The organism is Pseudoxanthomonas sp. SGNA-20 (assembly GCF_003931635.1).
Taxonomy (GTDB): Bacteria; Pseudomonadota; Gammaproteobacteria; order Xanthomonadales; family Xanthomonadaceae; genus Pseudoxanthomonas.
On sequence record NZ_RRYK01000001.1, the window covers coordinates 565,128 to 620,902 of the forward strand.

At 72.3% G+C, this 55,775-nt stretch carries 47 protein-coding genes, 1 tRNA gene and 1 riboswitch (2 of these 49 cut by a window edge); of the genes, 20 read left to right on the forward strand and 28 right to left on the reverse strand.

Features of this window, described 5'->3' with window-relative positions; translation table 11 throughout:
- On the forward strand, positions 1-1,282 hold the 3' portion of the coding sequence (locus EIM48_RS02485) for a serine hydrolase domain-containing protein (protein WP_125111010.1). 23 nt of this gene lie to the left of the window's left edge; the window shows 1,282 of its 1,305 coding nt (coding positions 24-1,305); its start codon lies off the left edge, out of view; it ends in the stop codon at positions 1,280-1,282.
- A 455-nt stretch (positions 1,283-1,737) separates the two neighbouring features.
- On the opposite strand, the gene EIM48_RS02490 is transcribed toward EIM48_RS02485, so the two are convergent.
- The 6 genes from EIM48_RS02490 to EIM48_RS02515 form a co-directional block, all read right to left on the reverse strand.
- Positions 1,738-2,166 (reverse strand): histidine biosynthesis protein HisIE, encoded by a 429-nt coding sequence (locus EIM48_RS02490; protein ID WP_125111011.1) that lies wholly within the window; start codon positions 2,164-2,166, stop codon positions 1,738-1,740.
- 288 nt (positions 2,167-2,454) lie between these two features.
- Positions 2,455-2,874 (reverse strand): hypothetical protein, encoded by a 420-nt coding sequence (locus tag EIM48_RS02495; protein WP_125111012.1) that lies wholly within the window; start codon positions 2,872-2,874, stop codon positions 2,455-2,457.
- Positions 2,875-2,938: 64 nt separating this feature from the next.
- On the reverse strand, positions 2,939-3,334 hold the full coding sequence (gene gcvH / locus EIM48_RS02500; RefSeq protein ID WP_019397515.1) for a glycine cleavage system protein GcvH: 396 nt from the start codon (positions 3,332-3,334) through the stop codon (positions 2,939-2,941).
- Positions 3,335-3,425: 91 nt separating this feature from the next.
- Entirely contained in the window at positions 3,426-4,532 is a 1,107-nt protein-coding gene (gene gcvT, locus EIM48_RS02505; protein ID WP_019397516.1) for a glycine cleavage system aminomethyltransferase GcvT, read from the reverse strand.
- 96 nt (positions 4,533-4,628) lie between these two features.
- Positions 4,629-5,060 carry an NfeD family protein gene (locus EIM48_RS02510; protein WP_019397517.1) on the reverse strand — a complete coding sequence of 144 codons (432 nt, stop codon included), beginning with the start codon at positions 5,058-5,060 and terminating at the stop codon, positions 4,629-4,631.
- A gap of 3 nt (positions 5,061-5,063) precedes the next feature.
- Positions 5,064-6,029 carry an SPFH domain-containing protein gene (locus EIM48_RS02515; protein WP_028914601.1) on the reverse strand — a complete coding sequence of 322 codons (966 nt, stop codon included), beginning with the start codon at positions 6,027-6,029 and terminating at the stop codon, positions 5,064-5,066.
- Between the two features lie 135 nt (positions 6,030-6,164).
- On the opposite strand from EIM48_RS02515, the gene EIM48_RS02520 reads away from it, so the two are divergent.
- From EIM48_RS02520 to EIM48_RS02530, 3 genes are read left to right on the forward strand one after another with little or no spacing between them, the layout of a single operon-like run.
- Positions 6,165-6,827 carry a sigma-70 family RNA polymerase sigma factor gene (locus EIM48_RS02520; protein WP_125111013.1) on the forward strand — a complete coding sequence of 221 codons (663 nt, stop codon included), beginning with the start codon at positions 6,165-6,167 and terminating at the stop codon, positions 6,825-6,827.
- On the forward strand, positions 6,824-7,483 hold the full coding sequence (locus EIM48_RS02525) for a hypothetical protein (RefSeq protein WP_125111014.1): 660 nt from the start codon (positions 6,824-6,826) through the stop codon (positions 7,481-7,483). Before EIM48_RS02520 ends, EIM48_RS02525 begins: the two co-directional genes overlap by 4 nt.
- A 33-nt stretch (positions 7,484-7,516) precedes the next feature.
- The gene (locus EIM48_RS02530; RefSeq protein ID WP_028914599.1) at positions 7,517-8,623 is read left to right on the forward strand and encodes a PDZ domain-containing protein; all 1,107 of its coding nucleotides are present in this window, start codon (positions 7,517-7,519) and stop codon (positions 8,621-8,623) included.
- A gap of 68 nt (positions 8,624-8,691) precedes the next feature.
- On the opposite strand, the gene EIM48_RS02535 is transcribed toward EIM48_RS02530, so the two are convergent.
- Together EIM48_RS02535 and EIM48_RS02540 are read right to left on the reverse strand one after the other, a co-directional pair.
- The gene (locus tag EIM48_RS02535) at positions 8,692-8,886 is read right to left on the reverse strand and encodes a hemin uptake protein HemP (RefSeq protein WP_028914598.1); all 195 of its coding nucleotides are present in this window, start codon (positions 8,884-8,886) and stop codon (positions 8,692-8,694) included.
- Between the two features lie 74 nt (positions 8,887-8,960).
- On the reverse strand, positions 8,961-9,935 hold the full coding sequence (locus EIM48_RS02540; RefSeq protein WP_125075891.1) for an aldo/keto reductase: 975 nt from the start codon (positions 9,933-9,935) through the stop codon (positions 8,961-8,963).
- Positions 9,936-10,127: 192 nt separating this feature from the next.
- Between EIM48_RS02540 and EIM48_RS02545 the strand changes: the two genes are divergently transcribed.
- The 3 genes from EIM48_RS02545 to dusB all read left to right on the forward strand — a co-directional run bounded on the left by EIM48_RS02545 (position 10,128) and on the right by dusB (position 13,476).
- Positions 10,128-11,426, forward strand: coding sequence for a nucleoside transporter C-terminal domain-containing protein (locus tag EIM48_RS02545; RefSeq protein ID WP_019397443.1), 1,299 nt, complete (start codon positions 10,128-10,130; stop codon positions 11,424-11,426).
- Between the two features lie 75 nt (positions 11,427-11,501).
- Positions 11,502-12,467 carry a ribokinase gene (locus EIM48_RS02550; RefSeq protein ID WP_125111015.1) on the forward strand — a complete coding sequence of 322 codons (966 nt, stop codon included), beginning with the start codon at positions 11,502-11,504 and terminating at the stop codon, positions 12,465-12,467.
- A 10-nt stretch (positions 12,468-12,477) separates the two neighbouring features.
- Positions 12,478-13,476 (forward strand): tRNA dihydrouridine synthase DusB, encoded by a 999-nt coding sequence (dusB, locus tag EIM48_RS02555; RefSeq protein WP_125111016.1) that lies wholly within the window; start codon positions 12,478-12,480, stop codon positions 13,474-13,476.
- Between the two features lie 142 nt (positions 13,477-13,618).
- Here the strand turns inward: dusB and EIM48_RS02560 are convergent, their stop codons facing one another.
- Positions 13,619-14,632: a metal-dependent hydrolase gene (locus EIM48_RS02560; protein ID WP_028914594.1), complete on the reverse strand. Its 1,014-nt coding sequence runs from the start codon at positions 14,630-14,632 to the stop codon at positions 13,619-13,621.
- Between the two features lie 153 nt (positions 14,633-14,785).
- Between EIM48_RS02560 and metK the strand changes: the two genes are divergently transcribed.
- The gene (metK, locus tag EIM48_RS02565; protein ID WP_019397447.1) at positions 14,786-16,003 is read left to right on the forward strand and encodes a methionine adenosyltransferase; all 1,218 of its coding nucleotides are present in this window, start codon (positions 14,786-14,788) and stop codon (positions 16,001-16,003) included.
- Positions 16,004-16,078: 75 nt separating this feature from the next.
- On the opposite strand, the gene EIM48_RS02570 is transcribed toward metK, so the two are convergent.
- The 3 genes from EIM48_RS02570 to ppc form a co-directional block, all read right to left on the reverse strand.
- Positions 16,079-18,199, reverse strand: coding sequence for an amylo-alpha-1,6-glucosidase (locus EIM48_RS02570; RefSeq protein WP_232210965.1), 2,121 nt, complete (start codon positions 18,197-18,199; stop codon positions 16,079-16,081).
- A gap of 9 nt (positions 18,200-18,208) precedes the next feature.
- Positions 18,209-19,300, reverse strand: a complete 1,092-nt coding sequence (locus EIM48_RS02575) for a glycosyltransferase family 4 protein (RefSeq protein ID WP_125111017.1) — start codon at positions 19,298-19,300, stop codon at positions 18,209-18,211.
- Between the two features lie 329 nt (positions 19,301-19,629).
- Positions 19,630-22,344, reverse strand: coding sequence for a phosphoenolpyruvate carboxylase (gene ppc / locus EIM48_RS02580; RefSeq protein ID WP_125111018.1), 2,715 nt, complete (start codon positions 22,342-22,344; stop codon positions 19,630-19,632).
- A gap of 245 nt (positions 22,345-22,589) precedes the next feature.
- Positions 22,590-22,705, forward strand: a riboswitch (S-adenosyl-L-homocysteine riboswitch).
- 31 nt (positions 22,706-22,736) lie between these two features.
- Between ppc and ahcY the strand changes: the two genes are divergently transcribed.
- Positions 22,737-24,182: an adenosylhomocysteinase gene (ahcY, locus tag EIM48_RS02585; RefSeq protein ID WP_125075886.1), complete on the forward strand. Its 1,446-nt coding sequence runs from the start codon at positions 22,737-22,739 to the stop codon at positions 24,180-24,182.
- A 64-nt stretch (positions 24,183-24,246) separates the two neighbouring features.
- On the opposite strand, the gene EIM48_RS02590 is transcribed toward ahcY, so the two are convergent.
- Positions 24,247-24,939: a hypothetical protein gene (locus EIM48_RS02590; protein WP_125111019.1), complete on the reverse strand. Its 693-nt coding sequence runs from the start codon at positions 24,937-24,939 to the stop codon at positions 24,247-24,249.
- A 139-nt stretch (positions 24,940-25,078) separates the two neighbouring features.
- A complete protein-coding gene (locus tag EIM48_RS02595) occupies positions 25,079-25,636 on the reverse strand; it encodes a DUF3228 family protein (RefSeq protein WP_028914590.1) in 558 nt (185 codons plus the stop codon).
- Between the two features lie 197 nt (positions 25,637-25,833).
- Between EIM48_RS02595 and metF the strand changes: the two genes are divergently transcribed.
- The gene (metF, locus tag EIM48_RS02600; protein ID WP_125075885.1) at positions 25,834-26,658 is read left to right on the forward strand and encodes a methylenetetrahydrofolate reductase [NAD(P)H]; all 825 of its coding nucleotides are present in this window, start codon (positions 25,834-25,836) and stop codon (positions 26,656-26,658) included.
- Between the two features lie 48 nt (positions 26,659-26,706).
- On the forward strand, positions 26,707-27,492 hold the full coding sequence (locus EIM48_RS02605; protein ID WP_125111020.1) for a hypothetical protein: 786 nt from the start codon (positions 26,707-26,709) through the stop codon (positions 27,490-27,492).
- On the opposite strand, the gene EIM48_RS02610 is transcribed toward EIM48_RS02605, so the two are convergent.
- The 5 genes from EIM48_RS02610 to EIM48_RS02630 form a co-directional block, all read right to left on the reverse strand.
- Positions 27,489-28,898: a HAMP domain-containing sensor histidine kinase gene (locus EIM48_RS02610; RefSeq protein ID WP_051403623.1), complete on the reverse strand. Its 1,410-nt coding sequence runs from the start codon at positions 28,896-28,898 to the stop codon at positions 27,489-27,491. The two genes, EIM48_RS02605 and EIM48_RS02610, sit on opposite strands and share 4 nt — an antisense overlap.
- Positions 28,855-29,538: a response regulator transcription factor gene (locus EIM48_RS02615; RefSeq protein WP_019398513.1), complete on the reverse strand. Its 684-nt coding sequence runs from the start codon at positions 29,536-29,538 to the stop codon at positions 28,855-28,857. Before EIM48_RS02615 ends, EIM48_RS02610 begins: the two co-directional genes overlap by 44 nt.
- Before the next feature lie 551 nt (positions 29,539-30,089).
- Positions 30,090-30,977 (reverse strand): 30S ribosomal protein S6--L-glutamate ligase, encoded by an 888-nt coding sequence (gene rimK, locus EIM48_RS02620; RefSeq protein ID WP_019398514.1) that lies wholly within the window; start codon positions 30,975-30,977, stop codon positions 30,090-30,092.
- A 74-nt stretch (positions 30,978-31,051) separates the two neighbouring features.
- Positions 31,052-31,125 (reverse strand) — tRNA-Gly (locus EIM48_RS02625).
- A 64-nt stretch (positions 31,126-31,189) separates the two neighbouring features.
- A complete protein-coding gene (locus tag EIM48_RS02630) occupies positions 31,190-32,986 on the reverse strand; it encodes an autotransporter domain-containing esterase (RefSeq protein ID WP_019398515.1) in 1,797 nt (598 codons plus the stop codon).
- Between the two features lie 140 nt (positions 32,987-33,126).
- Here EIM48_RS02630 and thiS point away from each other — a divergent pair, with 140 nt between their 5' ends.
- The 4 genes from thiS (at position 33,127) to EIM48_RS02650 (ending at position 36,884) form a co-directional block, all read left to right on the forward strand.
- Positions 33,127-33,327 (forward strand): sulfur carrier protein ThiS, encoded by a 201-nt coding sequence (gene thiS, locus EIM48_RS02635; protein WP_019398516.1) that lies wholly within the window; start codon positions 33,127-33,129, stop codon positions 33,325-33,327.
- A 54-nt stretch (positions 33,328-33,381) separates the two neighbouring features.
- Complete coding sequence (locus tag EIM48_RS02640) at positions 33,382-34,176, forward strand: thiazole synthase (RefSeq protein ID WP_019398517.1); 795 nt, start codon at positions 33,382-33,384, stop codon at positions 34,174-34,176.
- A 2-nt stretch (positions 34,177-34,178) separates the two neighbouring features.
- A complete protein-coding gene (trmB, locus tag EIM48_RS02645) occupies positions 34,179-34,943 on the forward strand; it encodes a tRNA (guanosine(46)-N7)-methyltransferase TrmB (RefSeq protein ID WP_019398518.1) in 765 nt (254 codons plus the stop codon).
- An 87-nt stretch (positions 34,944-35,030) separates the two neighbouring features.
- The gene (locus EIM48_RS02650) at positions 35,031-36,884 is read left to right on the forward strand and encodes an SLC13 family permease (protein ID WP_125108497.1); all 1,854 of its coding nucleotides are present in this window, start codon (positions 35,031-35,033) and stop codon (positions 36,882-36,884) included.
- 6 nt (positions 36,885-36,890) lie between these two features.
- On the opposite strand, the gene EIM48_RS02655 is transcribed toward EIM48_RS02650, so the two are convergent.
- Positions 36,891-37,232, reverse strand: coding sequence for a Rieske (2Fe-2S) protein (locus tag EIM48_RS02655; RefSeq protein WP_125108498.1), 342 nt, complete (start codon positions 37,230-37,232; stop codon positions 36,891-36,893).
- Positions 37,233-37,294: 62 nt separating this feature from the next.
- On the opposite strand from EIM48_RS02655, the gene EIM48_RS02660 reads away from it, so the two are divergent.
- The 5 genes from EIM48_RS02660 to EIM48_RS02680 all read left to right on the forward strand — a co-directional run bounded on the left by EIM48_RS02660 (position 37,295) and on the right by EIM48_RS02680 (position 42,495).
- On the forward strand, positions 37,295-37,570 hold the full coding sequence (locus EIM48_RS02660) for a hypothetical protein (RefSeq protein WP_019398521.1): 276 nt from the start codon (positions 37,295-37,297) through the stop codon (positions 37,568-37,570).
- A gap of 54 nt (positions 37,571-37,624) precedes the next feature.
- Positions 37,625-38,341: a fumarylacetoacetate hydrolase family protein gene (locus EIM48_RS02665; protein WP_125111021.1), complete on the forward strand. Its 717-nt coding sequence runs from the start codon at positions 37,625-37,627 to the stop codon at positions 38,339-38,341.
- Between the two features lie 75 nt (positions 38,342-38,416).
- Positions 38,417-38,842, forward strand: a complete 426-nt coding sequence (gene mscL / locus EIM48_RS02670; RefSeq protein WP_028914584.1) for a large-conductance mechanosensitive channel protein MscL — start codon at positions 38,417-38,419, stop codon at positions 38,840-38,842.
- Positions 38,843-38,933: 91 nt separating this feature from the next.
- Entirely contained in the window at positions 38,934-40,334 is a 1,401-nt protein-coding gene (locus EIM48_RS02675) for a M28 family peptidase (protein WP_125111022.1), read from the forward strand.
- Between the two features lie 160 nt (positions 40,335-40,494).
- Positions 40,495-42,495: a glycoside hydrolase family 97 protein gene (locus EIM48_RS02680; RefSeq protein WP_125111023.1), complete on the forward strand. Its 2,001-nt coding sequence runs from the start codon at positions 40,495-40,497 to the stop codon at positions 42,493-42,495.
- 22 nt (positions 42,496-42,517) lie between these two features.
- Here EIM48_RS02680 and EIM48_RS02685 read toward each other — a convergent pair whose 3' ends face one another.
- From EIM48_RS02685 to cysN, 8 genes are all read right to left on the reverse strand, one after another.
- Positions 42,518-43,300 (reverse strand): TrmH family RNA methyltransferase, encoded by a 783-nt coding sequence (locus EIM48_RS02685; RefSeq protein WP_125111024.1) that lies wholly within the window; start codon positions 43,298-43,300, stop codon positions 42,518-42,520.
- Positions 43,300-44,805, reverse strand: coding sequence for an alanine/glycine:cation symporter family protein (locus EIM48_RS02690; RefSeq protein WP_125111025.1), 1,506 nt, complete (start codon positions 44,803-44,805; stop codon positions 43,300-43,302). The genes EIM48_RS02685 and EIM48_RS02690 overlap by 1 nt, the downstream gene beginning before the upstream one ends.
- 117 nt (positions 44,806-44,922) lie before the next feature.
- Positions 44,923-46,119, reverse strand: a complete 1,197-nt coding sequence (locus EIM48_RS02695; RefSeq protein WP_039730881.1) for a DUF418 domain-containing protein — start codon at positions 46,117-46,119, stop codon at positions 44,923-44,925.
- A gap of 66 nt (positions 46,120-46,185) precedes the next feature.
- A complete protein-coding gene (locus EIM48_RS02700) occupies positions 46,186-46,731 on the reverse strand; it encodes a GNAT family N-acetyltransferase (protein ID WP_028914579.1) in 546 nt (181 codons plus the stop codon).
- Positions 46,732-46,780: 49 nt separating this feature from the next.
- Entirely contained in the window at positions 46,781-49,450 is a 2,670-nt protein-coding gene (locus EIM48_RS02705) for a M1 family metallopeptidase (RefSeq protein WP_125111026.1), read from the reverse strand.
- A 90-nt stretch (positions 49,451-49,540) separates the two neighbouring features.
- Positions 49,541-52,675, reverse strand: coding sequence for an efflux RND transporter permease subunit (locus EIM48_RS02710; RefSeq protein ID WP_125111027.1), 3,135 nt, complete (start codon positions 52,673-52,675; stop codon positions 49,541-49,543).
- Between the two features lie 4 nt (positions 52,676-52,679).
- A complete protein-coding gene (locus EIM48_RS02715) occupies positions 52,680-53,783 on the reverse strand; it encodes an efflux RND transporter periplasmic adaptor subunit (protein WP_050992140.1) in 1,104 nt (367 codons plus the stop codon).
- A gap of 100 nt (positions 53,784-53,883) precedes the next feature.
- A protein-coding gene (cysN, locus tag EIM48_RS02720) for a sulfate adenylyltransferase subunit CysN (protein WP_050992141.1) crosses the window boundary here: on the reverse strand, positions 53,884-55,775 show its 3' portion. Its footprint extends 79 nt past the window's final position; only the last 1,892 of its 1,971 coding nucleotides appear in the window; its start codon lies beyond the right edge, outside the window; the stop codon is at positions 53,884-53,886.

Here is a 55,775-nt window from a genome sequence, read left to right on the forward strand (position 1 = left end):
CACCGCGCGCACCCCCACCCTGTCGGCCAACCCGCCGCCGCCGACCCAGCCGCTCCCTTACCGCGACGTCTCTACCCGCACCGTGCTGCCGCCGGCCGCGGGCTTCGACGTGGCCGTGTTCGAGGCGATGGCCGAGCAGCTGGTGGAAGGCCGGCGCGTGCCAGGGCTGGCCATGGCCGTGGTCCAGGGTGGCCGCATCCTCAGCGCGCGCGGCTACGGTGTCACCGACGTGGCCCGTCCGGAGCCGGTCGACGCCCACACCGTGTTCCGCCTGGCTTCGCTGTCCAAGGCCTTCGCCGGCACCATGGCTGGCCTGCTGGTCAACGACGGCAGCCTGCGCTGGGACAGCAAGGTGGTCGACTACGTCCCCGGCTTCCGCCTGGCCGACGAGGAATACACCCGGCGGGTCACCGTCACCGACCTGCTGAGCCACAGCGTCGGGCTGAAGGCGCACAACGCCTACGACCGCGACATCGAGGCCAATGCCGAGTACTACCAGGTCGCGCAGAAGCTGGCCGAGGCGCCGGTGCAGTGCGCGCCCGGCGAGTGCTACGCCTACCAGAACGTGGCCTTCAGCCTGGTCGGCGACGTGGTCTTCGCCGCCACCGGCAAGTTCTACGAACAGGAAGTGCAGCGGCGCATCTTCGAGCCGCTGGGCATGCGCGACGCCAGCCTGGGCCTGCCGGGCATCGAGTCCAGCCACCGCTGGGCGCGCCCGCACGTGCGCAGCCGCAACGGCTGGGTCTCGATCCGGCCCAAGCCGACCTACTACCGCCTGCCGCCTGCCGCCGGCGTCAATGCCAGTGCCAACGACATGGCGCAGTGGCTGCTGGCCCACACCGGACACCGCCCGGACGTGTTGCCGGCGCCGTTGCTGGCCACCCTGCACGCACCGGTGGTGCCGACCCCGGGCGAGCTGCGCTCCGGCTGGCGCCGCGAGCGCCTCAACTCGGCCGCCTACGCCCTGGGCTGGCGCGTGTTCGACTATGCCGGCGAGGAAGTCGTGTTCCATGCCGGCGCGGTGCAGGGCTACCGCGGCATGGTCGCGCTGCTGCCCGGGCGCGACCTGGGCGTGGCGATCCTGTGGAACAGCGAGAGCAGCCTGCCCTCCGGCCTGCTGCCGACCATCCTCGACCAGGCCATCGGCCTGCCGCCGAAGCGCTGGCTCGACGTGGACGTCGACTTCGGTTCGGACAACCTGATGGTGGACCGCGAGGCGGCCCCGCCTGCGCCCGCGCGCCGCGGCACCTCCGCCGCGCGCGCCACCGCCTCGCCGCGCTGAGCGGCGCGACCACGTCGGGGCCGGCGTAGCACGGTCCCGCGGCACCTTTGAAGTGCGCTCCATGGCGGGCGACGCATAGCCCCGGACAGGCCGAAGGCGCATCCGGGATCCCCTCTGGCAGGAAGTTACGGGCCGCCCCGGTCTGCGTAGCCCGGCGGCGACCGCGCACCGCGTGGCGACGCGACGGGCTTGCGCCATTGGAGCGCGACGCCCGCGGGCCGTCGCCGCGCCCCTGCAGCCCCGGAGTGCGAGGCCCTTCTTGCCGGCTTGGCTGCCCACCAGCCCGCATGCATCGCCAGCCCCGGCTGGCCGGATGCACTCCGCTCACCCGTGCCTCGGTCGCGCGCGCGCCAGGACGTCTGCCCCGGAGGACCGGACGACCCGGATAAAAAAACTCCCTCCCCGCTGGGCTTCGGGGAGGGAGTCATTCAGGTACTACGGTAATCGGAGGCTGATCAGATCAGCGGGGCCGGGGTGGCCGGCAGCGCAACCGGGGCCTGCTTCTTCTTGGCGGCCTTGCGGGCGGCCGGCTTCTTCGCGGCGGCCTTCTTGGTGGCCTTCTTCGCGGCCGGCTTCTTGGCGGCCTTCTTCGCAGCCGGCTTCCTGGCGGCGGTCTTCTTGGCGGTCTTCTTGGCGGCCTTCTTGACGGTCTTCTTCGCCGCGGCCTTCTTCGCGACCTTCTTGGTCGCCTTCTTGGCGGCGGCCTTCTTCGCGACCTTCTTGACGGCCTTCTTCGCGGTGGCCTTCTTGGCGACCTTCTTCGCAGCCGGCTTCTTGGCGGCGGTCTTCTTGGCGGTGGCCTTCTTGGCGGCGGCCTTCTTGGCGACCTTCTTCACCGCCTTCTTGGCGGCGGGTTTCTTCTTCGCAGCTTTCTTGACAGCCATGGTGTAGCTCCTCGTCAGTGATTTGCGGTTGGGTTAACGCCCAGTCGCGAAAGCCCGCCGCACGTGCAGCGGGGAACCCGTCGGCGCGCCAGGCACGTCGATACGGATACAGTTTCGCCCGCGCGATGCAGTGGCGCGGGCGGGAATCTGGGGGGGCGCTGCGTTTGCTCGGGGGAAGCGGGTCCTATCCACCTGGAGGGATTTCATGGCGGATGCCCGGGTTGTGCTTCGCGTTGTGGTGTTGATTCGACTCACTCGCTTCGGCAGGCAGCGTCTGCTGGGCGAAACCTAATCACGGTTTTTTTTACTGTCAACACCCGCGCGCGCGTTTTCTCCCGCCATCGCGCGCGGCGCGAGGCGGCATCCCGCCTCGGGCGACCACCCGCCGGTGCGGCAAGGCGCGCGCGCGCATCGCGCGCCTTGCAAACCGATGCGGAAAAACAAGTGTTTTTTTGCGAGGCGCGCCTGCGCACACGCTTCCGGGCACGCGCCCGGTGCTCCCCGGGAAAGCGCGGCGCCGGCATCGCGCGCGGCGTGCATCAGGCGGAATTTTTTCCCGCCGCAACCGATCCTTTTCGCGTCGCACAAGCCGATTTGCGCAGAACTGCGCGAGCCTTGCGCGGCGTTCGACGCGCACCGGAGCGCTGGCCGGCGCATCGCGCGCGTCGCTGCGGCCACATCGCCACCGCCCGCGCGCGCCGACCACATCCCGGAAACGACGACGCCCGCCGGAAGGCGGGCGTCGTGCGTTGCCGCGGGTCGGCGAGGACGGTCAGTCCTCTTCGCCCTCGATCAGCTCGGCATAGTCGTCCGGCGACAGCAGCTCGGCGAGCTGGTCCTCGTCCACGCCCTCGATCACGAACAGCCAGCCCTCGCCGTAGGCGTCCTCGTTGATGGCCTCCGGCTTGTCGGCCAGCGCGGTGTTGACCTCCGCCACCCGGCCGCTGACCGGGCTGTACACGTCCGAGGCGGCCTTGACCGACTCCACCACCGCCACGGCGTTGCCCGCCTCGACGCTGGCGCCGACTTCCGGCAGCTCGACGTACACCAGGTCGCCCAGCAGCGACTGCGCGTGGTCGGAAATACCCACGGTCACGCGGCCGTTGCCTTCGGCACGGGCCCACTCGTGGGACTTGAGGAATTTGAGGTCGCCGGGGATCTCGCTCATTGGGGTGGCTCCGCTCGCGCAGGGGGTGTTGGGACGGCGGCTAGTCTAAGTACGGCCCCTCGCGAGGTAAACCGTCGCCGCCGTCGCCGGATCAGGCCAGCACGCCTGGTTGCGCCTTGCCCTCGCGCACGAACGGGAATTTCACCACCCGCACCGGCACCTCGCGGCCGCGGATGTCCACCCGCACCTGGCCCGGTTCGCCGGCGGGGATGCGCGCCAGCGCGATCGCCTTGCCCAGGGTCGGGGAGAAGGTGCCGGAGAGGATCTCGCCCTCGCCGCCGGCGGCCAGCACCTTCTGGCCATGGCGCAGCACGCCGCGCTCGTCCATCACCAGGCCGACCAGCTGCCGCGGCACGCCCGCGGCCTTCTGCGCCTCCAGCGCGGCGCGGCCGATGAAGTCCCGGCCCTCGTCCAGCGCCACCGTCCAGCCCAGGCCCGACTCCCACGGCGTGGTGGATTCGTCCATGTCCTGGCCGTAGAGGTTCATGCCTGCCTCAAGGCGCAGGGTGTCGCGCGCGCCCAGGCCGGCCGGGCGCACGCCCGCCTCCAGCAGCGCGTTCCAGAACGCGACCGCCTGCCCCTCCGGCAGCACCACCTCGAAACCGTCCTCGCCGGTGTAGCCGGTGCGCGCCAGGAACAGCGGGATGCCGGAGGCCGAGGCGACCTCGATCGCGGCGAAGCGGGCCAGCGCGCCGGCGCGCTCGCGGTCGGCTTCGGCAAGCAGGCCGATCACCTTGTCGCGCGCCTGCGGGCCCTGCACGGCGATGATCGCCAGCTCGGCGCGCTCGCGCACCTCCACGCCGAAGGCTTCGGCCTGCTGGCTGATCCACGCCAGGTCCTTCTCGCGGGTGGCGGCGTTGACCACCAGGCGGAAGTAATCCTCGCCCAGGTAGTAGGCGATCAGGTCGTCGATCACCCCGCCCTGCTCGTCGAGCATGCACGAGTACAGGGCCTTGCCCGTGGCCTTGAGCTTGTCCACCGAGTTGGCCAGCAGCCGGCGCAGGAACGGGCGCACCCGGGCCCCGTGCAGGTCGACCACGGTCATGTGGCTGACGTCGAACATGCCGGCGGCCTGGCGCACCAGGTGGTGCTCGTCGATCTGGGAGCCGTAGTGGATCGGCATGTCCCAGCCGCCGAAGTCGACCATCTTCGCGCCCAGGGCACGGTGGCTTTCGTTGAGTACGGTCTTGCGGGTCATGGCGCTCTCGGAGATGGAAAGGCGCCATTATCCCCTACCCCGCCGGCGCCGCGGCCGGTGCCGGGAGCCATGCCGCGCGCCGCGACGGCGCCGTGCTCAGGCTTCCTGCACCTTGAGGATGGCGCCGTCGGCGGCCACCACCCGCACCAGGGTCCCGGCCGGCAGGTCCGGGCCCTCGACGGTCCAGAACGCATCGCCGACCTTGATCCGCCCGCGGCCGGCGACGATCGCCTGCTCCAGCGGCGCGACCAGGCCGATGTTCTGCTCGGCGCGGCGGTTGAGCAGGGGCCGGTCGCTCTGCCGCCCGCGGCCGCGGAACCAGCGCCGGTAGACCTGGATCGACAGGAAGCTCAGCACCACGAACAGCGCCACCTGCGCCAGCAGCGGCAGGCCGGGCAACAGCAGGACCAGCAGCAACATCGCCGCGGCGGCAAACCCCATCCACAACAGGAAGGCGCCCGGGGCCAGGGTCTCGGCGGCGATCAGCGCCAGCGCCAGCACCGCCCAGGTGGTCACGTCCCAGCGCATGGCTCAGGCCCCCGGGCGCAGCGGCGGCGGGTTGCGGCGCGCGGCGCTGGCCTGTTGCTGGCCGGCCAGCGCCTCGCGCGCCAGCTCGGCCACGCCACCCAGCGAGCCGAGGATGCCGCTGGATTCCATCGGCATCAGCACGAACTTCTGGTTCGGCGCGGTGGCCAGCTTGGCGAAGGCCTCGACGTACTTCTGCGCGACGAAGTAGTTGATCGCCTGCACGTCGCCCTTGGCGATGGCCTCGGACACCATGGCCGTGGCCTTGGCCTCCGCCTCGGCCAGGCGCTCGCGCGCCTCGGCGTCGCGGAACGCCGCCTCCTTGCGGCCCTCGGCCTCCAGGACCGCCGCCTGCTTCTCGCCGTCGGCGCGCAGGATCTCGGCCTGGCGCAGGCCCTCGGCCTCCAGGATCTGCGCGCGCTTCTCGCGCTCGGCCTTCATCTGCCGGGCCATGGCGTCGACCAGGTCGCGCGGCGGCTGGATGTCGCGGATCTCGATGCGGGTGACCTTCACCCCCCACGGGTTGGTGGCGTGGTCGACCACGCCCAGCAGCTGGGCATTGATCGCCTCGCGCTGGCTCAGCGACTCGTCCAGGTCCATCGAGCCGATCACGGTGCGGATGTTGGTCTGCACCAGGGCGATCATCGCCACCTCCAGGTTGGCGACCTCGTAGGCGGCCTTGGCCGCGTCCAGCACCTGGAAGAACACCACCCCGTCCACCCGGACCACGGCGTTGTCCTTGGTGATGACGTCCTGGCTGGGCACGTCCAGCACCTGCTCCATCATGTTCACCTTGCGGCCGACGCCGTAGATGATCGGGATCAGGAAGTGCAGGCCCGGCTCGAGCGTGTGCGTGTAGCGGCCGAAGCGCTCGACCGTCCATTCGTAACCCTGCGGCACCATGCGCACGGTCTTGAACAACACGATGATGCCGGCCAGCGCCAGCACCGCGGCGACGAAACCCGAAGACATCCCCTTCCTCCCGTGGCCATCCAGGCCCTGATTGTCCGGTTTCCAGTATAGGCACGGCCGGGCCCGGCACCGCCGCGTCCCCTCGCGGCGCCCCCGCGTGCGACGCTTTCGCCGTCCCGGGCATCCATGAGGTCGATGAGCCACGATCTGCCGCCCGATCCACCCGCGCCCCCGGCATCCGTCCCCTGGGGGCCGGCGGCCGTCGCCGCGCCGGCGCCGGACCTGCGGGCGCAGCCGGGCGCGCCGCGCTCGGCCTTCGCCATCGCCGTGCCCGACATCCTGCTGGCGCGGGCCCGCCGCGGCGAGCCGGCGGCGTTCGAGCAGATGTACCGCTGGTTCGAGCGGCCGGTGTTCACCCTCGCCCTGCGCCTGTGCGGCGATCGCGAAGAGGCCAGCGAGGTGTTGCAGGAGACGATGCTGAAGGTGCTGCGCGGGATCGGCGACTACCGCGGCAGCGGTCCGTTCTGGGGCTGGTTGCGGCAGATCGCGATCAACGAAGCGCTGCTGCGGCTGCGCCGCGGCCGCCGCCTGGACCAGGAACTGGCGCTGGACGGCCACGACCTGGAGGGCGCCGCGCCACCGCCGCCGGCGGTGGCCGATGCCGCCCTGCTGCAACGCGCGCTGGCGGCGCTGCCGGCAGCCACCCGCAGCGTGCTGTGGCTGTACCACGCCGAGGGCCACACCCACGAGGAGATCGCCGCGCTGATGCAGCGCAGCCCGAGTTTCTCCAAGTCGCAGCTGGCGCGCGGCACCCGCCGCCAGCGCGCCCTGCTGCAGGTCGAGGAGTCCCCCGCATGAACGAGCACACCCCTTCCCGCGCCACCGACAGCTGGCACGAGGCATTCGCCGCGCTGCCGCTGGAAGCCCCGCCCGCCGATGCCTGGCCGAAGCTTGCACCGCACCTGGCGCCCCCGCGGCGGCACCCGCGCCGCGCGCTGCCCTGGGCGATCGCCGCCTGCACGGCGGCATTGGCCGCGCTGCCGGCGCTGCTGCTGGTACGCCATGCAGGCCCCACGCAGGAATCCGCGACCCCAGCCGCCACCACGCGGATCCCTGCCCGCGCGGCCCAGGCCGGCGCCGTCGGCGTGCACGCCGACGCCCGCCCCGATCCGGCCGCAGCCGGTGGCGCGTCCGCCGCGGGCAGCCCCCCGGCGCATGTGGCCCTGGACCAGCTGCAGGCCGAGTCCGCCCGGCTGGAGGCGCTGCTGGCCGAACTGTCCGTCGACGGACCCGTCGATGGTGCGCAGCTGGCCCTGGTCCTGGCGCTGCAGGCGCAGGTCGGCGAGGTCGATGCCGCGCTGGCCGCCCCCGCGTTGGCGGCTGATGCGCGCGCGGAACTGTGGCAGCACAGGGTGGCGCTGCTGCGCGAACTGGCTGCCGTCGCCAGCGACCAGCGCTGGGATGCGCTGTTTGCCGATGCCTCCTCCCGCTACGCCCTGGTCCAGGTCTACTGACCGGGCGCCATCGTCTTCCACCGGAGAACGATCATGAGTCCTGCCTGCATCCGCACGACCCGGCGCGCCACGCCGTGGCTGCTGGTCTGTGCCTGCCTGCTGGCCCTGCCGGCCCAGGCCGCCGCCGACGCGAACAAGAAGGAAGCCGGGACCGCCGCCGGCGCCGAGGCGGCGCGCGCCGCGGCCGACCTTGCGAAGGCGCGCGCCGACCTGGCCGAAGCCGCCCGCCGGGTTGCCGAGCTGTCGCGCACCCAGGCCGGCGGGGCCGTGGCCTCGCTGCGCAGCGCCCAGGCGCGCCCGCGCCTGGGCGTATTGCTGGGCGAAGATCCGCAGGCCGGGGTGCGCATCGTCGGCGTGACCCCGGGCAGCGGCGCCGAGAAGGCCGGCCTGCGCAGCGGCGACCGCCTGCTGCGCATCCGCGGCAAGGCCATCGCCGGCGGCACCGGGCAGGCGCGGGTCGAGGCCGCGCGCCAGGCACTGGCGCAGCTGCAGGCCGGCGGCAAGGTGCAGCTGACTTACCAGCGCGACGGCCGCGAACACACGGTCGAGGTCGCGCCCGAGGCGCTGCCGGTAAGGGTGATCGCGCACCGCATCTCCGGCGACGGCGCGCTCGGCGAAGACCTGGCCCCGCTGCGCGACCTGGCCCCGGAACTGCGCCGGGAGGTGCTGCACCTGGCGCGCGGCGCCTGCGCCGACGGCGAGGAGTGCAGCGCGCCGCTGCTCGGCGAGGCGCTGCGCTGGAACGGCCTGCACCTGGTCGCGCTCGATGCCCAGCTCGGACGCTACTTCGGCACCGATCGCGGCGTGCTGGTGCTGTCCCAGGGTGCGCTGCCCGGGCTGCAGGCCGGCGACGTGATCCAGCAGGTGGAAGGCGTGGCGGTGGCCACGCCGGCCGAGGCCATGCGCCGGATGGCGCAGAAGAAGCCCGGTGAACAGGCGCGGGTGACGGTGCTGCGCGAGCGCAGCGCGCGCCAGCTGCAGGTGACCGTGCCCGAGCCGCTGCGCGCGCTGGATTTCGTGCCTGCGCCGCCGGCTCCGCCCGCGCGGCCCGCGCATCCGGACATGCCGCCGCCGCCCGCGCCGCCGCGCCCGCCGACCGCGCAGCTGCAACCGCCGGCGTCGGTGCCGCTGCTGGTCTGAGCCTGGCGCGCCGCGGCCACGGCGCCCGGCGCGGGGGAGGGAGGACGCCGGGGCCGGGGCCGCAGGCGTTACTTGGTGAGGATCAGCTTGTCGTTGCTGGTGTGGCGCAGGCGATACACGCGGTCGCCGTGGCGGATCAGGATCTCGCGGCGGCCGCGCAGCAGCTGCTCGCTGCTCAGGGCCTCGGCATCGATGGAAACGCTGGCGCCGTCCGGGGTGCTGCGGACGGCGGACGAAGGCAGGCTCAGGCGATGCACGTTCATTGCGGACTCCAGCGGGGGGACGGGAAGGCTCCAGCCCCGCTAATGATAATAATTCGCATTTGCGTGTCAACGCCTCAGCGGGTGGTGACCACCTCCAGCCGCTGCCACACCTGCTCGTCGTGGCGCTGCGCCACGTCCAGTGCGGTGAGGTTCTGCAGCAGCTGCTCCACCCGGCTGGCGCCGAGGATCACGCTGCTGACATGCGGATTGCGCAGGCACCAGGCGATGGCCAGCGGCGCCGGCGCCTCGCCGAGCCGGGCCGCCGCCTCGACGAAGGCTTGCGCGCGCTCCAGCCGGCGCTCCTGCGGGTCGCCCAGCACCAGCGGCTGCAGCCAGCCGGCATCGGCCTGGGCCAGCCTGCCCTCCCCGGCCAGGCCGTTGGCGTACTTGCCGGTCAGCAGGCCCGAGGCCAGCGGCGACCAGGTGGTGGTACCCAGACCCAGCTCCGAATAGAGCGGTGCGTACTCCAGCTCCACCCGCTGCCGGTGCAGCAGGTTGTACTGCGGCTGCTCGACCACCGGCGCGGCCATGTGCTCGCTGCGCGCGAAGCGTGCCGCCTCGCGGATCAGCGCTTCCGGCCATTCCGAGGTGCCCCAGTACATGACCTTGCCCTGGCGCACCAGCATGTCCATCGCCGCGACCGTCTCCTCCACCGGCGTGTCCGGATCCGGGCGGTGGCAGTAATAAAGGTCCAGGTAGTCCACCCGCAGCCGCTTCAGCGCGGCGTGGCAGGCATCGACCACGTGCTTGCGCGACAGCCCGCGCTGGGTCGGGCGCGGTGCTTCGGCGGCGCCGAAGAACACCTTGCTGGAAACGCAGAAGCCGTCGCGCGGCAGGCGCAGGTCGGCGATCACGTCGCCCATCACCCGCTCGGCCTCGCCGTTGGCATAGGCCTCGGCGTTGTCGAAGAAGTTGATGCCGTGGTCCCAGGCCGCGGCCACCAGTTCGCGGGCCTGGCCGCGGCCGACCTGGCGGCCGAAGGTCATCCAGGCGCCAAAGGAAAGCGCGGACAGCTGCAGGCCGGTGGCGCCAAGGCGGCGGTATTGCATCGGAGTCACTCCTGTGGATCACGGATGCGGCAGTGTAGGCGCGTCCGCCGCGGGGCCGCGCAACAAGGCGCCCGGCAATCGTCGCAACACCCCTGCGACGCCTTTGGCGACGGGCCCTGGCGTGCTCCATACATACGCGCAGGGGGCCGACCTGCTACGCTTTCGCACATCCTTAACATTCGCGGAACCCTCATGATCGAGGCAATCGGACGGATCGGCTTCGGCCTGTTCGGACTGGCCGTGCTGATCGGCATCGTCTGGCTGTTCTCCAACAACCGCCGCGCGGTGGACTGGAAGCTGGTCGGCACCGGCGTGGTGCTGCAGATCGCCTTCGCGGCGCTGGTGCTGCTGGTGCCGGGCGGGCGCGAGGTGTTCGACGCCATGAGCCACGGCTTCGTGCGCGTGCTCGGCTTCGTCGGCGAGGGCTCCAACTTCATCTTCGGCAGCCTGATGGACACCTCGACGGTGGGCTTCATCTTCGCCTTCCAGGTGCTGCCGACCATCATCTTCTTCTCGGCCCTGATGGGCGTGCTCTACCACCTGGGCGTGATGCAGGCGGTGGTGCGGGCCATGGCCTGGGCGATCACCAAGGTCATGCGCGTGTCCGGCGCCGAGACCACCAGCGTCTGCGCCAGCGTGTTCATCGGCCAGACCGAGGCGCCGCTGACCGTGCGCCCGTACATCCCGAAGATGACCCAGTCCGAGCTGCTGACCATGATGATCGGCGGCATGGCCCATATCGCCGGCGGCGTGCTGGCGGCCTACGTGGGCATGCTCGGCGGCGGCGACCCGGAGCAGCAGGTGTTCTACGCCAAGCACCTGCTGGCGGCGAGCATCATGGCCGCCCCGGCCACCCTGGTGATCGCCAAGATCCTGGTGCCGGAAACCGCCGAGCCGCTGACCCGCGGCACGGTCAAGATGGAAGTGGAGAAGACCACCGCCAACGTGATCGACGCGGCCGCCGCCGGCGCCGGCGACGGCCTGCGCCTGGCACTGAACATCGGCGCGATGCTGCTGGCCTTCATCGCCCTGATCGCCCTGGTCAACGCCCCGCTGACCTGGCTGGGCGAGGTCACCGGCATCGCCTCGGCGATCGGCAAGCCGACCAGCCTGTCCACCATCCTCGGCTACCTGCTGGCGCCGATCGCCTGGGTGATCGGCACGCCGTGGGCCGACGCCACCACCGTCGGCTCGCTGATCGGACAGAAGGTCGTGATCAACGAGTTCGTGGCCTACACCGAGCTGTCGCAGATCGTGAACGGCCAGGTGCCGGGCCAGGTGCTCAGCCGCGAGGGCGCGCTGATCGCGACCTACGCGCTGTGCGGCTTCGCCAACTTCAGCTCGATCGCGATCCAGATCGGCGGCATCGGCGGCCTGGCCCCGGAGCGCCGCCAGGACCTGGCGCGCTTCGGCCTGCGCGCGGTGCTGGGCGGCTCCATCGCCACCTTCATGACCGCCACCATCGCCGGTGTACTGTCGCACTTCGGCTGACCGCCGGCCGGCGGCCGGGCGCCCCCGCGCCCGGCCTGGCCATTCCCCCCGTAGTCCAGACGCAGCAGAGGCTCCATGAATCCGGTCATCGTCGTCGGCTCCTTCAACGTCGACCATGTCTGGCGTTGCAACGAACTCCCCGCCACCGGCGCGACCATTGCCGGCCAGTACATGACCGGCCCCGGCGGCAAGGGCTTCAACCAGGCCGTGGCCTCCGCCCGCGCCGGCACGCCGACCACCTTCATCTGCGCCCTCGGCGACGACGCCGGCGGCGCGCTGGCGCGCGAACTGGCCGCGGCCGACGGCATCGACCTGCGCGCCGAGTCCAGCAGCGAGCCCACCGGCACCGCCGGCATCTACGTCGACGCCCGCGGCCGCAACACCATCGTCATCGGCGCCGGCGCCAACGGCGTGCTGGGCGTGGCCCACGTCACCGCCGACCCGGCGCTGGCGCGCGCGGCCGGCGTGCTGCTGGCCCAGCTGGAATCACCGGTGGATGCAATCGAGGCGGCGCTGGCCATGGCCCGCGAGGCCGGCACCACCACCGTGCTCAACCCGGCGCCGGCCAACGCGCAGGCCAGCATGGGCCTGCTGCGCCTGGCCGACGTGCTGACCCCGAACGAGACCGAATTCGCCGCCCTGCTCGCGCGCCAGGTCGGCGAGCGGGTGGAGCCGGACGCGGTGGCCGCGCTGGATGGCGCGCGCCTGCACGCGCTGTGCCGCAAGCTGCTGCCGCACGGCACCGTGGTGGTGACCATGGGCTCGGTGGGCGTGTTCGTCTCGCATGCCGAGGAGCAGCTGCGCGGTGATGCCCAGCCCTACTACCGGATCGGCGCCGAGAGCGTGACCGCCAGTGATACCACCGGTGCCGGCGACGCCTTCAACGGCGCCCTGGCCGCCTCGCTGGCGCGTGCCCCGGAGCAGGCCTTCGCCACCCACGTGCGCTACGCCAACCGCTTCGCCGCGCTGTCCACCGAGCGCCCCGGCGCGGCCGCTTCGATGCCGCGCCACGACGAGGTGCTGGCCCGCTTCCCGGGCTGAGGCGGCGGCGATGCGGATCGGTCCCTACGCGATCGAGCCGAGGGTGGTGCTGGCGCCGATGGCCGGCGTCACCGACAAGCCGTTCCGGCTGCTGTGCAAGCAGCTGGGCGCGGGCCTGGCGGTGTCGGAGATGACCATCTCCGACCCGCGCTTCTGGAACACCCCCAAGTCGTTGCGGCGCATGGACCACGCCGGCGAGCCGGATCCGGTCAACGTGCAGATCGCCGGCACCGAGCCGCGGCAGCTGGCCGAAGCGGCGCGCTACAACGTCGACCAGGGCGCGCAGATCATCGACATCAACATGGGCTGCCCGGCCAAGAAGGTGTGCAATGCCTGGGCCGGCTCGGCGCTGATGCGCGACGAGGCGCTGGTGGCGCGCATCCTCGAGGCGGTGGCGGCGGCGGTCGAGGTGCCGGTCACGCTCAAGATCCGCACCGGCTGGTGCGCCGAGGTGCGCAACGCGCCGGCCATCGCCCGCATCGCCGAGGACGCCGGGATCGCCGCGCTGGCGATCCACGGCCGCACCCGCAACCAGCACTACACCGGGCAGGCGGAGTACGACACCATCGCCGAGGTGAAGTCGCGCCTGCGCATCCCGGTGGTGGCCAACGGCGACATCGACTCGCCGGCCAAGGCCGCCTTCGTGCTCGCCTACACCGGCGCCGACGCGGTCATGGTTGGCCGTGCCGCGCAGGGCCGGCCGTGGATCTTCCGCCAGATCGCCCATTACCTGGCCACCGGCGAGGAGCTGCCAGAGCCGGCCGTGGCCGAGGTGCGCGACATCCTGCTTGGCCACCTGCAGGCGCTGCACGCGTTCTACGGCGAGGAACAGGGCGTGCGCATCGCCCGCAAGCACCTGGGCTGGTACGCGAAGGACCGCCCGGAGAACGCCGCCTTCCGCGCCGTGGTCAACCGCGCCCAGACCGCCGCCGAGCAGCTGGCCCTGACCCGCGACTACTTCGACGCGCTGGAAGCCGGCGTGGCGTTCGCCCTGCCCGAGGTGGCCTGAGCGCGTAGCGACGGCAGCGCTGAAGCGTGGCTGTTGCGACCGGGGCGATGTGTCGTGATCCCGCCCTCTCCCGCGCCCCCTCCCACGGGGAGAGGGAAACTGCGCAATCCCGAATCACGAATCACGAATCAAGAAACCCCAATCACTCCGGCGCCTCCCAGATCCGCCGCCACATCGGCCCCAGGCGCCGGCGCGCTTCCCAGGGCAGGCGCAGTTGCTGCGGCCGGATCGCCTGCCAGCGGCCGTCGGGACCGCGCTGGGCCACCACGAACACGAAGCTGTAGTCCGGTTCGGCGCCCATGCGCAGGTCGGACAGTTCCAGGCGGCCGTCGCGCTCGCGCGCCTTCATGAAGCCGTGGTTGAACCAGGCCAGGCGCTGCACCGCCGGGATCTGCGCGGCCTCGGCCAGGGCCTGGGTATTGGACGGATGGCCGCGGAACGCGATCGGGCCCTGGTCGGCCACCAGCGAGTGCTCGCCCTCGACGAAGCCGCTGGGCGTCATCGCCACCACCCGCCACAGCAGGGTGTTGAACGGCATCGGCACCGAGAAGCGCGGCGCATCGCCCAGGCCCATGGCCGCCAGGGTGCGCTGGGCCTGGCGCTCGACCATGGCCTTGGCCGCCAGCGACCAGCCAAGGTAGGCGCTGCTGAGGACCAGGCCGGCCACCAGCGCGCGCTGCGCCAGCGGCCGCTCCCGCGCCCACCAGGCGACCCCGCAGCCCAGCAGCAGCCACACCGTGTACAGCGGATCGATGATGAACACGCTGGACCACATCACCGGCGGCACCGGCAGCGGCCACCACAGCTGGGTGCCGTAGACGGTGAACGCGTCCAGCAGCGGATGCGTCACCAGCGCCAGCTGGATCGCCCAGAACCAGCGCGCCGGCGCCTGCGCCACCCGCCCACGCCCGTACCGCCGGAACAGCCACCACAGCAGCCAGCCCAGCAGCGGCAGCACGAACAGCGAATGGCTGAAGCTGCGGTGCGCGGTCATCAGCACCACCGGATCGTCGCTGGCCAGCATGATCGGCAGCGAATCCAGGTCCGGCAGGGTGCCGAGGGCGGCGCCGGCCAGCAGCGCGGCGCGGCGGTGGCGGGCGGGGGCGATGGCGGCGGCGACGGCGCCGCCGAGGACGATCTGGGTCAGCGAATCCATGGCCCGGATGCTAGCAGCCGGCCTTCACGCCGGCCCGCGGCGGGGCCGCCACGGTTAACGGAAACCGACCCCGGCGGCGGCAGAATGCAGGACGGCGCGCGCGCGTGTATCATGCGCGGCCATCTTTTCATCCGAATACAGGGATATAGCCCGATGTCCAGCTATCTCTTCACCTCCGAATCGGTCTCCGAGGGCCATCCGGACAAGATCGCCGACCAGATCTCCGATGCGGTCCTGGACGCCATCCTGGCGCAGGACAAGCGCGCCCGCGTGGCCTGCGAGACCCTGGTGAAGACCGGCGCCGCCATCGTCGCCGGCGAGGTGACCACCACCGCCTGGGTGGACATCGAGGCGCTGGCGCGCCGCATCATCAACCAGATCGGCTACGACAACTCCGGCGTCGGCTTCGACGGCCACACCTGCGCCATCATCAACATGCTCGGCAAGCAGTCCCCGGACATCGCCGCCGGCGTGGACCGCAAGAAGCCGGAGGAACAGGGCGCGGGCGACCAGGGCCTGATGTTCGGCTACGCCTGCAACGAGGCGCCGGAGTTCATGCCGGCCCCGATCTACTACTCGCACCGCCTGGTCGAGCAGCAGGCCAAGGTCCGCAAGAAGAAGAACTCGCCGCTGCCGTGGCTGCGCCCGGACGCCAAGAGCCAGGTCACCCTGCGCTACGACGGCAACAAGGTGGTGGGCCTGGACGCGGTGGTGCTGTCGACCCAGCACGACCCGGGCATCAGGCACAAGGACATCGTCGAGGGCGTCTACGAGTACATCCTCAAGCCGGTGCTGCCGAAGAAGTGGCTGGAGACGCTGCCGAAGAAGAAGCTGCACATCAACCCGACCGGCATCTTCGTGATCGGCGGCCCGGTGGGCGACTGCGGCCTGACCGGCCGCAAGATCATCGTCGACACCTACGGCGGCATGGCCCGCCACGGCGGCGGCGCGTTCTCCGGCAAGGACCCGTCCAAGGTCGACCGCTCGGCCGCCTACGCCGCCCGCTACGTGGCCAAGAACGTGGTCGCCGCCGGCCTGGCCGACAAGTGCGAGGTGCAGGTGTCCTACGCCATCGGCGTGGCCGAGCCCACCTCGATCTCGGTCACCACCTTCGGCACCGGCCGCATCCCGGACGCGCAGATCGAGAAGCTGATCCGCAAGCACTTCGACCTGCGTCCGTACGGCATCATCAAGATGCTGGACCTGGTGCACCCGGTGTACCAGGCCACCGCCGCCTACGGCCACTTCGGCCGCAAGCCGTACGAGGTCAGCTACACCGACGGCGCCGGCAAGAAGCAGGTCGCCACCGCCTTCTCCTGGGAGAAGACCGACAAGGCCGAGGCGCTGCGCGCCGACGCCAGGCTGAAGTAATCCGCCCCGCCGCATCCGCGGCGGCCGGAACCAGCGAAGGGCCGCGCGATGCGGCCCTTCGCTTTTGCGCGGCGGCTACAGCCGCACGCTTACCCGGACCGATTCGGCGCCACCGGCGCGGGCGGCGACCACGCGTTCGCCGATGCGCTCGAACACCAGGTCCAGGCGCGCCCCGCCCACGTCCAGCCGCTCCACCCACAGCCGGTCCACGCCCGGCGGCAGCTGCGGGTGCTCGATCGCCACCTCGCCGGCCAGCGCATCCACCTCCAGGCCCAGGCAGGCCTGCAGCAGCATGAACACCGAGCCGGCCGACCAGGCCTGCGGCGTGCACGCCACCGGATAGGCGATCGGCGGCTCGCCGGCGCTGCGCGGGAAGCCGCAGAACAGTTCCGGCAGGCGCATGTCGAAATGGGTCGCCGCCTCGAACACCTCGCCCAGCAGGCGCGCCGCCTGGCGGCGCGCGCCGTAGCGCGCCATGCCCGCCGCGCACAGGGCCACGTCGTGCGGCCATACCGAGCCGTTGTGGTAGGACATCGGGTTGTAGCGCGGCTGGTCCGCGGCCAGGGTGCGCACGCCCCAGCCGTTGTCGAAGCGCGGCGAGGCCAGCTGCGCGATCACCCGCTGCGCGCGCTCCGGTGGCGGCAGGCCCACGTACAGCAGGTGCCCGGGATTGGAGGCCAGCACCCGGCACATGCGCCCGTCGCCATCGCGCGCCAGCGCGTAGAAGTCCAGCGCCTCGTCCCAGAAGCGCGCCTCCACGGTCCGGCGCAGGCGCCCGGCGCGCGCCTCCCAGGCTTGCGCCGCCGCGTGCTCGCCACGCTCGCGCGCCAGCGCCGCCATCGCCCGCAGCGCCTCGTAGGCATAGCCCTGCACCTCCACCAGCGCGATCGGACCGGAGGGCAGCTGCCCGTCCTCGTGGAACACCGAGTCCTCGCTGTCCTTCCAGCCCTGGTTGGACAGGCCGCTGTCCTGCCCGCGCGCGTAGGCCAGCAGGCCGTCCGGGTCGGCGTCGCAGCTGCGCTCGATCCAGCCGGTGGCACGCTGCAGCGCCGGCCACAGCTGGTCGATGAAGGCGCGGTCGCCGGTGCGGCGGAAGTAGCGGCCGGCCAGGGCCACGAACAACGGGGTGGTGTCCACGCCGCCGTAGTACAGGCCGAACGGCACCTCGCCCAGCGCCGCCATCTCGCCCTTGCGGGCCTCGTGCATGATCTTGCCCGGCGCCGAATCGCGGAAGCTGGAATCCTCCGCGGCCTGGCGTTCGGCGAGGAAGGCCAGCACGCCGCGCGCCAGGCCCGGGTCCAGCCACAGGGTCTGCAGCGCGGTGATGATGGCGTCGCGCCCGAACGGGGTGGAGAACCAGGGAATGCCGGCGTACGGGTAGCGTCCCGAAGGCAGGTCGCTGGCCAGCAAGGCGATGTCGGTGCGCGAGCGCTCCACCCAGGCATCGAACAGCAGGCCGCTGCCGCGCAGGCGCGCCCCGGAGCGGCGCCGCGCGCGCAGCGCGCGCCGGGCCTGGGCCATGGCCCGGCGGTGGCGGGTGGCTTCCGGCTGGCCGGCGTCGGCGCCGGCCTCCAGGTACAGGGCGAAGCTCGCGCGCGGGTCCAGCCGCAGTTCGAAGCGCGCCATGCCCTCCTCCAGCCGCGCCGGCGCGGTGGAGAAGGCCAGCACGGTGCGCCGCTCCACCCCGTCCAGGCCCTGGTAGCGCAGCACCACGCGGTCGGCCGCGGCCTCCACCTGCGGGTAGTTGCCGCGGCGCACGCGCTCCATGCCGCGTACCTCGAACATGTCGCGGAAGTCGGCGGCGAACTCCAGGGTCAGCGGCACCGACACCGGCACGCGGTCGTAGTTGGAGCAGACGATGCGCTCGTGCAGGCGTCCCTGCCACAGGAAGCGCGAGCGCTCGATGTGGATCACGCCCCGCCCCGCCGCCGCGCTGCCGCCGATCGGCGGCAGCGGGCGGTTGGTCAGGTGCGCGGTGAACACCACCTTGTCGTGCGCGGTGGCGGCGCTGAGCAGGGTCGGCGCGGTGCCGTCCAGGCCCAGGCGCAGCCGCGACAGCACCCGGGTGCCGTCGTGGAACAGGCCATCGGCCACGTCGCCGCCGTGGATGTCGCCCAGCGCGTCGCTGACCAGGAAGCTGTCGCCGTCCTTGAGCGAATAGCTCACCTGGCGGCTGGCCGGGAGGGTGCGCGCCATGCGCATGGCTCAGGCCCTGCGCACGAACGCGTCGCCGTCGCCGGCCACGGCGTCGTTGGCCGCCTCGGTGGCGCGGGTGGCCAGGCGCCGGTACAGGTCCAGGTAGCCGCGCGCCATCACCGTGGACGAGAAGCGGCGCTCGAACACCCGGCGGATCGCGGCGCGGTCCAGCTCGGGCAGGCGTTCCACCGCGGCCACCGCTTCCTCCATCGAGGCGACGATGAAGCCGGTGACGCCGTGCTCCACCACCTCGCGCACCGAGCCGTGGTCCCAGGCGATCACCGGGGTGCCGCAGGCCATGGCCTCGATCATCACCAGGCCGAACGGCTCGGGCCAGTCGATCGGGAACAGCAGCGCGGCGGCGTGGCCAAGGAAGCCGGACTTGTGGGCGTCGTCGATCTCGCCGATGAACTCCACGCCCCCGGCCTCCAGCATCGGCTCGATGCAGTCATGGAAGTAGACCGCGTCGGCCGCGTCGACCTTGGCCGCCATGCGCAGCGGCATGCCGGCGCGGGCGGCGATGTCGATCGCGCGGTCCGGGCGCTTCTCCGGCGAGATCCGGCCCAGGAACGCCAGGTAGTCGCCGCGCGGCGACTCCGGCGGTTGCAGCAGGTCCTCCGGCAGGCCGTGGTGCACCGTGCCCAGCCAGCTGGCGAAGCGCAGCGGCTGGCGTTGCTGGTCGGAGATGGACACCAGCGGGTAGCGCGGCCACAGCCGGTAGGCCTGGGCCAGGCCGGCCAGGTCCAGCCGCCCGTGCAGGGTGGTCACGGTGCGCCCGGCCAGGTCCTCGAACATCGGGAAGTGCAACAGGTCGACGTGGAAGTGCAGCACGTCGAACTCGTCGGCGCGGCGGCGCACCTCGTGCAGCATGGCCAGGTGCGCGGCGACGTCGGACTTCAGCGGCTCCGGATCCAGGCGCAGGGCCTGGTCGCGGCAGGCCACCAGGCGCGCGCGGGTGCGGCTGTCGCCGCTGGCGAACACGGTCACCTCGTGGCCGAGCTGCACCTGGGCGTCGGCCAGGTAGGCGACGATGCGCTCGGTGCCGCCGTACAGGCGCGGCGGGACGGCTTCGTACAGGGGTGCGATATGGGCGATGCGCATGCCGGGCCCTCCTCAGCGGCGGCCCGGGCCGCCGGCTGACGGCCTGCGCGCGTGGCGGTACAGGATCAACACGTCTACGTTCATCGTGCTCCTCCTCGTTGCGGTCGCCGGCGGCAAGCCACGGGCCACGCCCGCGGCCGGGCGGCCACGGGCAACGCAAGGGGACGCACGGCCAGCACCGTCGGTCGGCCCGGAAGACACACGGGGGACGGTGGAAGCGGTGTTTCCGCGGCCGGCCGTGGGCGCCGCCGCGGCCGGGAATCTGGGGACGGCGGCGGCGCTTTCAAGCCCCGCCGCCCGGGCCCGGCCGCGCCGGGCGGGGGCCGGCCTCAGCCGGTGTTCTGCACGCCCTGGGATACGCCGTTGACGCTGGCCACCAGCGCCCGCAGCAGGGCATCGTCCTCGCGCCCGCTGGCGCGCCAGCGCCGCAGCAGGTCGGCCTGGAGCACGCTGATCGGGTCCACGTACGGGTTGCGCAGGCGGATCGACAGGGCCAGGCGCTGGTCATGCTGGAGCAGGAACTCGTGCCCGTTCAGGCGCAGCACCCAGTCGCGGGTGCGCGCGTGTTCGTCGCGGATGCGCGGGAAGAACTGCGCGTGCAGCTCATCCCCGGCCAGGCGCGAGAACATCTCGGCGATGCCCATGTCGCCCTTGGCCAGGACCATGGAGATGTCGTCCAGGAAGGTGCGGAAGAACGGCCAGTCGGCGGCCATTTCGCGCAGCACCTCCTCGCCGTGCCGCTCCACCGCCGCCTGCAGGCCGCTGCCCACGCCGAACCAGCCGGGGATCACCGCGCGCGCCTGGCTCCAGGCGAACACCCACGGGATCGCGCGCAGGTTGGACAGGGCCGCGTCCTCGCCCAGCCGGCGCGAGGGCCGCGAGCCGAGGGTCATGCGCTCGATCACGTCGATCGGGGTGGCACTGCGGAAGTAGTCCATGAACCGCGGCGCCCCGACCAGGGCGCGGTAGGCCACGCTGCTGGCCTCGGCCACGGTGTCCATCACCTCGCGCCAGCGCGCCTCGCGCGGCTCCGGCGGGCGCGGGCGGATGCTGGAGACCAGCACCGCGCCGGTGGTCTGCTCCAGCGAGCGCAGGGCCAGGGCGCGGATGCCGAACTTGCGGTGGATGGCCTCGCCCTGCTCGGTCACGCGCAGGCGGCCGTCGACGCTGCCGCGCGGCGAGGCGTCAACCGCGCGGGTGGTCTTGCTGCCGCCGCGGCTGAGCGAGCCGCCGCGGCCGTGGAAGAAGGTCAGGCGGATGCCATGCTCCTCGGCCACCTGCAGCAGCTCCACCTGGGCGCGCTGCAGGCTCCAGCGCGAGGCGGCGATGCCGCCGTCCTTGCCGCTGTCCGAGTAGCCCAGCATCACCATCTGCACGTTGCCGCGCGCCTGCAGGTGTTCGCGGTACACCGGGTCGGCCAGCAGGTCGCGCAGGGTGGCCGGGCCGTGGCGCAGGTCGTCCACGGTCTCGAACAGCGGGGCGATGTCCAGCGGCACCCGGCCGGCCTCGTCCACCAGGCCGCCGCGGCGGGCCAGGGCCAGCACCGCCAGCACGTCGGCGCGGCTGCGCGCCATGCTGATGATGTAGGCGCCCAGCGCGTCGGGCCCGTGGCGGCGGCGGGCGTCGACCAGGGCGCCGAACACCGCGTCCAGGCGCCGGTTGCCCTCGTCGCCGGCCTGCGGCAGCGGCTGGCCGGCGCCGGCATGCCCAGCCAGGATCCGCGCCTGCTCGACCGGGTCGCGGCTCTCCCATTGTTCGTCGCCGAGCGCGGCGGCGATGGCGCGCGCGTGCACGGTCGATTCCTGGCGCACGTCCAGGCGTGCCAGGTGGAAGCCGAAGGTACGCAGGCGCCACACCAGGCGCCGCACCGAGAACCAGCCGGCGTGCACGCCGCGGTTGTGCTCCAGGCTCTTGCGGACCAGGTCCAGGTCGGCGGCGAACTCCTCCGGCGAACCGTAGCCGCTGGCCTGGTCCTCCAGCGTGGCCAGCAGGCGCGCGCGCATCAGCTCCAGCAGCAGGCGGTAGGGCATGTCGGCGTGGCGCGGGCGGCTGGCGGCGGCCGCCTGCGGCAGCAGCGCGCGGTACTGCTCCAGCCGCTCCAGCACCGCCGCGTCCACCCCGACCACGCCCGTGCTCTGGGTCAGCACGCTGGCCAGCTGCTGCAGCTCGGCCGCGTACTTGCCCAGGATCGCGCGGCGCTGGGCGTCGAGGGTGTTGCGGATGGTGTTGGCGTCGACGTTCGGGTTGCCGTCCATGTCGCCGCCGACCCAGGTACCGAAGCGCAGCAGGCGCGGCAGCTCGGTGGCGATGCCGAAGGTATCGCCCAGCGCGTGCTCCAGGGTCTCGTAGAACACCGGCATGATCCGGTACAGCACCTCGGTCAGGTAGAAGCCGACGTGCTCGCGCTCGTCGTCCACGGTCGGGCGCACCGGCGAGGAATCGGCGGTCTGCCAGGTCGAGGTCAGGGCCATGCGGAAGCGCGCCAGGTCGGCGGCGCGCTCGCCCGGGGTGCGGTTGCCGTCGAGGTCGTCGATCAGCGCCGCCACCATGATCTGTTCCTTCTCCAGCAGCGCGCGCCGCACCGCCTCGGTCGGATGCGCGGTGAACACCGGCTCGATGTCGATCCGCTCCAGCCATTCCAGCAGCTCGGTCGGTTCCACCCCGGCCGCGCGCAGGCGGCGCAGGGCATCGAGCAGGCTGTCCGGCTGCGCCTTGTCGCCGCCGGCGCGCTGGTAGTCGCGGCGGCGGCGGATGCGGTGCACGCGCTCGGCGATGTTCACCACCTGGAAGTAGGTGCTGAAGGCGCGCACCAGGGCTTGGGCATGGGCCGGCTCCAGGCCGTCCAGCAGCGCCGACAGCGAGGCCATGCCGCCGCCGTTCTGGCGGCGGGCGATGGCCGTGGTGCGCACCCGCTCCACTTCCTCCAGGAACGCCGGCGACTCCTGTTCGGCGAGCATCTCGCCGACCAGCGCGCCGAGGCGGCGCACGTCGTCGCGCAGGGGAAGATCCGGTGGAGCAAACTCGAGGTTGCGGGGAGCGTTCATCGGCACGCGCACGGCTCTGCTTTGACCAGCGATCTGGCAGCTTAGCCGGGGGTTGTGCGGCGCCGCAAAAGTTTCAGGCGTATCGGAAACCGTCGCCGTGCCGCGCATCGGGGCCGGCCCGGTCGCAGGCCACGCGGGGCGGCTCCCCGCGCCGGAGCGCGACCCGGCTGGCCGAAGCCCGGATGCGGCCCCCTGCCGCGCCGGGTTCATCCCCCGATCCGGATGCGCCGATATAATGCGCCGGCGCCGTCGAGGGGCGCTGCGACCAAGGATCGCGCGGGTTTCCCGCCACCGCCCGCCAGCCGGGCCGGACTTGGCCAGGCTCGACGCGCATCTTCCGCGACAACGGCGCCCGGACCACTGGGGACTCCCCCTTTCCTCCGGAGCATGCAATGAACGCCGTAGCACAGACCTCCCCCGCCACCGCCCCGTACCGCGTCGCCGACATCTCGCTGGCCGACTGGGGCCGCAAGGAGATCGACATCGCCGAGCACGAGATGCCGGGCCTGATGTCGATCCGCCGCAAGTACGCCGCCGCGCAGCCGCTGAAGGGCGTGCGCGTGACCGGCTCGCTGCACATGACCATCCAGACCGCGGTGCTGATCGAGACCCTGAAGGACGTCGGCGCCGACGTGCGCTGGGCCTCGTGCAACATCTTCTCCACCCAGGACCACGCCGCGGCGGCGATCGCCGCCACCGGCACCCCGGTGTTCGCCTGGAAGGGCGAGACCCTGGAGGAATACTGGGACTGCACCCTGGACGCACTGACCTTCACCCTGCCCGACGGCACCCTCGCCGGCCCGCAGCTGGTGGTGGACGACGGCGGCGACGTCACCCTGCTGATCCACAAGGGCTACGAGCTGGAGCAGGGCGACGACAGCTGGGTCAACTCGCCCTCCTCCTCGCACGAGGAGCAGGTGATCAAGAACCTGCTCAAGCGCGTCGCTCAGGAGCGCCCGGGCTACTGGACCCGCGTGGTCGCCGACTGGAAGGGCGTGTCCGAGGAGACCACCACCGGCGTGCACCGCCTCTACCAGCTGGCCGAGGCCGGCAAGCTGCTGGTGCCGGCGATCAACGTCAACGACTCGGTCACCAAGAGCAAGTTCGACAACCTCTACGGCTGCCGCGAGTCGCTGGCCGACGGCCTCAAGCGCGCGATGGACGTGATGCTGGCCGGCAAGGTCGCCGTGGTCTGCGGCTACGGCGACGTCGGCAAGGGCTCGGCGCACTCGCTGCGCGCCTACGGCGCGCGCGTGATCGTCACCGAGATCGACCCGATCTGCGCGCTGCAGGCGGCGATGGAGGGCTTCGAGGTCGCCACCGTCGAGGACACCCTGGGCAAGGCCGACATCTACGTCACCACCACCGGCAACCGCGACATCATCACCCTCGAGCACATGCAGGCGATGAAGGACCAGGCCATCGTCTGCAACATCGGCCACTTCGACAACGAGATCCAGGTCGACCGCCTGAACAACTCCGGCGCCGTGCGCCTGAACATCAAGCCGCAGGTGGACAAGTACACCTTCCCCTCGGGCAACAGCATCTTCCTGCTGGCCGAAGGCCGCCTGGTGAACCTGGGCTGCGCCACCGGCCACCCGAGCTTCGTGATGTCCAACAGCTTCTCCAACCAGACCCTGGCGCAGATCGACCTGTGGCAGAACAAGGACAAGTACGAGAAGGTGGTCTACCGCCTGCCGAAGAAGCTGGACGAGGAAGTGGCGCGCCTGCACCTGGAGAAGATCGGGGTCAGGCTGACGAAGCTGACCCAGGCCCAGGCCGACTACCTGGGCGTGCCGGTCGACGGCCCGTTCAAGCCGGAGCACTACCGCTACTGACCTGTCCCCCGGGACGGAACACGGAACGGGCGCCGCGAGGCGCCCGTTTCCGTTTGCGCGCGGCTCAGACCATGCGCTGGGCGGCGGCGATCTCCTCCGGCGTGGCCGTCGTCTTCATCACGATCGAGCGGATCGCCTCGGAAACGCCGGTCAGCGGCACCCGGTCGGACAGGCGGCGGAAGGTGTCGCGGCTGTCGTAGCCGGAGCTGTCGGTGAGGTAGGTGTCGTACATCTGCAGCAGCTCCTGGCAGGCGGCCGACAGCGAGCGCTGGCTGCCGGCGGCCAGGGCCTTGCCGACCCGGTCGAAGGTGTGCAGGCAGTCGGACAGCCACAGCAGGTCGTAGCGCGCCTTGCTGTGCTCCGGCCCGTAGTGGCCGCGGGTGTAGGCGCTGTAGTCGCGGATCGCGGTCGCGACCCGGGCCACGTGCTCGAACAGGGTGCCGATCTCGCCGGAGATGTCCAGGCAGTCGATCATCACCGTCGGCACCGGCCGTTCCTCCGGCTCGGCCTCGCTTTCCTCCAGCTCGCGGCGCAGGGCCGCGTGCTCGCGCTGGAGGGCCTCCAGCTGCAGCGCCAGCGACTGCGCCTTCTCCTCGGTCCGGCGCAGCGCGGCGCGGTAGCGGGCGATGCGGTCCTGGGCCTGGCCGTGCGCGCTGCGCGCGCGCCGCAGCCGGCGCGCGCCGATGACCGCCAGCGCCGTGGCGCAGGCGGCCCAGATGGCCAGGACGGTCATCATGACGATCGGGAAGATGCTCATGCGCTCGGATCGGCAGTGGCAGGTTCGCGCCGGCAGCGGGCGCGCCGGACCATCCCCCGCGCGGGGCTGGCACCTCTAGATCGGCCGCGACCGCCCGGTCCTGAAGCCCGGCCGGGCCACGGACCGCGGCGGCGGCGGTTCAGGGCCGCCAGTTGGCGTTGTTTTCCCAGAACTCCACGCTGCGGCGGTAGGCCTCGCGGTCCAGCGGCACGCCCGAGCCGCCCTCCTCCACGCCCAGCGCGTTGCGCATCATGGTGATGGGCGCCATCGGGATTTCCTCCGGCTCCATGGTGTACAGGCAGCCGACGATGCCCCAGTCGCCGTCGATCGGGCTGCCTTCCTTCGCCAGTTGCTCGGCGCTGTACAGGATCGGGATCAGGTAGTTGGCCACCGGCGGCTCCACCCCCTCGAACCACCGCACCAGCACCGGCAGCTCCTCGCGGGTGCGCGCCTCGTAGGCCGAGCGCAGCAGGTGCCGGTTGGCATCGGTGATCGGCACCGTCAGGCAGCGGGTGCTGGTCCAGTTGCGGTGCACGTGCAGCTTGCAGAACGGCGCGTAGCCGTCGAGCACCTTCAGCGGCGGATGCTCGTTGAGGTAGCGCTCGAACTCCTCGGCGCTGCAGTCGCGGATGGTGTTGCCCCGCGGCTGGCGCGGGAACAGGCGGGTGCGGGCGAAGGGGGTCATTACGATGCGCATGGCCCATTTTGGGCCGTGATTCGTGATTCGTCATTCGTCATTCGAAAAAGCAAGGCATCCCCCTGCGCCCCAACCCCGGGGTCCCCGGCCCTCCAATCACGAATCACCAATCACGAATCACCAATCACCAATCACGGCTTCTACCCATCCATCGCGATAAAGAGATATGATTGCGGCGCCCCTCGGGAAATGCCGCGATGACGCCGATCAGCTTCGAGTTCTATCCGCCCAAGACCGACGAGCAGCGCGCGCAGCTGGACCGCGCCGCCAGCCGCCTGGCGGCCTGGGGCCCCGAATACGTCTCCTGCACCTTCGGCGCCGGTGGCTCCACCCTCAGCTACACCGCCGACACCGTGCGCCACCTCAACCAGCACCATGGGTTCGAGGCTGCGCCGCACCTGTCCTGCGTGGGCGGCAGCCGCGAGGAGATCCGCGAACTGCTGCGGCGCTACCGCGAGCTCGGCTGCCGCCGCGTCGTCGCCCTGCGCGGCGACCTGCCATCGGGCATGGGCCATCCCGGCGACCTGCGCTACGCCGCCGAGCTGGTGCAGCTGATCCGCGCCGAGCACGGCGACCACTTCCGCATCGAGGTGGCGGCCTACCCGGAAACCCATCCCCAGGCCGAGGACGCGCTGGCCGACCTGCGCCACTTCAAGGCCAAGGTCGAGGCCGGCGCCGACGCCGCGATCACCCAGTACTTCTACAACGCCGACGCCTACTTCCGCTTCGTCGACGACGCGCGCCGGCTGGGCGTGGAGGTGCCGATCGTGCCCGGGATCATGCCGATCTCGAACTTCACCCAGCTCAAGCGCTTCTCCGAGGCCTGCGGCGCGGAGATCCCGCGCTGGATCGCCCGGCGCATGCAGGCCTATGGCGACGACCTGGCGGCGGTGCGCGAGTTCGGGGCCGACGTGGTCGCCGACCTGTGCCGGCGGCTGGTCGCGGGCGGCGCTCCGGCCCTGCACTTCTACACCCTCAACCTGGCCCGGCCGACCGAAACCGTGCTGCAGCGGCTGGCCTGACCCGGCGTTCGCCTCCCGTGCACGGGGGGCGTCGCTAGGCTCGGGCGCATGTCCTGCCGGCTGCCGCCCCTGCCCCGCCTTGCCCTTGCCGCGCTGGCCGCCGCGGCGGCACCCGCACTCGCGCAGGACAGCATCAAGCGCTGCGTCGACCCGGCCGGACGCAGCGTGTTCACCGACCGCCGCTGCAGCGAGCTGGGTGCGGTGCCGACCGCGCCGGAAGAATTCCTGGCGCCGACCCCGTCCACGCCGGATGCGCCGGCCGACGGCCCCGCCGGCGGCGCGGGGCAGACTCCGCCCCCCGGCGGCTGCCCGCGCACCCCGTCGCAGCTGGCCGGGCGGCTCAACCGCGCCCTCGCCACCCGCGACGGCAACCGTCTCTCGAGCCTGTACGACTGGGTCGGCGTCTCCGGGCGCGCGGCCGCACGGGTGCTGGACCGGCTGGAACGGATCGCGGCGCGGCCGGTGCTCGGCATCGACCCGGTGCTGTCCGCGGCGCCGGCCAGCGAGCCGCCGCCGGCGGTGGCGGAACCGGAACGGGAGCCGGTGCCGGAGCTTGCGGGCATGTCCGGATCGGCGCCGCCGGAAGCCGCACGCTGGCTGCCGGACTGGATGCGCATGGACGGCGGCGGCACGGGCAGCGCGCGCGGCAGTGCGGATGAAGCACTGGCGCAGGCAGCGGCAGAGCCGGTACTGCTGGCCTCCACCGCCGCGCCGCCACCGGCGCCGCGCACGGTGGGCCTGCGCGTGGAGCAGGCCTTGCCGGGCACGGCGACGCCGGCGCGGACCGTGTTCGGCCTGCAGCGCCGCTTCGGCTGCCTGTGGCTGAAGCTCTAGCCGGCGCGCACCGCGGCCGCCCCGCGGCCGCCGAAGGCCAGGGTCGCGACCACGCCGTGCTGGCCGTCCTCGCGCGGCCTGACGCTGACCTCCCAGCCGTACAGCTCGCACAGCCGGCTGACGATCGACAGGCCGATGCCCGCGCCCTGCGAATGCCCGGCGTGGGTGCCGCGGTAGCCGCGGCGGAACAGGCCGGCCGCATCCTCGCTGCTGAGCCCGGGCCCGGTGTCGACCACCTGCACCGCGCCCGGCAGCAGCCGCACCCGCACCTCGCCGGAAGGCGTGTACTTGACCGCGTTGCCGATCAGGTTGCCCAGCGCCACCGACAGCGCCGCCTCCGGCGCCTCCACCACCAGCTCGCCCTCACGCCCTTCCAGGCGCAGCTCCAGCGACTTGCCGCCCAGCTGCGCGCGGTGCGATTCCAGCAGCTGCTCGGCGACCACGGCCACGTCGCTGCGGCCCTGGCCACGCTCGTTGCGCGACAGCAGCAGCAGCGAGCCGATCAGGTCGCTGCACTGCTGCTCGGCGCGCTGGATGCGCAGCAGCCGGGCGCGGGTGCGCTCGTCCAGGTCCGGGCGCGACAGCAGCAGTTCCACCGCACCCTTGATCACCGCCAGCGGGGTGCGCAGCTCGTGGCTGACGTCGGCGTTGAACTCGCGGTCGCGCTGCACCACCTCGGTCAGCCGGGTGGCGTAGTCGTCCAGCGCCTCGGCCAGCTGGCCGACCTCGTCCTCGGGGAAGTGCGGCGCCAGCTTCTTCGGCTGGCTGCTGCCGCGGTAGGCGCGCAGGCGCGCGGCCAGCTCGGTCACCGGGCGCATCACCCGCGACGCCGACCACCAGCCGATCAGCCACGACAGCGCGCTGAACAGCACCAGCGAGGCGAACAGCGCGCGCTTGAGCTGGGCCTCGCCGCGCAGCGCCTGGGTCATGTCGTAGGCCAGGAAGAACCACTCGTCAGGGGTCTTGCGCACCGCCAGCTTGTACGCGAACGGCTCGCCGTCCTCGTCGCGGCCGACGATGTTGTGGATCCCGTCCGGCAGCTCGTACCAGTCCGGCTCGTCGCGGCGCAGCTGCTCGAAGTCCGGGCGCCGCACCACCCGCCCGTACATCTGCTGAACCGGCAGGTCCGGGTTGCGGGTCGGGTCGATGTAGAACCGGCGCGCGTACTCGTTGATGTTGCGGTTCATCACGTCCTCGACCAGCTGGTTCTCCACGCGCTGGCGCGCGTAGTCGGTGAGGAACGCGAACAGTGCCGTCAGGCCGGTGCCCAGCAGCAGGAACGAGAGGATGATGCGGGTGCGCAGCCGCCTGCGGAAGCGGCGCGGCCGGCGGCGGCCGGGCGGCCGTTCCGCCGGCGCCTGCTCAGTTGCCACCTTCGGGGGCTGCGATGCGGTAACCGATGCCATGGCGGGTCTGGATGTAGGGGGTGGCGAAGGGCTTGTCCACCACCGCCCTCAACCCGTGGATGTGGACCCGCAGGGAATCGGAATCGGGCAGTTCCTCGCCCCAGACGCGCGTTTCCAGCTCCTGGCGCGTGACCACCGCCGGCGAGGCCTCCATCAGCGCCTGCAGGATCTTCAGCGCGGTGGGGTTGAGCTGCAGCAGCCGGCCCTCGCGCCGCACCTCCAGGGTGTCCAGGTTGTACTCCAGGTCGCCGACGTTGAGGATCCGGGTCTGCACGCCCTTGCCGCGCCGGGCCAGGGCGTTGAGCCGCACCTCCACCTCCTGCAGCGCGAACGGCTTGATCAGGTAGTCGTCCGCTCCGGAATCGAACCCGGCGAGCTTGTTCTCCAGGCTGTCGCGGGCGGTCAGCATCAGCACCGGGGTCTGCTTGCGCGCCTCGTTGCGCAGCTTGCGGCAGACCTCGATGCCGTCCATGCCCGGCAGGTTCAGGTCGAGCACGATGGCGTCGAAGTCGTGGACCACGGCCAGGTGCAGGCCGGTCACGCCGTCGGCGGCGAAATCCACGGTGTGGCCGCGGTCCTCGAGGTAGTCGCCGAGGTTGGCGGCGATGTCGCTGTTGTCTTCGATGACGAGTATGCGCACTTAGGATCCTGTCGTTGGCTGGGCGGCTCGCGCCATGGTCGGGCGGGAGCGCATCGGGTTCTGCGCGCGCGGCCGCGCGGCCGCGGCCACGCGGTTGGCGGCGCGCCAGCGGCCGGCCGGGAGGCGGCGGCACGCCAGGCGACCATCCTCGCGTTTGCGGGTGAGCATGGCGTTTACGCGGGCCGGGGCGGAACGCGCCGTCCAGGCCGCCGGCCCGGCGGCGGGCCCCATGGCGGTCGGTGGAAGCGGCAGCGGCTTGCGCATCAGGGTGCTCCGGTCGGGAAGGTCCGCTTGCGCGGTGGGCAGGCGGGGTTCCGCGCCGTCCGATTCTGCCCCTGCGCCGAGTGGGGCGGCAATCCGGGCCCCGGACCTACAAAAAGGCCCAGGCCTGACCGCCTGGGCCGAAGTAGTGCCCCGATTACCGTAGTCCCTGGACACCGGCGGGCGGCAACCCGCCGGGGACGATGGAGCCTGCGGTCCGGGCGAGACTACGGACGGGGCGATTAAAGGGGTGTTAAAGCCCCCTGGCCGCCGCCCGGGTCTTGCATAAGTTATTGATCCAAAAGACTCACGCGTTGGGCGACGTGGTCGATGATGGCCCCGGCCACGTCCACCCCGCAGGCGCTCTCGATGCCCTCCAGGCCCGGGGTCGAATTGACCTCCAGCACCAGCGGGCCGCGGCTGGAAGCGACCAGGTCCACCCCCGCCACCTCCAGGCCCAGGGCCCGGGCCGAGCGCACCGCCACCTCCTGCTCGCGGGCGCTGGCCTCGGCCGGGCTGGCCTGGCCGCCGCGGTGCAGGTTGGAGCGGAACTCGCCCTCGGCCGCCTGGCGGCGCATCGCCGCCACCACGCGGTCGCCGACCACGAAGCAGCGCAGGTCGGCGCCCGCGGCCTCGGCCACGAACTCCTGCACCAGGAAGTTGGCGTACAGCCCGCGCAGGGCCTCGACCGTGGCGCGCGAGGCCGAGGCCTTTTCGGTCAGCACCACCCCCGCGCCCTGGGCGCCCTCGTTGAGCTTGACCACGTGCGGCGGCGGGCCCAGCAGCGAGAGCAGGTCGTCGGTGTCGTCGGGGTTGTCGCCGAACACCGTGGTCGGCAGGCCGATGCCCTGCGCGGCCAGCAACTGGTGCGCGCGCAGCTTGTCGCGCGCGCGCAGGATCGCGTCGGAGGGATTGGGGGTCCAGCTGCCCATCAGCTCGAACTGGCGCAGCACCGCGGTGGCGTAGCGGGTGACCGAAGTGCCGATGCGCGGGATCACCGCATCGTAGCCGGACACCGGCTTGCCCTTGTAGCGCATGGCGAAGTCGCCCGGGGCGATGCGCATGTAGCAGCGCAGCGGGTCCAGCACGCGCACGCTGTGGCCGCGGCCGCGCGCGGCCTCGACCAGGCGCCGGGTCGAGTACAGCGAGCCGTTGCGGGAAAGGATCGCCAGCTTCATCTCGATCTCGCGCGGTCCGCGTGCATGGCCCGGAAACGCAAGACGCCGCGGCTCGCGCGGCGTCTTGCGGGATATGGAGCGGGAGACGGGAATCGAACCCGCGTTAGCAGCTTGGGAAGCTGCAGTTCTACCATTGAACTACTCCCGCACGGCCGGAAGTCTATGCGGCCGCGGGGCACGGGCGCAACGCCCGTGCCCGCCACGGCGCCGGCTCAGAAGCCGCCGGCCAGGCCCAGGAACAGGCCGGCGTCGGTGCCGCCGGCGCGGTCCAGGGTGCCGCGCGCGCCGAGGTCGGCCTTCAGCCCGAACAGGTTGAAGCGCGCGCCCAGCACCACCGTGCCGTAGCTGTCGTCGATGTCCAGGCCCGGCACTGCGAACTCCACGCCCGGCATGGTCTGCAGCCGCGCGGTGGCCCGCGCCGGCGCGTCCTCGAACTCGCGGTCCCAGGTCGCGCGCAGGTACGGGGTGAAGTCGCCGGTGTCGTAGCTCAGCTGCCAGCCCAGGCTGCCGACCAGCGAGTCGCGCGACTGGTCCGGCAGGACCAGGGCGCTGGAGGAGGTGTTGCCCTCGGTCCAGCCGTCCAGGTCGATCTTCTGCCACAGCAGCGAGGCCACCGGGCCGTGGCGCAGCGCGCCCTCGCCGAACTGGAAGCCGCCGGACACGCCCACGGCACTGGCATGGCCCTCGGTCGAGCCGGAGTGGCGGCGCAGCGCCGGGCCGATGCGCACGTCGCGGTCCACGTCCAGGTCCAGGTAGGTGTAGCTGGCCTGCGCGTTCACCCAGGCGCGCTGGCCGTACCAGCCGACGAAGCCGCCGAGGGTGGTCTCGTCCTGGGTGAAACCGCCGCGGTTGCGGCCGAAGTCGGCGTCCATGCGCCCGTAGCCGGCGAAGCCGCCGGCGACCAGGCCGTTGCCGTTGGACCAGTCCACCCCGAACAGCGCCGCCGGGGCCATGCCGTCGTACAGCTTGCCGTGGTCGTAGCGCTGGTGGTCGGCGCGCAGGCCGCCCCACCAGCGCACCCCGGCCGCGGCCGGGCGGCCGTCCACGTGCAGGGCCACCTGGTCGGCGCGGCTGCGCCCGGTCACCGTCGCCGCGTGCGGCAGGATCGCCGCCAGGCGCGGGCCTTCCAGCACCGAGACGGCGTAGTCGGCCAGCATCGCGTGGGCCGCGCCGGTGGGATGCACGCCGTCGGCGAACAGGTAGGTGGTGCCGGCGTCCGGGCTGGCGTAGCTGGTCGGGTTGCAGGCCAGCGAGCTGCTGCCCGGCGGCAGGCAGGCCACGCCGGTGACGTTCGCCAGCCCGTAGGTCGCGGGGCTGGCGGCGATCTCCCGCAGCAGGTTGAAGGTATCCAGCGGGATCACCTTGTAGCCGGCCTGGCCCAGGGCGCCGTACAGCGCCTCGTTGTAGCCGGCCGACAGCGCGGTGAGCGTGGCCTGGGCCACGGGGCCGGCGGCGATGGCGCTGGGGGTGATGCCGATGTCGGGCAGGTTCGGGACCAGGATGTAGCGGGCACCGGCCGCGTCCAGCGCGCCCACCGCCTGCACGGTGCCGCCCACCGCGGCGGCGATGGTGGCATCGACCGGGGCGCCGTCGCTGATGGCGAAGATGTCGTTGGCGCCGGTCCACACCGTGTACAGCGCCGAGCCGTCGGCGCGGCCGCCATTGGCGCCCAGGTAGGCCTGGACCTGGCTGAGGGTGCTGTCGGCCGGGGCGTTGGGAACAGCGGCCCGCGAGCCACCCTGGGCGTAGTTGTCGCCGCCGTCCACCGCCGGGCTGGCGTTGGTGCCGTAGTGCTGGGCCAGCTGCTCGGACCAGACCAGGGCCGGGTTGGTGGTGAACTTGCCGGCGAACGCCCGCGCCTCCGGCGGGACCAGGCCGCGGAAGTGGCCGGAGTCGGTCAGGCTGTCGCCGAAGAACACGGTGCGGCTGTATTCCCCGGCCATCGCCGGGGCGGCCGCCAGGGCCAGGGCCAGCGGCAGCAGCTTGCGCAGGGGACGGAACTGGGACATGCGGAACTCCTGTGGTGCCGGGCATCGGCGGGCCGGCGATGGTTGGTTGGAACCGAAACGGTTGCCGCAATGATCGGCGATGCGCGCGCCGGCTCCACGCTGCGCTGCGGCAGGCGCCGCGGGATGCGACAATCGCGGCCATGGACATCGTGCTGAACGGAGAGCCGCGCAGCCTCGCGGCCGCAACCACCATCGCATCGCTGCTGGAAGCCGAGGGCCTGGCCGGGCGCCGGGTCGCGGTCGAGGTCAACGGGGAAATCGTGCCGCGCGGCAGCCATGCCACCCACGTGCTGGCCGAGGGCGACCGGGTCGAAGTGGTCCATGCCCTGGGCGGCGGCTGAGCAGGAAGCGCCGCGCCGGTTCCGCCTGCACGCGCCGCGGGCCATAATCGGCCGATGAACAACGTTCCCGCTTCCGATCCGCTGGTCATCGCCGGCCGGACCTTCCATTCGCGCCTGCTGACCGGCACCGGCAAGTTCAAGGACCTGGACGAGACCCGCCGCGCCACCGAGGCCGCCGGCGCGCAGATCGTCACCGTCGCCATCCGCCGCACCAACATCGGCCAGAACCCGGGCGAGCCCAACCTGCTCGACGTGCTGCCGCCGGAGAAGTACACGATCCTGCCCAACACCGCCGGTTGCTACACCGCCGAGGACGCGGTGCGCACCTGCCGGCTGGCGCGCGAGCTGCTGGACGGCCACAACCTGGTCAAGCTCGAGGTGCTGGGCGACCAGAAGACCCTATACCCGGACGTGGTGCAGACCCTCAAGGCGGCCGAGCTGCTGGTGGCCGACGGCTTCGACGTGATGGTCTACACCTCCGACGACCCGATCCTGGCCCGCCAGCTGGAGCAGATCGGCTGCGTGGCGGTGATGCCGCTGGCCGCGCCGATCGGCTCGGGCCTGGGCATACAGAACCGCTACACCCTGCTGGAGATCATCGAGAACGCCAAGGTGCCGGTGCTGGTCGACGCCGGCGTGGGCACCGCCTCGGACGCGGCCATCGCCATGGAGCTGGGCTGCGACGGCGTGCTGATGAACACCGCCATCGCCGGGGCCAAGGACCCGGTGCTGATGGCCAGCGCCATGCGCAAGGCGGTGCAGGCCGGGCGCGAGGCCTTCCTGGCCGGGCGCATCCCGCGCAAGCGCTACGCCAGCGCTTCCTCCCCCGTGGACGGACTGATCGGCTGACGATGACCGACCCGTTCACCAGCGAGGGCGCCAAGGCCCCGCCCAAGCCCTACACCGCCAGCGAGGGCCGGCGCGAGATCCGCAGCTTCGTCCTGCGCCAGGGCCGGTTCACGCCGGCGCAGCAACGCGCGTTCGACGAGGCCTGGCCGCGCTTCGGCATCGACTACACCGGCCAGGTGCGCGACTACGACGCCCTGTTCGGCCGCGCCGCGCCGAAGGTGATGGAGATCGGCTTCGGCAACGGCGAGGCGCTGCGCTTCGCCGCGCAGCAGGACCCTTCGCGCGACTACATCGGCCTGGAGGTGCACGCCCCCGGCGTGGGCCGCCTGCTCAACGCCCTGGCCGCCGACGGCAGCGACCACGTCAAGGTCTACCACCACGACGCGGTGGAGGTGCTGCGCAACGAGGTCGCCGACGGCGCCCTGGACGAGATCCGGATCTACTTCCCCGATCCGTGGCACAAGAAGCGGCACAACAAGCGCCGCCTGGTGCAGCCGGAGTTCGCCGCGCTGCTGGTGCGCAAGCTGCGCATCGGCGGCCGCCTGCACCTGGCCACCGACTGGGAGCCTTACGCCGAGCACATGTGGGACGTGCTCGAGGCGACCCCCGGGCTGGCCAACCGCGCCGGCCCGCGCGGCCACGTGCCGCGCCCGGAATGGCGGCCGCAGACCCACTTCGAGCGCCGCGGCCTGAAGCTGGGCCACGGCGTGTGGGACCTGCTGTACGACCGCACCGACGCCCCCTCGCCGGAGCCCGTCGCAGGATGAGGCACCTGGCCGTGGCCGCCGTCGTGCACCTGGCATGCGGCCACGGCCGCCGTCCCGCCACGGGCCGGCGCTGAGCACGGGGACGCCATGGAATCCGGCCTGACCCTGACCAACGACATGCGCCTGGTGCTGGGCCTGGTGGCCTTCACCATGGCGATGTTCGTGTTCGACCGGATCCGCGCCGACCTGGTCGCGCTGGTGGTGCTGGTGGTGCTGGGCGTGACCGGCCTGGTGGCGCCGGAGGAGATCTTCAGCGGCTTCTCCGGCAACGCGGTGATCAGCATCATGGCCACGATGGTGCTGGGCGCGGGCCTGGACCGCACCGGCGCGCTCAACCGCCTGGCCGGCTGGCTGCTGCGGCGCGGCCACGGCATCGAGCAGCGGCTGATGCTGATGACCACCGCCATCGCCGGCCTCAATTCCTCGTTCATGCAGAACCCGTCGGTGATGGCGCTGTACCTGCCGGTGGCCTCGCGCCTGTCCACCCGCACCGGGATGGCGCTGTCGCGGCTGCTGCTGCCGCTCGCCGCGGCGATCGTGATGGGCGCGGCGCTGACCATGGTCGGCAACTCGCCGCTGATCCTGCTCAACGACCTGCTGGTCTCGGCCAACAACAACCTGCCCTCGGGCATGGCCACGCTGGAACCGCTGTCGATGTTCGCCCCGGCGCCGGTGGGCCTGGCCCTGCTGGTGGGCTCGCTGCTGTACTTCCGCTTCTACGGCAACCGCAAGCTGGCCGAGGAGGAAACCGGCGGCGAGAACGCCACGCCCTCCAGCACCGAGGGCTACTTCGCCCGCACCTACGGCCTGGACGGCGACGTCTACGAACTGGCGGTGACCGCCGACAGCCCGCTGGTGGGCATGACCCTGGGCGAGGCCGAGAACCTGCACGACGCGCCGGTGCTGCTGGCGCTGAAGACCGGCAACGACACCCGCCTGGCGCCGCCGGCGGACATGCGCATCTGGGTCGGCAGCGTGCTGGGGGTGATGGGCCGCCGCCAGCAGGTGGCCGACTTCGCCCAGAACCATTTCCTGCGCATGTCCTCGCGCCTGCGCAACCTCGGCGACCTGTTCAACCCGGCGCGCGCCGGCATCTCCGAGGCGGTGGTGCCGCCGACCTCGACCTTCATCGGCAAGACCGCGCGCGAGATGCGCCTGCGCCAGCGCCTGGGCATCAGCCTGCTGGCGATCAACCGCGACAAGCAGGTGATCCGCGAGGACGTGCGCTCGCTGCCGCTGCGCGCCGGCGACATGCTGGTGTTCCACAGCTTCTGGCAGGACCTGGCCCAGGCCGCGCGCAGCCGCGACTTCGCCGTGGTCACCGACTACCCCAAGGGCGAACAGCGCCCGCACAAGTTCAAGATCGCCATGGCGATCTTCGCCTTCACCATCCTGGTGGCGCTGTTCGCGCGCCTGCCGGTGTCGCTGATCCTGATGACCGGCGTGGCCGGCATGCTGCTGGCCGGCGTGCTGAAGATGGACGAGGCCTACGCCGCCATCAACTGGAAGACCGTGTTCCTCACCGCCTGCCTGATCCCGCTGGGCTGGGCCATGGACAGCAGCGGCGCGGCGGCGTGGGTGGCGGGCAACACCCTGGACCGGCTGCCGGAGGGCACCCCGCCCTGGGTGCTGCAGATCGTGGTGGCGCTGCTGACCACCGGCTTCTCGCTGGTGATCAGCCACGTCGGCGCGACCATCGTGATGGTGCCGATCGCGATCAACCTGGCGCTGGCGGTGGGCGGCGACCCGACCGCGTTCGCCCTGGTCACCGCGCTGTCGGCCTCCAACAACTTCATGACCGCCTCCAACCCGGTGATCTCGATGATCACCGGCCCGGCCGGCTACACCTCGCGCCAGCTGTGGCGCGTGGGCGGACCGTTGTCGCTGCTGTACTCGGCGATCGCGGTGACCGTGGTCAACCTGATGTTCTGGGGCCGCTGAGCCGGTTCAGGCCAGCCACACCTGGCCGTCGCGCACTTCCACCGCCACCGGCCGCAGGCGGTCGCCGCGGCACGGCCCGGCCACGCAGCCACCCTGCTCCAGCTCGAACGCGGCGCCATGCGCGGCGCACACCAGCTGGCCCTCGCGGCTCTTCAGGAACTGTCCGGGGGCCCAGTCCAGGCGCCGGCCGGCATGCGGGCAGACGTTGAGCCAGGCGCGCACGGCCTCGCCGCTGCGGTACACCACCAGCGACTCGGACTCGCCGTCGATCACGGCCTGGGCCTCGGCCAGGGCGCCGTCGGGCAGGGCGTCCAGGCTGAGCAGGGGTTCCTGGTTTAACGGATTCATCACACCTCGCGTGGGCATCGCGCCGATACTGCCGGCCACCGCCATTCTGGCACGGCACCGAAATGCACCAACGCTCCTTCCGCTTCGACAGTGCGCGCCTGCGCGACCTGTTCCAGCCCCGCAAGCCGCGGCACCCGCTGCTGCGCGTGGCCCTGGGCGTGGTCGGCGTGGCCCTGCTGGCGCTGCTGGTGTTCTTCAGCGTGTTCGTGGGTGCGGCCATGCTGGCCGCCGGCCTGGCCTGGAAGCTGCTGCGCGGGCGCGGCAGCGCGCGCCCGGGCGCACGCCCGGTGATGGACGGCGAGTACCGCGTGCTGCGCCGCCAGGCCCTGCCCCGCTGACCCGGGCCTGCCGCCCCGGCTAGACTGTGCGGCCCTCCAGCCAGCGGGCCGCCCATGAGCGCCGATAACCAAGACGTCATCCCCGCGCCCCCCGTGCCGCGCCTGGCCGTGCGCGGCGGCGGCCGCTTCCCGGTACGCCGGATCTATTGCGTGGGCCGCAACTTCGCCGACCACGCCCGCGAGATGGGCGCCGCGGTGCCGGGCAGCAAGGCCGAGCGCGGCACCCCGGTGTTCTTCATGAAGCCGGCCGATGCGGTGGTCACCGACGGCGTGGTGCCCTACCCGCCGGCCACCGCCGACCTGCACCACGAGGTCGAGCTGGTGGTGGCGATCGGCCGCGACGCCCCGGCCGGGGTGCTGCCGGTGGAACAGGCGCAGGCGCTGGTGTTCGGTTACACCGTCGGCCTGGACCTGACCCGCCGCGACCTGCAGGCCGCGGCCAAGCCCAAGGGCCTGCCCTGGGACACCGCCAAGGGCTTCGACCATTCCGCGCCGGTGGGCGAACTGCTGCCGGCGGCCGAAGCCGGAACCCTGGACGGGCGCGTGCTGGAGCTGCAGGTCAATGGCCAGGTGCGCCAGCGCGCGCCGCTGTCGGACCTGATCTGGGACGTGCCGGAGATCCTGCACGAGCTGTCGAAGCTGTATGCCTTGCGCGCCGGCGACCTGGTGTTCATGGGCACCCCGGCCGGAGTGGCCGCGCTGCAGCCCGGTGACGCCTTCGCCGCCAGCCTGGACGGCATCGCCACCCTGCACGGCCGCGTCGCCGCCTGATCGCCGCCCGCGCCCGGCGCGGGTTACGCTTCGCGCCCGTGCCGCGGGCACCCGTAGACAGAGAAGGAGAACGAGATGGGCATGATCAGCGAGTTCAAGGAATTCGCCATGCGTGGCAACGTCATCGACCTCGCCGTGGGCGTGGTGATCGGCGGCGCCTTCGGCAAGATCGTCACCGCGCTGGTGGACAAGGTCATCATGCCGCCGCTGGGCTGGCTGATCGGCAACGTCGACTTCTCCGACCTGGCCTGGACCCTCGCGCCGGCGCGCGTGGCCGCCGACGGCAGCGAGATCCCGGCGGTGGTGATCGGCTATGGCGAGTTCCTCAACACCGTCATCCAGTTCCTGATCGTGGCCTTCGCCATCTTCATGCTGGTCAAGGGCGTCAACCGCCTGGCCCGTCGCCGCAAGCAGGAAGAGGAAGCCCCGGCCGCGCCGCCGGAGCCGAGCGAGGAAGTGCTGCTGCTGCGCCAGATCCGCGATTCGCTGCAACAGCGCTGAGCGGACCCGCCGCTCCCGTGACCAAGCGCACGGGAGCGGCCCGGCGGGGCTTGCTAGGCTCGGCTTTTCCCAACGCCGGAGCCTCGCCGCAATGCGCCTTGCCCTGCTTGCCGCCGCCCTGCTGGTCCCGCTGGCGGCCGTCGCCGCCGAAACCCGCATCCCCGACCGGGCCCTCGAACAGGCCGCGAGCCTGCGCGAGCGGGCCCTGGCCGACGACACCGCCTGGAAGGTCACCGAGTCGCTGACCACCGAGATTGGCCCGCGCATCGCCGGCAGCGAGGCCGACGCCCTCGCCGTGGCCTGGGCGGTGGCCAAGTTCCGCGAGCTGGGCTTCGACAAGGTGTGGACCGAGCCGGTGACCTTCCCGAAGTGGGAGCGTCGCAGCGAAAGCGCCGCGGTGGTCGGCGCCAACGCGCAGCCGCTGGCGGTCACCGCCCTGGGCGGCAGCCCGGGCGGCACGGTCGAGGCCGAGATCGTGCGCTTCCCCGACCTGGCGGCGCTGGAAGCGACGCCGGAGGGCTCGCTGGCCGGGCGCATCGCCTTCGTCGACTACCAGATGCCCGCCGCGCGCGACGGCAGCGGCTACGGCCCCGGCGGCGCGATCCGTTCGCGCGGCCCGTCGCTGGCGATCCGCAAGGGCGCGATCGGCTTCCTGATGCGCTCGGCCGGCACCGACAGCCACCGCGTGCCGCATACCGGCATCACCCACTTCGACGAGGGCCTTGCCCCGGTGCCCTCGGCCGCGCTGAGCATCCCCGACGCCGACCAGCTGGCGCGCCTGGCCGCGCGCGGCCCGGTCAAGGTGCGGCTGTCGCTGGATTGCGGCTGGGACGGCGAATACACCTCGCAGAACGTGATCGGCGAGATCACCGGCCGCAGCAAGCCCAGGGAAGTGGTGCTGCTGGGCGCGCACCTGGATTCCTGGGACCTGGGCACCGGCGCGGTGGACGATGCCGCCGGCATCGGCATCACCATGGCCGCCGCGCGCCTGATCAAGCAGATGCCGCGGCGCCCGGCGCGCAGCATCCGCGTGGTCGCCTACGCCAACGAGGAACAAGGCCTGGTCGGCGGCAGGGCCTACGCGGACAGGCATGCCGGCGAGATCGCGGTGCACCAGCTGGCCGCCGAGAGCGACTTCGGCGCCGGCCGCATCTACGCCTTCAACACCGGCGCGCCGGGGTACGCGCAGGCCGCCACCCGCCAGATCGCACAGGCGCTGGCGCCGCTGGGCATCGAGCACGCGCCCGGCCAGGGCAGTCCCGGCCCGGACATCATCCCGCTGTCGGCCAGGGGCGTGACCTGGGCCTGGCTGGCCCAGGACGGCAGCGACTACTTCCACCTGCATCACACCGCCGACGACACCCTCGACAAGATCGACCCGGAGGCGCTGAAGCAGAACGTCGCCGCCTGGGCGGTATTCGCCTGGCTGGCGGCCGAGGCCGAAGGCGACTTCGGCAGCAAGCCGGGCGCCACCCCGCGGCCGGCGAACTGATCGCGCAAGGCCTCCGCGGCGCACCGCCGCGGAGGCAGTCCGCCCCGGCGGGCCATGCCTGCGCGCCGGGTGCGCAGGTATTCCGGATCCTCACCGGTCCATGCCGGACGCCAGCCGCGGCAGCGGGTACGCTCCCCTGCACCAGGAAGGGAGCCGCCGAATGCCAGCCATGCTGCGAACCGTACTCGTCCTCCTGCTGGGCCTGCCTGCGGCCCACGCCCAGGCATCCGCGCCGCTGCAGCTGCAGTCGCCCGACGGCCGCAACAGCGTCACTTTCGAGCTGGATGCCGACGGCGCCCCGCTATGGTCGGTGGCGCGCGACGGCCAGGCGGTGATCGCGCCCTCGCCGCTGGGCGTGCGCCTGGGCGGCGGCGAACCCATCGCCCAGGGCCTGCGCCTGGCCGGCAGCCGCGCCAGCGAGGCCGACGAGCCCTACGAACTGGTGGCGGGCAAGTCGCGCGAAGGACGCGACCATTACCGCCAGCTTGAAGTCGAACTGGCCACCACGGACGGTCGCATCCTGGGCCTGGTGCTGCGCGCCTATGACGACGGCGTCGCCCTGCGCTACCGCCTGCCGCGCCCGGCGCGCGGCGACCTGGTGGTGGACGGGGAACTGACCGGCTTCCTGTTCCCGCGCGACTTCGCCTGCCACGCGCTCAACCTCGGCCGCTTCGGCACCAGCCACGAAGGGGAGTTCGACCCGGTCGCCGCCTCGCGCATCCGCCCCCACCACCTGCTTGGCCTGCCGCTGGTGTGCGCCACCGGCGAGGGCAGCACCACCTTCGCCATCGCCGAGGCCGACCTGGACCGCTATGCCGGCCTGTACCTGGCCGGCCGCGGCGATGGCCGCCCGGGCGTGGAGGCCAGGCTGTCGCCGCGCCTGGACGAACCCGGCGTGGCCGTGCGGCTGCCGCGCGGCGAGGTGGACGCCGGCGGCCATCCCACGCCCTGGCGGGTGCTGATGCTGGGCGACAGCCCCGGCGCACTGGTGGAGTCGGACCTGGTGGCCCGGCTCAATCCGCCCACGCCGATCGCCGACACCTCGTGGATCCGCCCAGGCAAGTCGGCCTGGGACTGGTGGTCCGGCGGCCTGGCCCCGGACGTGCCGGAGCCGGGCATGAACACGGCCACCATCCGCCGCTACATCGACCACGCCGCGGCGCTGGGCCTGGAATACATGCTGATCGACGATGGCTGGTACGTCGGCAGCAGCGGCGACGGCCGGTACAACCCCAGGGCCGACATCACCCGGCCGGTGCCCGGCCTGGACCTGGAGGGACTGATCGGCTACGCCCGCCAGCGCGGCGTCGGCATCTGGCTGTGGGCGCACTGGAAGTCGCTGCAGCCGCGCCTGGACCAGGTGTTCGCGCACTACGCCAGGCTCGGCGTCAAGGGCGTCAAGGTCGACTTCATGGAGCGCGACGACCAGCAGATGGTCGCCTTCTTCCACGAGATGATGCGCGCCTCGGCCCGGCACCGGCTGATGCTCAACCTGCACGGCGCCTACCACCCCACCGGCCTGCACCGCACCTGGCCGCAGTTCCTGACCCAGGAAGGCGTGCTCGGCGCCGAGTACAACAAGTGGAGCCGGCGCATCACCCCGGAGCACAACCTGACCCTGCCGTTCACCCGCATGCTGCTGGGGCCGATGGACTACACCCCGGGCGGGTTCCGCAACGCCACGCCGGAGCAGTTCCGGATCTCGTTCAAGGGGCCGCAGGTGATGGGCACGCGCGCGCACCAGCTGGCGATGTACGTGGTCTACGACAGCCCGCTGCAGATGGTCGCCGACAGCCCGGACGCGTACGTCGACGCCCCCGGCGCCGAATTCATCGCGCGCGTGCCGGCCAGCTGGGACGAAACCCGGGTGCTGGACGGGGCGATCGGCAGCCACATCGCGACCGCGCGCCGCGCGGGCCGCGACTGGTACATCGGCGCGATGGCCAACCAGGCACGCAGCATGGAGCTGGACCTGGGCTTCCTGCCGGCGGCGGACTACACCCTGACCCTGTGGCGCGACGGCGCCACGCCCACCGACGTGGTCCGCGAGCAACGGCGCATCGATGCCGACCACCGTCGCATCCGCCTGGAACTGGCGGCCGGCGGCGGCGCGGTGCTGCACCTGCAGGCGGTGCCGCTGCGGATCGCCGCGTCCGACTGAAGCGCGGCGATCCCGGGCGCGCTCAGCACCGGGTCGCGGCCCAGTGCGCGAGGAACACCGCGGTGGCCGCGGCGACGTTGAGGCTTTCCACCGCACCGGTGCCGGGAATCGACACGCGGTGCATGCAGGCACCGGCCAGGCCCGGGTCCATGCCCTCGCCCTCGGCGCCCATCACGTAGACCAGGCGCGCCGGCGGCTGCAGCGCGAACAGGTCCTCGCCGTCGCGCACCACGGTGGCGGCCGAAGCGAAGCCGGCCCCATGCAGGCGCGCCAACGCCGCATCGTTGTCCGGCAGGCGCACCAGGGGCACCGCCTCGGCACCGCCCTCGGCCACCCGCGCGGCGGCGCCGGACAGGGCCAGGGTCGAACGCTCCGGCAGCAGCACCGCCGCGCCGAAGTGCGCGGCCGAGCGCAGGATCGCGCCGAAGTTGTGCGGATTGCCCACCCCGTCCAGCCACAGCGCCAGCGCCGGGGCGCCGGGCGCCAGGGCGGCGAGCCAGTCATCCAGCGCCAGCGGCGCGGTGCGCAGCACGTCGGCGACCACGCCTTCGTGGTGGGAGCTGGCGGCCAGCCGGTCCAGGTCCTCCGCCTCGACCACGCGGTAACCGACGCGGTTCTGCACGCACCAGGCCAGCAGCGGGCGCAGCGCGTGCACCCGCGACTGCAGCAGGTACAGCTTGCGGATCGCCTGCGGCCGGCGTTCGAACACCGCCTGCACCGCGTTGAGCCCGTACAGCCGTACTTCCTCGCGGCGCGGCGGCCCCTTGCGCGGTGGGCGCGGGCCGCGGTCCCAGGGATTGCCCATCAGTCCTTCCTGGACCAGAAGCCGGCATTGCGGATGCCCAGCGCCTCCGGGTCGAACACGGGCTCGACGCCAAGCTTCTTCTGCCGCTCGTAGTCCTGCAGTGCCAGCAGCGCCGGCTTCTGCAGGATCAGGATGGCGATGATGTTGAGCCAGGCCATCAGGCCCACGCCGATGTCGCCCAGGGTCCAGGCGGTGGCGGCGTTGTGGTAGGCACCGAACACCACCATGGCGATGATGCCCAGGCGCAGCAGCAGGATCGCCAGCGGGTGCGTCTTGCGCACGCCGGCCAGGTAGGTGAGGTTGGTCTCGGCCATGTAGTAATAGGCCATGATCGTGGTGAAGGCGAAGAAGAACAGCGCCAGCGCCACGAACGCCGAGCCCCAGCCCGGCAGCACCGACTCCACCGCCGCCTGGGTGAACTGCGCGCCCTCGGAGGGTGCCACGCCCGGCACGCCGCTGACGATGGCCTGCAGCGTCTCCTTGCCGTCCTCCATCACCACGCGGAAGGTGTTGTACATGCCGGTGGACAGCAGCAGGAACGCGGTGGAGGTGCACACCAGCATGGTGTCGAAGTAGATCGCGAAGGCCTGCACGTAGCCCTGCTTGGCCGGGTGCGAGACCTCGGCGGCCGCGGCCGCGTGCGGGCCGGTGCCCTGGCCGGCCTCGTTGGCGTACACGCCGCGCTTGACGCCCCAGGCGATGGCCTGGCCGATGATCGCGCCGAACGCCGCGTGCGCGCCGAACGCGCTGGAGAAGATGTCGGCGAACATGCCCGGCACCTTGTGCGCGTTGAGGATCATCACCACGATCGCCATCAGGATGAAGGCCAGGGCCATGAACGGCACCACCAGCTCGGCGAAGGCGGCGATGCGCTTGATGCCGCCGAAGATGATCAGGCCCAGCAGGGTGGCCACGCCCAGGCCGATCCACAGCTTGAGCATGCTGGCGCCGCCGCTGGCCTCGCAGAACGCTGCGCCGCCGCCGCACAGCACGTTGCTGGCGCTGTCGGCGATGGCGTTGGCCTGCACGCCCGGCAGCAGCAGGCCGGTGGCGACCACGGTGGCCACGGCGAACGCCACCGCGTACCACTTCAGGCCCATCGCCTTCTCGATGTAGTACGCCGGGCCGCCGCGGTAGCGGCCCTCGGCGTCCTTTTCCTTGTAGATCTGGGCCAGGCTGGACTCGACGTACGAGGTCGAGGCGCCGAGGAAGCCCATCACCCACATCCAGAACACCGCGCCCGGGCCGCCGTAGGCGATGGCGGTGGCCACGCCGGCGATGTTGCCGATGCCCATGCGCCCGGCCATGGAGATGGCCAGGGCCTGGAACGAGGAGACGCCGGCGTCGGACTTCTGCCCGGTGACGGTCAGCCGGCACATCTCGGCGAATCCGCGCACCTGCATCACGCGGGTGCGGAAGGTGAACCACAGGCCGGCACCCAGGCACAGCGCGATCAGCGCATTGCTCCAGATGATGCCGTTAATCCAGGCAAGAAAAGCTTCCACGGGTCAGGGTCTCCGGCCGTCGGAACGGAAAGGGGAAGGGGCGGCGCGCGCCGCAAGGTGAAGGAAAGATAACCGCAACCCGCCCCGCCGCGCAGTGCCTTCCGGCACGGGCGCCGCTCAGGCCGGTGCGCCCTGCACGCGGCGGAACGGCACCCGCAGGGTGGTCCAGGTGCCCGCGCGCCACAGCCATTCCAGCGGTCCGTACAGGAAATGGCGGAACCACAGGTGGGCGAACGCCAGCTGCGCGGCGAACGCGGCCAGGCCCCAGAGCACGGCCTGCAGCTGGGTCATGCTGGCGTGCAGGCCCAGGCCGTAGCCGTAGAACACCGGCACGAACAGCAGCGACTGGCCCACGTACAGGCTCAGGGTCATGCGCCCGGCCGGCGCCAGCAACCGCAGCACCGGCTGCGCCGGTCCGTGGTACAGCACCAGGAAGCCGAACAGCAGCACCGCCATCACCGCCAGGTCGAACAGGCTGCCAAGCAGGCTGCCGGCCAGCGCGCGCGGCATGAACATCGCATCGCTGGCCGGCACCAGCGCCGCCAGCGGTTCGCGGGCGAAGTACAGGACCGCGGCCGCGGCCAGGGCCAGCAGCAGGCCGGCCATGCGCAGGCGCGCGAATGCCTGCGGCCGGGCGAAGAAGCCGATCCGTCCCAGCACCATGCCGGCCAGCGACAACCCCAGGATCTGGCTCAGCCGGCCGGAGCCGTGCATGAAAGCCCATTTCTGGGCGTGTCCCTCCACCACGTTGATCCGCACCGTGTCCCACAGGCTGCCGCTGGCGTACAGCGGATTGATCGCGTCGCTCCAGTAGGCCGGCGCGCGGTTGGCCCATTCCGCGCCGGCCAGCCCGGCCGCGATCTGCACCAGCATCAGCGGCTGCAGCAGCAGCACCGCCGCCAGCGCCAGCAGCACGCGGTTGGACCGGACGCGGTGGAACGGCAGCAGGAACAGGCCCATCACCGCCAGCACCTCGAGGATGTCGCCGCGGTACCACAACCCGTGCAGCAGGCCCATCGCGGCCAGCAGCAACAGCCGCCACGCGAAGCGGACGCTGAAGTCCCGGCCGCGGCGTTCCCCGGCCTGCATCAGGATGAAGAAGCTGGTGCCGAAGCACAGCGCCATCAGGGCGAAGGCCTTGCCGGCGAACACCAGCCACACCGCGTCGTGCACCGCCAGCTGGAACGGGTCGGTCACCGGCGCCAGCCAGTACAGCTCGAACAGTTCCGGCATGTGCACCATGAACAGCCCGAACAGGGCGAAGCCCCGCAGGGCATCGAGGTTCTCCAGGCGCGCGCCGCCGCTCCCTGCCATGCCGTTCCCCTCCACCGGAATCGGCCCATGGTGCATGCACCGGGGGCGGGCTGGAAGGGCCCGGGCTCAGCGCCCCGCGGCCCCGCCCCACAGCCGCGCGTACCAGTGCAGGTCGTGGAAGCGGCCGCCCTTGCGGATCCCGGCGCGGCAGGTGCCCTCGTGGCGGAAGCCGTTCTTCTCCAGCACCCGCGCCGAGGCCGGGTTGCCCTCCAGCACGAAGGCCTCCACCCGCTGCAGGCCGTACGCGGGCACCGCCGCCTGCAGGAATGCGCCGACGATCCGGGTCATGTGCCCGCGGCCCCAGTGGCGGCGCCCGAGCCAGTAGCCCAGCCGCGCCGCGTGCGCGCGTTCGCCGCCCTGCAGCAGCAGGCCGAGGCCGCCGCAGGCGCGGCCTTCCAGTTCGATCGCCCAGGCCGTGGCCAGGTCGACCACGCGCCCGGCCAGGAAGGCCTCGCCGTCGGCGCGCGTGTACGGATGCGGGAAGCGCTCGCCGAGGCCGCGCACCACCGCGGCGTCGTCGGCGTGTTCCAGCAGCGCCTCCAGGTCGTCGGCGCACCACGGGCGCAGGAGGAAGCCGTCCCCCTGCACCCGCAGCCTAGGCGCCGCGCTCATCGCCGCGCCCCCTGCGGGGCGGGGCGATGCGGCCGCGCGGCGGCCGCCATCAGCGGATCCGCGCCGGGTCCTGGGCGGCCTTGAGCGCGGCGCACAGGCGCTGCGATTCGGCCGCCTGGGCCATGCCGCGCTCGGCCCCCGGCAGTTCCGCCAGGCGCGGGCCGAAGAACGCCTCCAGGCGCTCGGCCGCCTCGACCGAGCACTGCCCGGCCACGGCCATGCCCGGCATGTAGGTGGCGGCGAACACGCCGGTGCGCGCGAGGATGCGGTCGAAGTTGGCGGTGAACCACGGCCACAGGCCCTCGCGCAGCTGCGGATCGTCCACGCCGACGCCGACCAGCCAGTACATCTCGCCGACCTTGACCACCGGATCCAGCGCCAGGTCGCGCACCCGCGCCACCTGGGCCGGATCGCGGGTGGCGGCCAGGGCATGCAGCATGGCGTTGCGCTGCACCGGATCGCCGTTGTCCGCCAGCTCGGCGATCAGCCGGCTCACCACCGGCTCGCCACGGGTGCGCACCGCCGCGCCCAGCACCTCGCCCAGCAGGTCGGGCTCGGCGGCGGCGAAGTCGAGGGCACCGCTGCCGCCACCCAGCACCTTGTCCGCCTGCTCCAGCAGGGCCGCGGTCACCTCGGGGATCTCCAGCTGCCCGCCCAGCAGCTGCACCAGGGCCGGACGCAGCTCGGTGTCGCGCGCCGACTCACCCGGCTTGCGCGCGTAGCCCAGCGCGCGCAGGCGCGGCAGGAACGCATCGCTGGCCGCCTGGCGCAGCACCTGGCGCTGCGCGTCGGTGCTGGCCAGGTTGCTCCAGATCCAGTTGAAGCGCGGGAGCAGCGCGGTGGCCACCTCCGGCGAGGCGGCCCCGGCCAGGCGGCGCATGCCCTCCAGCACGTCGTGCGCGTCGGCGTCGCCGCGGGCGAAGGCCGCGCCCAGCGCATCGGCGTAGGCCAGCTGCTCGGTATCGGCCAGCTTGGGCACCTGCGCGGCCAGGCGCGCCAGCTGCTGCGGCGGCAGGCTGAAGCGGTAGTAGCCGGTGGCGCCGGCGTTGGGCATCACCCAGCTGTCCGCGCTGGCGCCGGGCAGCGCGATCTCGCCGCTGCGTCCGCTGACCAGCCCGCAAGCAGTGCGGTCACCGCCCTTGACCCCGTAGCGCACGCACACCGGCACGCCCCACTGCTGGGCGGCGTCGCCGGCCGAACCCAGCGGCAGGTAGCGCTGCTGCTGCACGCGGAAGCGCCATTCCCTGCCCTTGCCGACCAGCTCGCCGGACAGGTACGGCACGCCCGACTGCTCGATGAAGCTGCGGAACGAGGCCTTCAGCGCCTCGCCCTTGCCGGAGGCGGCGGCGATCTCGTCGATCAGGTCGAACGCAGTGGCGTTGCCGAAGGCGTGCTTGCGCATGTACTGGCGCATCGCCTGGCGGAACACGTCCTCGCCGACGAAGGCCTCGAACATGGCCAGCACCGCCGCGCCCTTCTGGTAGGTGATGCCGTCGAACGCGGTCTCGATGTCGCCGTTGCCGGTGATCGGCTGGCGGATACGGCGGGCACTGACCAGGCTGTCGGCGGTCATCGTGCGCTGCGCGCTGGAGACCCGGTCCAGCTGCGCCTCGTATTCCGGGCGCAGGGCCATGGTGATCTTCTGCTGCAGCCAGGTGGCGTAGGCCTCGTTGAGCCACAGGTCGTCCCACCACTCCATGGTCACGATGTCGCCGGTCCACTGGTGGGCCAGCTCGTGCGCGGTGACGTTGAACGAGCCCTTGACGTTGCGCGTGGGCGAGTTGTCGTCCAGCAGCAGCAGCCAGTCGCGGAAGGTGACGAAGCCCGGGTTCTCCATCGCGCCGGCGGAGAAGTCCGGGGCCGCGACCAGGTCGAGCTTGCCGAACGGGTAGCCGTAGTCGAAGTACTCCTCCAGCCACTCGATCATCGCCGGCGACTGCTCCAGCGCCTTCTGCATGCGCCCGCCCTGGCCCCTGGCGGCGACGCCGGCCAGCGGCACCGGCTCCTTGCGCCAGCGGTTGGGTGCGATTTGCGGGCCCTCGACCACGTCCCACGGGCCCACGCCGAAGGCCACCAGGTAGGTGGGCAGCGGCAGGGTCGGGGCGAAGCGCACGGTCTTCCAGCCCTTGCCGGCCGGTTCGGTGGCGACCTCGGCGGTGTTGGCGCGGGCCACGTCCTGTTCGGGCACGGTCAGGCTCAGCTCGAACGGGGTCTTGTACGCCGGCTCGTCGAACGCCGGGAACGCCAGGCGCGCGCTGATCGGCTCCATCTGGGTGATGGCGTAGTCATCGCCCTGGTAGCCGACCTTGTACAGGCCTTCCAGCTGCTGGTTGAACGGCGCGGTGTAGCGGAACTCCAGCGCCAGCTTCTGCGCCGGCAGCTCGCTGCCGAAGTCCACCCGGGCGACCCCGGCGCGCTCGTCGGCCTGGCTCCAGCGCGCCGGGATGCGGCGGCCGTCGGCGGTGACCACCGTGGCCGATGCCACCTGCAGTTCCTTGCCATGCAGCCACACGTGGTCCGAGGCCTGGCGCAGCTCCAGTTCGATCCGCGCCGTGCCCTCGAACCGCGGCTGGCGCGGGTCGACCTTCAGGTCGATCGCGTAACGGGCCGGCACCGCCCAGTCGGGCAGGCGGGTGAGCGGGACCTCGTCGGCGGCGTGGGCGCCAAGGCAGGCCAGGGCCAACGGGGAGAGCAACAAGGGACGGAGGAACTTGCGCATCAGGACATCCAACCTGCGACGTGTGAAAGGTTGCAGGTGTACCAGTCCGGGCAATCCGGGAAAAGTGCCGCAAGGCCCCTTTCCCGGGTTTCAGCCGTGGCCGCCCACCGGCGGCGTGCGTGCTTCCAGCCGCTCCAGCTCCTGCGCCAGCGCCTCCGGCGAACGGGTGAACGGCGCCAGCAGGGCGTAGAACGCGGGCACCACGTACAGCGACAGCAGGGTCGAGAACGACACGCCGAAGATGATCACGATGCCGATCGTGGCGCGGCTGGCCGAACCCGGGCCGCCGGCCACCACCAGCGGCACCGCGCCGACCACGGTGGCGACCGAGGTCATCAGGATCGGGCGCAGGCGCACCCGCGCCGACTCGGCGATCGCGGCGGCCACGGAGCGGCCCTCGTCGCGCAGCTGGTTGGCGAACTCCACGATCAGGATGCCGTTCTTGGCCGCCAGGCCGATCAGCATGACGATGCCGATCTGGCTGAACAGGTTGAGCGTGCCGCCGGTGGCCCACAGGCCGATGAGCGCGCCCAGCACCGCCAGCGGCACGGTCAGCATGATCACCAGCGGGTGCAGGAAGCTCTCGAACTGCGCCGCCAGCACCAGGTACACCACCAGCAGGGCCATGGCGAAGGTCAGCAGCACCGCGCCGCCGGCCTCCTGGTACTCGCGCGACTCGCCCTTCCAGTCGATCTGGGCGTAGTCGGGCAGTTCCTCGGCGGCGACCTGGCGGGTCCATTCCAGCGCCTCGCCCATGCTGTAGCCCGGCGCCAGGCCGGCGCTGATGGTGATCGCGCGCAGGCGGTTGAAGCGGTTGAGGCTGCCCGCCTCGGCCACCTCGCGCAGGGTGACCAGGTTGGACAGCGGCACCAGCTCGCCGCTGGCGGCGCGCACCCAGGTGCGCTCCAGGTCGGCCGGGTCCATGCGCTTGTCGCGGTCGGCCTGGAGCATGACGTCGTACTCCTCGCCGTTGTCCACGAAGGTGGTCACCTGGCGCGAGCCCATCATGGTCTCCAGGGTGCGGCCGATTTCCTGCACCGACACGCCCAGGTCGGCGGCGCGGTTGCGGTCGATCTCCACCCGCATCTGCGGCCGGGTTTCCTTGTAGTCCGAGTCCGGGTCCTGGATCCCGGGGTTGGACTCCATGCGCTGCAGGATGCGGTCGCGCCACTGCGCCAGCTCGGCGTAGTCGGGGCCGCCCAGCACCAGCTGGTAGCGCTGGCCGCGGGTGTTGACCAGGCCACCGGGCACGTTGGCGCGCACCTGCACCCCCGGCAGCGTGCCCAGCTCGCGGCGCAGCTCCGCCACCACCTCGTCGGTGCTGGCCTTGCGCTGGCGCCAGTCCTGCAGGAACACCACCACCTGGCCGGTGTGCATTTCCTCGCTGCCACCGAAGCCGCGCGGCACGCGCGAGTTGGCGCGCTGCACCGGCTGGTCCCTACCCACCCGGCGCAGGATGATCTCCTCCACCTGCTGGATCTGGGAGACGGTGTAGTCGAAGCCGGCACCCTCGGGGCCGTCGACCATCACGAAGAAGCGGCCGCGGTCCTCGGCCGGTGCCAGCTCGCTGGGCACGCGCAGGCCCAGCGCCGCCACCGCCGCCAGGCACAGGGCCATGGCCAGCAGCAGCAGCGCCAGCAGGCGCCGGCCCGGCAGCCCGACCAGGCGCGTGACCTGGCGGCCGTAGCCATCGCTGACCCGGGCCAGCACGCGCTGGGTCCAGGCGTTGAGCCCGCGCGGCGCCGCATGCGGGCGCACCAGCTTGGAGCACATCATCGGGGTCAGGGTCAGGGCGACGAAGGCCGAGATCGCCACCGCCGCCGCCAGCGCCACCGACAGCTCGCGGAACAGGCGCCCGGTATTGCCCTCCATGAAGCCCACCGGCAGGAACACCGCCACCAGCACCGCGGTGGTGGCGATCACCGCGAACGCCACCTGCGCGGTGCCGCGGCGCGCGGCCACCAGCGGCGGCTCGCCCAGGTCGGCGCGGCGCTGCACGTTCTCCAGCACCACGATGGCGTCGTCCACCACCAGGCCGATGCACAGCACCAGCGCCAGCAGGGTCAGCAGGTTGATCGAGAAGCCGAAGGCATACAGGGCAATGAATGCGGTCACCAGGCACACCGGCACGGTGACCGCCGGGATCAGCGCCGCGCGCAGGCTGCCCAGGAACAGCCAGATCACCCCGAACACCAGGACCATGGCCTCGGCCAGGGTCCAGTACACCCGCTCCACCGAGGCCTCGATGAAGATGGTGCTGTCGTAGGCCACGAAGATGTCCGTGCCTTCCGGCAGGGTCTTCTGGATCTCCTCCGCTTCGGCGCGCGCGGCGCGGGCCACGTCCAGGGCGTTGGCGGTGGAGGTGCGGACGATGCCCAGGCCGACGTTGGGCACGCCGTTGCTGCGCAGGTAGGAGCGCCGCTCCTCCGGGCCCAGCTCGACCCGGGCCACGTCGCCCAGGCGCACCACGTAGCCGTCGGCGCCCTTGCGCAACGGCAGGTTCGCGAACTGCTCCGGCGCCCGGTAGCCGCGCTCCACCCGCAGGGTGAAGTCGCGGGTGGCCGACTCGATGCGCCCGGCCGGCAGCTCCACGTTCTCCGTGCGCAGCGCCGATTCGACGTCGCCGGCGGTGATCCCGCGCGCGGCCATGGCATCGCGGTCCAGCCAGATGCGCATGGCGTAGCGCTGGGCGCCGCCCAGCTGCACCCGGGCCACGCCGTCCAGCGCCGAGAGCCGGTCGACCACGTAGCGGTCGGCGTAGTCGGTCAGCTCCATCGTGTCCATCACGGTGGAGCGCATGTTGAGCCAGATGATGACGTCGGCGTCGGCCTCGACCTTGGCGATCTCCGGCGGGTCGGCCTCGTCCGGCAGGCGGTCCATGACCCGGCTGACGCGGTCGCGCACGTCGTTGGCCGCCGCCTCGATGTCGCGGCTGAGGTTGAACTCGATGGTGACGTCGGCGCGGCCGTTGCGGCTCTGCGACTGGATGGTGCGGATGCCCTCGATGCCGGCCAGGCCGTCCTCGAGGATCTGGGTCACGCGGGTCTCGACCACCGCCGCCGAGGCGCCGGGATAGCGCACCTCGACCGAGACGATCGGCGGGTCGATGTTGGGCAGCTCGCGCAGGGTCAGGCGCATGAACGACATGCCGCCCAGCACCACCAGCAGCAGGCTCACCACCATCGCGAAGACGGGGCGGCGGATCGACAGGTCGGACAGCTTCATCGGCTCAGCCCTGGCCGCCCGCGCCGGCGCCGGCGGCATGGCCGGCGGGGGCCGCGGCCCCGCCTTCGGCCGCGGCCGGCGCGGCGGCATCGACCACCTTCACCCCCGGGCGCAGCTTGCCGGTGCCCTCGACCACGATGCGGTCGCCGGCGGCCAGGCCCTCGGCGATCTCGGCCAGCCCCTCGCGGCGCAGCCCGGTGCGCACCGGCACCTGCTCCACCACGCCCTCGCCGTCGACCCGGTACACGAACGAGTCGCGGCCCACCTGCACCACCGCCAGCTCCGGCACCACCAGCGCCTCGCGCGGCGGCTGGAACAGGCTCACGTCCAGCAGCATGCCCGGGCGCAACAGGCCTTCGGGGTTGTCGAACTCGGCGCGCACGGTCACCGCGCGGGTCTGCGGGTCGATCCGCGCGTCCACGGTCTGCACCCGGCCCTCGAAGCTGCGGCCGGGCCAGGCCGCGCCGCGGGCGCTGACCACGGCGCCCTGCGCCACCCGCGACAGCGCCGCCTCCGGGACCTGGAAGTCGACGTAGACCCGGGAGATGTCGTCCAGGGTGGCGATCACCGCGTTGGGGGTCAGCAACGCGCCGGGGCTGACCTGGCGGATGCCCAGCACGCCGGCGAACGGCGCCCGGATCTGGCGGTCGCCGATGTCCGACTGCATCTGCCGCACCCGTGCCAGGGCCGCGTCGCGGGTGGCGCGCTGGGTATCGAGGGTGGCGCGCGAGACCAGCTGCTGCGCGGCCAGGCTCTCCAGGCGGCGGAACTGCTGCTCGGCCTCGGCGGCGGCGGCCTCGGCCTCGACCAGGGCGGCGCGCTGGGCGTCCACCCGCAGGGTCACCAGGGGCTGGCCGGCGGCCACCTTCTGCCCGCTGTCGAAGTGCACCTGCTCGACGATCTCGCTGACCTTGGCGCTCAGGGTCACCGACTCGCGGGCACGCACCGTGCCCAGGCCCTGGACGGTATCGCTCCACGGCCGCGGCTGGACCACGGCGGTGGTCACCGGGATCGCGGCCCCGCCGCCGCGGGCGGCCGGCGCCTGGCGGTCGCAGCCGGCCAGTGCCAGCAGCCCGCACAGGAGCAACGCCGGGATTCGTGCCGCCATCGATCGCCTCGCTGGATTCATGCGCAAACCGCGGAGTGTAGCCAGCGGGCGTGAACGGCTGTATGTGGCTTTGGTTGGCCCCCGCCCCCGGGAACTTCCGCTATGGCTGCAGGTCCAGTGCCGCCAGCACCCGCGCGACCAGCGCCTGCGGGTCCTCGCGGTCGGCGTGCAGGTGCACCTCGGGTGCCTCCGGCGGCTCGTAGGGCGAGTCGATCCCGGTGAAGTTCGGGATCAGCCCGGCCCGGGCCTTGCGGTACAGGCCCTTGACGTCGCGCGCCTCGGCCACTTCCAGCGGCACGTCCACGAACACCTCGATGAACTCCCCCGGGGCGAAGCGCTCGCGCGCCATCCGCCGCTCGGCGCGGAACGGGGAGATGAAGCTGACCAGCACGATCAGGCCGGCGTCGGCCATCAGCCTGGCCACCTCGGCCACGCGGCGGATGTTCTCCACCCGGTCCTCGTCGGTGAAGCCGAGGTCGCGGTTGAGGCCGTGGCGGACGTTGTCGCCGTCCAGGACGAAGGTGTGGTAGCCCAGCGCATGCAGGCGCTTGTCCACCAGGTTGGCCACGGTGGACTTGCCGGCGCCGGACAGGCCGGTGAACCACAGCACCCTCGGCACCTGGCCCTTGATCCGGGCGCGGGCGGCCTTGTCCACGTCCAGGTGCTGCCAGTGCACGTTGTCGGCGCGGCGCAGGGCGAAGTCCAGGGTGCCGGCGGCGACGGTGTCGTTGTTCTGGCGGTCGATCAGGATGAAGCCGCCCAGGGTGCGGTTCTCCGCGTAAGGCGCGAAGGCGACCGGCTCCTCCAGGCTCAGGTTGCAGTAGCCGACCTCGTTGAGCTGCAGGCGCTTGGCCGCCAGGTGCTCCTGGGTGTTCACGTCCACCCGGTGCTTGATCTCGCTGATGCTGGCGGCCACGGTGCGGGTGCCGATCTTCAGCCAGTACGGCCGGCCCGGCAGCAGCGGGGCGTCGCTCATCCACAGCAGGTGGGCGGCGAACTGGTCGGCCACCGCGGGCGGGTCGCCGGCGGCGGCGATCAGGTCGCCACGGCTGACGTCGATCTCGTCGGCCAGGGTCAGGGTCACCGCCTGGCCGGCCTCGGCGCGCGGCAGCGGGCCGTCCGGGCCCAGCACCTGGGCAATGGTCGAGCGCCGCGCCGAAGGCAGCACCACCACCGGGTCGCCCGGGCGCGCCACGCCGGCAGCAATCGTGCCGGCGAAACCGCGGAAGTCCTGGTTGGGCCGGTTCACCCACTGCACCGGCAGGCGCAGGCCGGTGCGGGCCTGGCCGTCTTCGACCTCCACCGACTCCAGGTGCTCCAGCAGCGCCGGGCCGTCGTACCACGGGGTGTTGGGCGAGCGCCGCAGCAGGTTGTCGCCTTCCAGCGCCGACAGCGGGATCACCTGCACGTCGGGAATGCGCAGCTGCGCGGCAAGTTCGCGATAGCCGGAGGCGATCGCCTCGAACACGGCCTGGTCGTAGCCGACCAGGTCCATCTTGTTCACCGCCAGCACCACGTGGCGGATGCCCAGCAGCGAGACGATGTAGCTGTGGCGGCGGGTCTGCGCCAGCAGGCCCTTGCGCGCGTCCACCAGGACCACGGCCAGGTCGGCGGTGGAGGCGCCGGTGGCCATGTTGCGGGTGTACTGCTCGTGGCCGGGGCAGTCGGCGACGATGAACTTGCGCTTGTCGGTATCGAAATAGCGGTAGGCCACGTCGATGGTGATGCCCTGCTCGCGCTCGGCGGCCAGGCCATCCAGCAGCAGGGCGTAGTCGATGCGCCCGCCCTGGGTGCCGTGGCGGCGGCTGTCGGCCTCCAGTGCCGCCAGCTGGTCGTCGAACAGGCGCTTGCTCTCGTACAGCAGCCGCCCGATCAGGGTGCTCTTGCCGTCGTCGACGCTGCCGCAGGTGATGAAGCGCAGCAGCGGCTTGCTTTCGTGCTGGCGCAGATAGAGTGAAACCGCGCTATCCGCGCCGTCATTGGTGATTGGTG

What these genes read in the sequence shown, in the direction of transcription:
- EIM48_RS02540 (WP_125075891.1), bottom strand. Translation starts at nt 9,935, where the DNA reads ATGCAATACCGCCGCCTTGGCGCCACCGGCCTGCAGCTGTCCGCGCTT.
- EIM48_RS02560 (WP_028914594.1), bottom strand. Translation starts at nt 14,632, where the DNA reads ATGGATTCGCTGACCCAGATCGTCCTCGGCGGCGCCGTCGCCGCCGCC.
- metF (WP_125075885.1), top strand. Translation starts at nt 25,834, where the DNA reads ATGACGCCGATCAGCTTCGAGTTCTATCCGCCCAAGACCGACGAGCAG.
- EIM48_RS02715 (WP_050992140.1), bottom strand. Translation starts at nt 53,783, where the DNA reads ATGGCGGCACGAATCCCGGCGTTGCTCCTGTGCGGGCTGCTGGCACTG.
- EIM48_RS02520 (WP_125111013.1), top strand. Translation starts at nt 6,165, where the DNA reads ATGAGCCACGATCTGCCGCCCGATCCACCCGCGCCCCCGGCATCCGTC.
- EIM48_RS02550 (WP_125111015.1), top strand. Translation starts at nt 11,502, where the DNA reads ATGAATCCGGTCATCGTCGTCGGCTCCTTCAACGTCGACCATGTCTGG.
- EIM48_RS02545 (WP_019397443.1), top strand. Translation starts at nt 10,128, where the DNA reads ATGATCGAGGCAATCGGACGGATCGGCTTCGGCCTGTTCGGACTGGCC.
- EIM48_RS02685 (WP_125111024.1), bottom strand. Translation starts at nt 43,300, where the DNA reads ATGGGCAATCCCTGGGACCGCGGCCCGCGCCCACCGCGCAAGGGGCCG.
- EIM48_RS02665 (WP_125111021.1), top strand. Translation starts at nt 37,625, where the DNA reads ATGAGCGCCGATAACCAAGACGTCATCCCCGCGCCCCCCGTGCCGCGC.
- EIM48_RS02530 (WP_028914599.1), top strand. Translation starts at nt 7,517, where the DNA reads ATGAGTCCTGCCTGCATCCGCACGACCCGGCGCGCCACGCCGTGGCTG.
- mscL (WP_028914584.1), top strand. Translation starts at nt 38,417, where the DNA reads ATGGGCATGATCAGCGAGTTCAAGGAATTCGCCATGCGTGGCAACGTC.
- EIM48_RS02655 (WP_125108498.1), bottom strand. Translation starts at nt 37,232, where the DNA reads ATGAATCCGTTAAACCAGGAACCCCTGCTCAGCCTGGACGCCCTGCCC.
- trmB (WP_019398518.1), top strand. Translation starts at nt 34,179, where the DNA reads ATGACCGACCCGTTCACCAGCGAGGGCGCCAAGGCCCCGCCCAAGCCC.
- thiS (WP_019398516.1), top strand. Translation starts at nt 33,127, where the DNA reads ATGGACATCGTGCTGAACGGAGAGCCGCGCAGCCTCGCGGCCGCAACC.
- gcvH (WP_019397515.1), bottom strand. Translation starts at nt 3,334, where the DNA reads ATGAGCGAGATCCCCGGCGACCTCAAATTCCTCAAGTCCCACGAGTGG.
- EIM48_RS02570 (WP_232210965.1), bottom strand. Translation starts at nt 18,199, where the DNA reads ATGGCGCGCACCCTCCCGGCCAGCCGCCAGGTGAGCTATTCGCTCAAG.
- EIM48_RS02700 (WP_028914579.1), bottom strand. Translation starts at nt 46,731, where the DNA reads ATGAGCGCGGCGCCTAGGCTGCGGGTGCAGGGGGACGGCTTCCTCCTG.
- EIM48_RS02535 (WP_028914598.1), bottom strand. Translation starts at nt 8,886, where the DNA reads ATGAACGTGCATCGCCTGAGCCTGCCTTCGTCCGCCGTCCGCAGCACC.
- ppc (WP_125111018.1), bottom strand. Translation starts at nt 22,344, where the DNA reads ATGAACGCTCCCCGCAACCTCGAGTTTGCTCCACCGGATCTTCCCCTG.
- EIM48_RS02695 (WP_039730881.1), bottom strand. Translation starts at nt 46,119, where the DNA reads ATGGCAGGGAGCGGCGGCGCGCGCCTGGAGAACCTCGATGCCCTGCGG.
- EIM48_RS02610 (WP_051403623.1), bottom strand. Translation starts at nt 28,898, where the DNA reads ATGGCATCGGTTACCGCATCGCAGCCCCCGAAGGTGGCAACTGAGCAG.
- EIM48_RS02510 (WP_019397517.1), bottom strand. Translation starts at nt 5,060, where the DNA reads ATGCGCTGGGACGTGACCACCTGGGCGGTGCTGGCGCTGGCGCTGATC.
- EIM48_RS02680 (WP_125111023.1), top strand. Translation starts at nt 40,495, where the DNA reads ATGCCAGCCATGCTGCGAACCGTACTCGTCCTCCTGCTGGGCCTGCCT.
- EIM48_RS02705 (WP_125111026.1), bottom strand. Translation starts at nt 49,450, where the DNA reads ATGCGCAAGTTCCTCCGTCCCTTGTTGCTCTCCCCGTTGGCCCTGGCC.
- gcvT (WP_019397516.1), bottom strand. Translation starts at nt 4,532, where the DNA reads ATGACCCGCAAGACCGTACTCAACGAAAGCCACCGTGCCCTGGGCGCG.
- EIM48_RS02575 (WP_125111017.1), bottom strand. Translation starts at nt 19,300, where the DNA reads ATGCGCATCGCCCATATCGCACCCCTGTACGAAGCCGTCCCGCCGCGC.
- rimK (WP_019398514.1), bottom strand. Translation starts at nt 30,977, where the DNA reads ATGAAGCTGGCGATCCTTTCCCGCAACGGCTCGCTGTACTCGACCCGG.
- EIM48_RS02595 (WP_028914590.1), bottom strand. Translation starts at nt 25,636, where the DNA reads ATGCGCATCGTAATGACCCCCTTCGCCCGCACCCGCCTGTTCCCGCGC.
- EIM48_RS02495 (WP_125111012.1), bottom strand. Translation starts at nt 2,874, where the DNA reads ATGTGGTCGGCGCGCGCGGGCGGTGGCGATGTGGCCGCAGCGACGCGC.
- ahcY (WP_125075886.1), top strand. Translation starts at nt 22,737, where the DNA reads ATGAACGCCGTAGCACAGACCTCCCCCGCCACCGCCCCGTACCGCGTC.
- EIM48_RS02660 (WP_019398521.1), top strand. Translation starts at nt 37,295, where the DNA reads ATGCACCAACGCTCCTTCCGCTTCGACAGTGCGCGCCTGCGCGACCTG.
- EIM48_RS02525 (WP_125111014.1), top strand. Translation starts at nt 6,824, where the DNA reads ATGAACGAGCACACCCCTTCCCGCGCCACCGACAGCTGGCACGAGGCA.
- metK (WP_019397447.1), top strand. Translation starts at nt 14,786, where the DNA reads ATGTCCAGCTATCTCTTCACCTCCGAATCGGTCTCCGAGGGCCATCCG.
- EIM48_RS02490 (WP_125111011.1), bottom strand. Translation starts at nt 2,166, where the DNA reads ATGGCTGTCAAGAAAGCTGCGAAGAAGAAACCCGCCGCCAAGAAGGCG.
- EIM48_RS02710 (WP_125111027.1), bottom strand. Translation starts at nt 52,675, where the DNA reads ATGAAGCTGTCCGACCTGTCGATCCGCCGCCCCGTCTTCGCGATGGTG.
- EIM48_RS02675 (WP_125111022.1), top strand. Translation starts at nt 38,934, where the DNA reads ATGCGCCTTGCCCTGCTTGCCGCCGCCCTGCTGGTCCCGCTGGCGGCC.
- EIM48_RS02630 (WP_019398515.1), bottom strand. Translation starts at nt 32,986, where the DNA reads ATGTCCCAGTTCCGTCCCCTGCGCAAGCTGCTGCCGCTGGCCCTGGCC.
- EIM48_RS02590 (WP_125111019.1), bottom strand. Translation starts at nt 24,939, where the DNA reads ATGAGCATCTTCCCGATCGTCATGATGACCGTCCTGGCCATCTGGGCC.
- EIM48_RS02605 (WP_125111020.1), top strand. Translation starts at nt 26,707, where the DNA reads ATGTCCTGCCGGCTGCCGCCCCTGCCCCGCCTTGCCCTTGCCGCGCTG.
- EIM48_RS02650 (WP_125108497.1), top strand. Translation starts at nt 35,031, where the DNA reads ATGGAATCCGGCCTGACCCTGACCAACGACATGCGCCTGGTGCTGGGC.
- EIM48_RS02515 (WP_028914601.1), bottom strand. Translation starts at nt 6,029, where the DNA reads ATGTCTTCGGGTTTCGTCGCCGCGGTGCTGGCGCTGGCCGGCATCATC.
- EIM48_RS02640 (WP_019398517.1), top strand. Translation starts at nt 33,382, where the DNA reads ATGAACAACGTTCCCGCTTCCGATCCGCTGGTCATCGCCGGCCGGACC.
- dusB (WP_125111016.1), top strand. Translation starts at nt 12,478, where the DNA reads ATGCGGATCGGTCCCTACGCGATCGAGCCGAGGGTGGTGCTGGCGCCG.